Raw genomic sequence first — 57,040 nt, forward strand, 5'->3', positions numbered from 1 at the left:
ACCGGCATGTCCATCGCCCGCAGCACCCGATCCGGAACAGGGCTCGGACCCGGGATTTGAAGAAAATGGCGCCCTTGAGCATGGGTCATATTTCAAGCCTTTGTCTTTAATGTTTCTTCTACCATCAAAATATTGCATATGATATTTTTGACAGCAAATTATTTTTGCATACAAAATATTTCTGTCTAACAACCTGAGGCAAAGCACAGCTGAAAAGATGCCCGGCCTTAAAAATCTATAATATATTGAAAATAAACATGAATTATTCATGTTCGAGGAAACCCTCACCGCGCTCCGCGACCATATCATCCAAGGCGTTACCCCCCGCTGGGCTAGGCCGCAGGGCGCGGCCTGACCTGGCTGAGGTTCTTTTCAACCCCACTCAGCATACGCGGCTTTGTCTTCAATCCTTAAGAATATCAAGCAAAATTAAGTGCCAAACCGACGAAGTGCCCCGTGGGAATTACCTATATTTTCAACTTCATTTTTGAATTCATTTTTTAGTATCAATATACTGTTTGAATGCAAAATATTGGGTGAAGTGGCCCAAGAGCTTAATCGGTCTGTCGGCCGTTCATGGGATTAAGGCCAGTCCTGAAATTCGTCCCCGGCGAGACAGAGAGACCACTCTATTTAGAGTCGGAAATTGCAGCTGCGCGACGCAAGCACCGGAAAATACAAAAACATAAGAAGAGCTGTTAGATTGCCTCCGGTTCGCTTCCCTCCCCGATGGCTTCTTCCATGATCATTGCATCCCCCCTGGACTACCGATCCGCCGCGCAACACCGTCTTCCTCGTTTCCTGTTGGATTATATCGAAGGTGGCGCCGGCTACGAGCAGACCCTGCGATCCAACACCGACGACCTTCAAAGGGTGAATATCAAACAGCGCATTCTCAGGAACGTCGGCGACCTGAGTCTGAAGACGGAATTGTTCGGCCAGCAACTGGCAATGCCGGTCGCCATCGCTCCCATCGGCTTGATGGGCATGTGCGCACGCCGCGGCGAGGTCCAGACAGCCAAGGCGGCTCAGGCGAAGGGGATTCCCTTCACGATGTCCACGGTTTCGGTGTGCTCAATCGAGGAAGTCCAATCGCAGAGCCGTCAGCCAATCTGGTTTCAGCTCTATGTTCTCAAAGACCGGAAATTCATGAAGAACGCGCTTGAGCGCGCATGGGCGGCCGGAATTCGCACTCTCGTCTTTACCGTCGATATGCCGACGCCGGGCTCCCGCTACAGAGACCCGCATTCGGGCATGTCAGGCCCGTACCGCTATCCCAAGCGCATCCTGCAAGCCATGTTCAAACCGGCATGGGCCTTGGATGTCGGCATCATGGGACGCCCTCACGATCTTGGAAATATTTCGGCTTACACAGGCAAGGTCGTCGGCCTGGAGGATTACATCGGCTGGCTCGCCAACAATTTCGATCCCACGATCGGCTGGTCCGATCTCGAATGGATAAGAGAATTCTGGAAGGGGACGATCATCATCAAGGGGATACTGGATCCTCAGGACGCACGGGATGCCGTGTCTTTCGGCGCAAACGGCATCGTGGTTTCCAATCATGGCGGAAGACAGCTTGATGGCGCGGCATCGTCGGCACGCGCTCTTCCCGCGATCGCGGATGCTGTGGGAAATGACCTTACAATACTGGCCGATTCCGGCATTCGCTCCGGGCTGGATATTGTCCGGATGCTGGCGCTCGGCGCCAAATCGGTTTTGTTGGGGCGCGCCACCATTTATGCCCTAGCTACGGCAGGCCAGTCAGGCGTGGAAAATCTTCTTGATATGCTGGCCAAAGAGATGCGCGTCGCAATGACACTGATGGGCGTCAACTCCATTCAGGAAATCAACCGAGACAACATCTTTCAAGACAGCCTACAACTTTAGGGCCGTCCTCAAACGACGCAGATTCAAGAATCTGGACATTGCGCATTGAGCCAGTGAGCACAACTCAGCAACTGGCCATCTTCGAAAGGCTTACCAATAAGCTGAACGCCAACCGGAAGACCGTTTGCCGCTTTCAGCTTTGGCAAGGACACACACGGCCCCCGCAAAAACGTCCAGGCTGCATTCATGTTCGGCGAGCCGGTCGACGCCAAGCCTACCGGCGCCTCTTGAGTAGCGGATAAGGTTATGAGTGCATGAAATTTTTCGAAGACCTTTTGCATTTGTGCCCGCCCGACTTTACCAACAATCAGCGCACGCTCATACGCCTCCTCGGTGACAGCCTCCCCCCTGCTCAAAACATTCTGGAACTCGGCGCTTAAACGATCGAAATGTTGCGTACGTTCCCAAGTGAAATTTCGATACGCTTCAGCATCGTGAACGATTTGAGCCGCGCGCAGGATCTCCGATAATGTCGAGCGTAAATCCAGATTCTCAATAAAAGCGCCTTCTTCCCGAAGGCTGTCCACGTATCTGCCTATACGATCCTGCACGCCGGCATTCGCATCGTCCCACCCCGGCCCTTTACAAAAGGCAAGCCTCGGCTGTTTTTCGTTCGGAATCCTGGCAGGAGCAATTTCGTTCGTCAGTGAATAGAACACCCGCTCGACATCTTCCAGGATCGCCCCGAAAAAACCTACTGTGTCGAGTGTCTCCGACAAGTTCAGCACGCCGGATCTGCTGACTCTTCCATATGTCGGCTTGAAACCAACGATCCCGCAATATGAAGCTGGCCGAATGATCGATCCTAGTGTTTGCGTTCCCAGCGCCACACGTACCATCCCGGAAGCGACAGCAGCCGCAGAGCCACTCGATGATCCACCCGGCGTATGATCCAGATTATGAGGATTCCGAGTTGGCCCCGGAAACGCCGAGGCAAACTCAGTCGAAAATGTTTTTCCCAATATCAAGGCGCCTTTTTCGCGCAGCCTTGCAATCACCGCGGCGTCTCTGACCGGCCTGTAATCTTTGTAGATTGGCGAGCCATATGTCGTCGGCATATCCGCCGTCTCAAAAATGTCCTTAGCCGCAACAATGACTCCGTATAGCTCCTCGCCTGCTGCGCGATGATCAATCGCCATTGCCTCTTCCAGAACCGATTCTTCATTCAGATGGGTCCAGGCACGAACTTCAGGCTCTCGTGTTTTTATGGCGCGAAGCGCTGCTTGAGTTTGCTCATAAACAGAGACCATCGTTGATTACCCAATTCCCGTTCAGTCCAAAATTTTCTTGGATTGACCATCTTCATAACGACACGGGCGCGACATCACTTTCAACGGCTGCTCGCAGTAAATATCTCAGGATTTGATCATGTAGGTATCAATTCGATCTTCCGACTTAAACCGTCTCGGATCTGTCTATCCTTGAATTCCATTCACCGCATTTCTTCGCCTTCGAGTACGCCAGATTCTCATCATAGAGTATTTTTCTCTGGAATTTCGTCCATGCCTGTTCGCCGGAATCATTGGTCAGTCCTGGGCTATTCAAGAAACCCAGCTACCCCAAACGAAGCCCCATCACGACATCGATCACGGCATAGAGTGTCTGGCGGATCGCCCCTGCCGATCCCGGCCAAACGAGGATTAGCCACTAATCGCAAGCCAGAGTATCGCGGCCCGCGTGCTCTAAAGCCGCCGGATTTCAGCCTTCCAATTGTCCGATAAAACGCACCTCACGCGCGGTGCTTCCAGCGCAACGTGGGCATTGGATTTGCCCTTGGTTTGCTCTAATTTCTTGCGAAATCTGGGGACGAATGAATGGGCCCGGGTTCGCCAAATCATCATTCTGAATGCTTTACCACCATAGCCGCAGTGATTGGACAGCCCTATATTCTGTCTCTGAGTCCAACGCAGACCATACCAAGAGCATTTTTCGTGTGGTCCGTCTTCGAAGTAGATATCGATCTCGTCGCACTACGAGCAGCACTCGAATTGGCTGAAACGAGGATTTACGAACAGGCGGAAAAGGCTAACGCATGAGGTTTGAAAAAGTTGGCGTAGTGTTCGATGCATCTGGTCGTGCCGACTGGATGAATTCACACACCTATGTGCCGACGGCTCTTCTGCTTGATGACAGCACGATACGTGTCTACTTCGCTTCTCGCGATAAAGATCAAGTCGGTCGAATTGGTTGGTTCGACGTCGATGCAAATGAACCAACCAAGGTTATAGGGTTCTCTGATCGACCGTGCCTCGACATTGGCGATGATGGATGCTTCGACGACAATGGTGTTACACCGCTTTCAGTATTCAAAGACCACGACGGTATTCGCCTTTATTATGCCGGCTGGCAACTAACACCCAAGGCGAGATACATGCTGTTCACTGGTCTCGCAATCAGCAAGGACGGCGGGAATACCTTCCGGCGATATCAAAAATCCCCAGTCCTAGATCGAAGCCCATCCGAGCTCGTAGTTCGAACCGGCGCGCACATCATGAAGCACAGCGGTCTCTATAAGATTTGGTACGCCGCAGGTTCCGGCTTCGTGAACATTTCGGGCAAACGGGTCCCGACCTATCATCTTGCTTACGCGGAATCTGAAGACGGCATCACTTGGCCCGATAAAGGCATCTTATCCATTGAACCGCAGGCCCCAGACGAATACGGATTTGGCCGACCTGGCATGTTGATACGCGGCGATGAACTCAACATTTTTTATTCTAGCCGCACTTTCTCCAAAGGTTATCGCATCGGATATGCGCGGTCAGATGATGGCAGGACCTGGACCCGCCAAGATCACCTCGGATTAAATACATCTGCCTTTGGTTGGGATTCTGAGATGACATGTTTTGCAAGCATCGTTGAAACACAAGCCGGAACATTGATGTTCTATAATGGCAACGACTTCGGCAGGACTGGCATTGGCCTAGCTGTTGTTTTTTGATTCTTCCGTTCTGGGATGATCCTTTTCAGGACTTGTATTGTTGGTCTCCTTTGATCTGGAAGTATCCGACCAATCGCCAGAAGCAACAAACCGGGACCGGCTTGTTCAAATAGCCCTGGCCCATGCAACGTGGCGCTGATCCGCACCAGTCGGCCGGCCATCTTGGTATGTCGCTGAGGATTCTGCTTGATATGCTCCCCATCATCCGGACTACCTATCGAATGCAGTGAAAGATCGCGTAGCAGGTTGCCGAAGGCCGAATAGAGAAAGGGCGTTCTAGTGCGGTTGTCGATATGAAAGTGCGGACAGTACACCTAGTAGTTTAAAGGCGCCATCTTGAGCTCACTGCAAGCACATCACTAGTGGCTGCTCCCATTTTCAATGAAAATCTCGGGAAACAGGAACAATCCGCACCTGTCGCGGATGACGAACTTTGGGTGAAGTCGGGGGAATTAACTGATATCCTCCTTCAGAAAGAAACTCTGCCTGCAAATACGGGCCCAAAGCGTCGTTCGAGAGTCCGATCAAGTCGGGCGTCGATCGGACAGGCGATCCGCCACCAGAGGGCCGCCCACAACATCCCGCGATCTACGAGATCGACAGGGTCGATAAGCCTTCTGTATGGCTCCTCGGCTTGAGAGCGCACAACTGCGCCGCGAGCCGGATCCGCCGCTGACCACCGCTTTTGTCCCCACCGATCAGATCGGTGTCATTTCAGGCGAATATCTGGTGGCGCGAGCCAACGACAAGCCCGTGCTACGCGTCAATGAGATTGCGGCGAAGCTCGCGGTCCAGGCAAGTGCGGCGGCCCGCAACCCGGGTCATTGAGCACCACTCAACGCCGAGAGCTTATCACGAGAGGTCGGACTTACTTGCCGCGCCAGACCGGCGGGCGCTTTGCGAGGAAAGCATCGACGCCCTCGCGGAAATCCTCGCTGCCGTAAGTTTCAGGCACAAGATCGGCATCGGCCACGCGCGGATCAGACGCCAAACGCCGTAGCATCTCCTTTGTCACGCGCAACGTGATTGGCGCATGACCAGCAAGCCGATCGCATAACTCCCCAACCCTGGCGTCGATCTCTTCGGCCGGAATGATGGAGGCATAACCGGTGGGCAGTTCCTCAACAGCAGGTGTCTCGGCCAGAAGGAGCATGCGCTTGACCACGCTCACGCCCAGTGTGGCGGCAAGCCGCCGCACATTGGACGCGGACAGACAGTTGCCGAGCGTCCGGGCGATGGGCACGCCGAAGCGCGCGCCGGGCGTGGCGATGCGGAAGTCGCATGCATTGGCCAGCGCCATGCCGCCGCCGACCGCCCAGCCTTCCACAACCGCGATGGTCGGAATGGGCAACGCCTCGAGGGCGCTGACGTATTTCTCGACCTTCTCCTCATAAACAATTCCATCCTCGCCGGAAGAAAAAGCGCGGAATTGCTCGATGTCCGTGCCCGCAACAAAAGCCTTGCCGCCGGCGCCGCGCAACACTGCGACACGGATGGATGGATCGCCGGCGATCTTCGCACAGGCCTCCGCCAGCTCTTCGTACATGCGCCAGGTCATCGCGTTGCGCGCGCGCGGCCGGTCGAAAATAAGACGGGCGATAGCGCCATCCTTCGTGAAGCGAACGCCTCCCTGATCCTGTTCGGTGGCAGTCGCCGGAGACTGAGGGCTCATGGCGCGAAAGCTCCGCGGGCGGTGAGATTTTCAATGGCGGCAGAATCGAGACCGATCTCTTTCAGCACCTCATCAGTATGCTCACCGAGCAAAGGCGGATGACGGCGCACTTCTTGCGGCGTTCCGGTCAGCTTCACGGCAAAGCCGATGTTCGACACCTTCCCTTCGTTGGGGTGATCAATCTCCATCCGCATCTGCCTGTGGCGGCCGTGCTCGCTCTCGAAGGCTTCGGGATAGCTGTACATGGTGCCGGCTGGAATGCCCGCCGCAAGCAGGGTTTCCACCCATTCGTCCGAAGATCGCGTCACGAAAGTTTTCTCCAACTCCGTGATCAGTTCCTCGCGATTGGCAAGACGATCGGGATTGGTCTTGAAACGGGGATTCTCGGCGAGATCCTGCCGGCCGATTTTCTCACAGAGCTGCGACCAAAGCTTCTGGTTGGTGGCGCCCATGACGAAATAGCCGTCCTTCGATTTGACGGCTTGATATGGCGCGCTCATGCGGTTGGCGGTGCCGAGCGGAATCGGCTGCGTGCCGCGTCCCCAATATTCGGATATATCCCAAACCGAGAAAGCAAGCGCGGCCTCGAACAGCGAAGCATCGATATACTGACCCTCGCCGGTGTTTTTCGCTCCGATATAGGCAGCCAGCATCGCATAGGTGGCGAACAAGGCGCATCCGATGTCAGCCACCGGCACCCCCGCCTTGACCGGCAGTCCCCCGGGATGGCCAGTGACGCTCATCACCCCGGACATGGCCTGCGCCATCAGATCGAAGCCGGGACGCTCAGCCCAAGGACCTGTCTGGCCGAAGCCGGAGATAGATGCGTAAACTAGGCGCGGATTGTATTTCCGCACCGTTTCGTAATCGCATTTGAGCTTTTTCATCACGCCGGGCCGGTAATTCTCCACCACGATGTCGGCGGTTTTCACCAGTTCATAGAAAAGCTCGCGTCCGGCTTCGCTCTTGAGGTTTACGGCAACCGAACGCTTGTTCCGGTTCATATTGAGGAAGCCCATGCTGTCCGGGCCCTTCATCTTGAACCCCATGGCTCCGCGAGTCTGATCGCCGGTACCCGGCGGCTCTATCTTGATGACGTCAGCGCCAAGGTCGCCGAGCAGCATGCAACTGTAGGGGCCGGCCATGACCTGACAGACATCGAGAACCCTCACACCGGCCAGCGGCAACGGACGGGGAATTGCGTTTTCGGTCTTGTGCTGAGACGTATCGGCCATGGCGCCTTGCTGTTGTCCAAGTGTGCGATTGATCTGTAGACCTTTCTAAGCGAAGCGACGCAAAAGATACAACTCTGCAGAGCGCAATGCGCTCTGCGCTGCACAAAACAAATAATGAGGCCTTCCGTTAGATTGGAAGGCCTCGCCTCAGTCGCAGGGGAAACAGAATCAGTAAATCATCTTCATCAGGAACGTCGCGATCACGATCATGATCGCACCGCCGACGCGCGTCGCGATTTGGGCAAAGGCCATTAGACCCATGCGATCCGATGCACCCAGGATCGCAACGTCGCCTGTCCCGCCGAGGCCCGAGTGACAGGCCGTCACGATAGCCGCCTCGACCGGATACATGTTCAGCCATTTTCCGACAAAAAAGCCGGATGCGACCATAGCCAGCACTGTCGCCGTGTAGATCATGATGTAGCCGATGTTGAAGGACGCTACGAGTTGGTTCCACGAGACGAGCAACGCGCCCATCGCCTTGTCGTCGCCGGTTTTCACCCAGAAGATCTGTTTCGTAGCCGCCCTCGACGTTGGCATGGGCACCTATGAACCAGCGTTGCTCAACGCCGGACAATGGACGTCCCAGAGAGTGGGGGCGAAGTCGCGGCGATGCTCGTCTATGGCAAGGGCGTGATAGCCGTTCAGGATATGAATGCCTGTGGATGCGGGTTTGGGGCTCGGACTATCTATGCCGTTCATCGCGCGTCCCTGCTTCCTGCCATGTCTCGTCCGCGGATCTGATAGCCGCCTGGCAGGCTGAATATCCCATAGTCGGACTGCTTGCACGACGGATCAAAAAGTAACTCTCTGTGGCGTTGGGCGGAGCACAAAAAACGCTTGTCGGCTTATGGTCGTAAAGCATCGCCCTGCCCTGACTGCTATGGGCAGATGGCCATTCTAAGCGCCATTCTTATGGTCCCGCCTTTCCTCCTTTCTCTTATAGGTCACAGCGCGGATATAGCCCATTCAGGCTGTTCCGTTGAGGCAGTGATCCGCCGGGCTCTCCAGCTCGTAAACATACTTGAACATGCCGGAGACCAGATTCGATGTCATTCATAGAAAAACGCAAAATCGGTTCTGAAACATTCTAGCGTGAGCTGCTCTTGGAGCTAGACACTACGCTTTACGATCTTACGCGCCCTTTTACGCTAACAAAACTTTTCCGAAATGGATGGTCGAGTTTTGATTAAGAACGCCCCCTACGAGCATCCGAAGGTGGAATTTGGCAAAATCGGCGTGTTGCTGATCAATCTCGGCACGCCCCAGGCTACCGATCCCGTTTCACTGCGCCGATATCTCGCAGAATTCCTGACAGATCGCCGCGTCATCGAGTGGTCTCGTTGGCTTTGGTATCCGATACTCTACGGCATCGTGCTGAACACAAGGCCGAGAAAAGTCGCAAAAGCCTATGAGACGATTTGGAACAAGGAAAAGAACGAAAGCTACCTGCGGACTTACACACGCAGCCAGGCTTCGCAACTCGCAAACAGATTGTCGGAATTTTCGTCGGTGCGGATCGACTGGGCCATGCGTTACGGGAAGCCATCAATACGCAGCAAGATCCAGGATCTTCAGGAATCCGGATGCGAAAGAATTCTTCTCTATCCGCTCTATCCTCAATATGCGGCCGCGACGACTGCGACGGTGAATGACGAGAGTTTCAGGGCGCTGATCAATCTGAGATGGCAGCCAGCAATTCGCACGGTGCCAAGATATCACGACGATCCAATCTATATCGACGCTCTCGCCAATTCGATCGAAAGTCATCTTGCCACTCTTGATTGGGAGCCGGAGATACTGCTCACGTCCTACCACGGCATTCCGATGTCGTATTTCAAGAAGGGCGATCCCTATCACTGCCAGTGCCACAAAACGACGAGGCTGCTCGGGGAACGTCTTGGCTGGGACAAAGACCGGATAATGGTGACGTTTCAATCGAGGTTTGGTCCGGAAGAGTGGCTGCAGCCATACACCGATAAGACCGTCGAAGAACTGGCAAAAAACGGAACAAAGAAAATTGCAGTGATCAATCCAGGCTTCGTTTCCGACTGTCTCGAAACTCTCGACGAGATTGCAGTGGAGGCGAAGGAAGCTTTTCTTCACAGTGGCGGCGAACGGTTCACTCATGTGCCGTGCCTCAACGACGGGACGGACGGAATGAAAGTCATAGAACACGTCGTCAGAAAGGAATTGGCAGGTTGGGTGTAAGGCGCGGCTAGCTACGACGAACAGCTTCCCGAGCCAGCACGCCCGATAAGGCCGACCCTTTTTGCTACAAGCATTCCATGAATGCGCGGGCCGCTTGCGTGATGGTCTTCTCGCGCTCTTTTGGCATTTGGTTGAGGGTTCGATAAAGCATGATGATCCAAGGACTTTGCTCAAGACATGAACGGTTCTTGATCAAGAATTCCAGCAGAGAAAATTGGACGGGTACGCAGCTTCGCCCGTCGCGATCTTGGTGTCGCAGGTGCAGGTGCGGCAACGACCGGACATTCGGCCGATATAAGCTCCGGACGCAGCGTAGGGTTTTGAGGCCATCAAGCCGCCATCGGCGAACAGGGCCATCCTATGAGATGGCGTGGCTGAGTTGCGCCTCTGCTGGTGCTGCCATTCTTCGGCGTGTCGCTAACGTGCGTTCACAAGCATGAGGGACGGGAAGATGTTGCCTGCGCCCACCATAATAGATGACCTCAGCGGGGAGCCTCTTGTGGCTACGATTGGCAGCGTCTGGCGACTTGTTACAGACCAGGTCATGGGTGGAGATTCCAAAGGAGTGATAGGTCGCGAGGTGATCGCTGGTCGGGCCGCCATCCGTGTGCGCGGAGACGTCAGCTTGGAAAATAATGGAGGATTTGTTCAAGCCGCACTCGATCTCTCGCCGACAGCCGATGTGGTGGATGCAAGTGGCTGGGACGGAATTGCGATCGACGTGTTTGGCAATGGCGAGCTCTACGGCGTTCACTTGAGGACGGACTATTTGGCAAAGCCGTGGCAGTCGTACCGCCAAAATTTCACGGCATATGCAGATTGGCGGACCGTCGTTTTGCGGTTCAGCGCCTTTGCTCCTTATCGCACTGATATTCCACTCGATAAACGTCGGTTGCGGCGTATCGGGCTGGTGGCCATAGGCCGAGCCTTTCAGTGCGATTTTGCTATCGGCGGATTGAGTTATATTCGCGCTGATATTCACGACTGAAAGCTGCGAGAAGTCATCTAGGCGACAAACCGATTTAGATTCGCGGACCTACCTCAAGTAATCAATGGAGCCGATTTTGTGTCTGCTGGGAGAAGACAAAGGGTTCCTCAAAAAATTTTTGCTTCTTCCATCTAGGCCGTCAGCTTTTGGCGAGAACATAAAAGTCCACATCGATAGTTGCGGCCCTGAAACCTGCCTCGCAATAACATAGGTAATAGTCCCAGAGCCGGCGAAAGCGCTCCGGAAACCCCATTTCGGTGATGCTGGGCCATGACGCCAAGAAACGTTTGCGCCACTCGGCCAGTGTCGCGGCATAGCTCTGGCCGAAACTTTGTGTTGAAACGAGCTTGAGGCCGGCCTGTGCAACTTGTTCGATAATGATCGCTTTCGTTGGAAGCATCCCGCCTGGGAAGATATGACGCTGAATAAAATCGGCGGAACCGCGGTAGGCCTCGAAGCGAGCCTCGTTAATCGTGATCACTTGCAGGACCGCTATGCCGCCGACGTTCAGGCGATCATGCAGGGTTTTGAAATAAATCGGCCAGTACGCCTCACCGACCGCCTCCAGCATCTCGATCGATACGATCCTGTCATAAGAGCCTTCGATGTCGCGATAGTCGGTCAATTCCAAAGCAACTCTGCCGACCAGAGCTTCCTGTTCTACGCGCTGTCGAGAGAGTGCCAGTTGCTCCGACGACAGGGTAACACCGGTAACGCGAGCCCCTGCGCGGGCCAATCTCACGGCCAACGCGCCCCAGCCGCAGCCAATTTCAAGGATATCCTCGCCACCGCGGAGGTCCAGGAGTTTTTCGATTCGTGACAGCTTGGCTTCCTGAGCGTCTTCAAGCGTCTGGTTTGGATGCGCATAGAGCGCAGAGGAGTACGTCATGCTCCGATCGAGCCAGCACTGGTAAAAATCATTGCCGAGATCGTAATGAAGCGAGATATTCCTGCGGCTACCCGCTTTACTATTCGCGTGCCGTAAATGCCGCGCGCGATTAAACATGCGGACAGGCCAGAAACCAGACATCTTGCGATCGAGCACGGCGATGTTTCGCGCTGCCAATTCCAGGAATGCGGCAAGATCGGGACTCGACCAATCTCCCTCGATATAGGCTTCTGCAAAGCCCATATCTCCGTGGCTGAGGAGTCGCCGGATCGCACGCCAGCGGCGGAGAACAAGCGTTGCAGAAGGTCCCGCCTGCGCACCAGAATGCTCAATACGATCACCGGAGGGCAGCACAACCATGATATGGCCGAACTCGATCTGGGCGATCATTCGGCGCAAGACGCGGGCGGCCAAGCTTTCCTTGCGGTCCCCAATCCCGTCCATTGTTCTCGTTTTTCCATCAAAGACCATTCGCTGTTTTCTTCTCTGGATGATTGATCTCAGGACTAGCGCTACGCCCAACGGTGACCGATTGATCGGGTGGCAAGGGTCGACGATGCAGGCGAATGCCCTTCAGCCAAATCAGAAACGCTTCCCAGTAGATTCCCGCGATGACTTTGAATGTCAGCAGTGGATAAACGCAAAAGGCGCGCGCAAGTGAAGCGTCCGTCAACTCCTGTCGGGCAGCGGCCAGCCTGGCAATAATAAGCGGCCCGCTCTCGTCGCGGCCGATGACTGAAACCGCTAAATCCGTTCCCGGAGGCACGACAGAAAACGAATAGACCATGTCGGTGGTCATGAATGGCGACACATAAAAAGATTTTCGGCTTTCTTGCCGGATTGGCCCCTCGATGCCTGAGGGCACGGGAATGAGATAATTGTGGCGCTGCCCGAAGGTGTTGTTGACCTCGTAGAAGATCGCGGAAAGTGATTGGTCGCGTCTGTGACAGAAATAGATGCTTAGCGGATTGAAGGCGTATCCTAGGATGCGCGGCATGGCGAGCAGTTGGATCGGCCCGCCCGCTTCGATGCCCGCTTCCTCCAGGTGCCGCTCGATCCTGTCGCGAAGCGGCATGGTTGCAGCCTCGCCATGATCGCGATCGTGGAAACTAAAGAGGTTGAAACGGTTATGCGAGAACAAGCGAAGCCTGCTTGCCAGAGCATCGATTTCTTCGAGATCGAGCAGGAGATAGAAGATTCTGTAGCGCAAGCGGTGCTGTCTTGGCCGGAGCCTGTGGTGCATCACAGAACCAGCGAAAAGAGCTGATCGGAACTTTGGCATCAGGCTGCCTCCGTCTCAGGCAGATCAAGCTCGCTTTCATATATATGAATTCGCCCGGATTCGTTCCGAACCGTCCATGGCCGCCGCACGCCGCCGATCGCTTCGGCGACCGCGAGACCGGCTTGCAGCCCATCCTCATGAAACCCTGCGCCGAAATAGGCGCCGCAGAACCAGGTGTTGCGGCTACCTTGCAGCGACCAAAGCTGCTTCTGCGCCTCCATTGCCGCGGCATCGAAACGGGGATGGCTGTAACGCATCTGTTTCAAGATTGTGTCGGCTTCAATTTCCTTGTGAGGATTAAGCGTCACGAACAACGGCCGATCGCTCTCGATCCCCTGAAGGCGGTTCATCCAGTAGGTGACCGCAAGCCGGCGGCCGTCAAGGTCATCTCTGGTCATGTAATTCCAGCTCGACCAGACCCGACGCCGCTGCGGCATCAGACGCGTATCGGAATGGAGGACCGCATCGTTGAAAATATATTCGAATGCTCCGAGAAGACGCCGTTCTTCGCTGCTCGGATCGGCCAGCAGCTTCAGTGCCTCGTCCGCGTGGGCGGCGATGACAACGTGATCGAAATGGCGGCGGTTGCCCTCGAGCCCGATGACATCGGCGCCATTTCCGGTACGAACGATCGCTTTGATAGGATAGTTTGACACGACTTCCGCTATGGTCTCGGAGAGCCGCCTGACATAGCATCGGCTGCCGCCAGCGACGGTTCGCCAGACGGGACGGCCAGTGAGCTTAAGCAGCCCGTGGCTCTCGCAAAATCGGATGAACGAAGCCGCGGGATAGGTACCGATTTTCGCCGCCGGAGTCGACCAGATGGCTGCCGCCATAGGATAGAGATGGTCGTTGCGGAATCCATCCCCGTAGCCAGCCGCATCGAGATATTCGTCAAGAGTTATCATGCCCAGTGCCGCAACGTTCCGCGGTGCCTCGCGATAGAAGCGGACGAGATCGCGTAGCATCATCCAGAATCGTGGGCTGATGGCGTTCCGGCGCTGCGCGAATAGACCTAGTAGTCCGGTGCCGGAATATTCGAGACGGCCGTCGTCGAGGGAAACGGCAAACGACATATCGGAACACTTTGTGGAAACGCCGATGTGATCGAACAGAGCCGTCAGGTTGGGATAGGTGTTCTCGTTGAACACGATGAATCCAGTATCGACTGCTAGGCCCCCAGCATCGACGGTGTGGCTGTGTCCGCCCAGCCGGTTATCGGCTTCGTAAAGAACAACCCGGTGCCTCTTGGAAAGCAACCACGCGGCGGACAGGCCGGAAATGCCGCTGCCCACAACAGCAATATCAAGGCTTTGACCCGGGGCCGGCCCGTGTTCTGGTCCGTTATGCCAGTCGGTGGCTGCAATCTTTCCGGTCAAAGGATTTCCCTCCGCGCGTCAAACTGCCAATATTTACGGAACTTGGCGCGTAGCAGATCACCTAACCCGTGATCTGATTGCAGGACGCGGGCGTATGAAGGACAAATGGATGCAGCAAGTTTACATCTCGACAAAAGGCACACGCGGCAGGTCCGTCCCGCAGCGAGGCTTATTGTTTTGAACAAGGCCAGGCAAAAAGAGGTGTTACCTTCTCCTGAGGAACTGATCAGTCTCATATATGCTGTTGCGCGGGAGCAGGATCGAAATGCCTTCGCACAGCTATTCGCCTATTTCGCGCCTCGCATCAAAAGCTTCCTTCTGAGGTCAGGTCTTGCGGATTCCGTCGCCGAGGAAGTGACCCAGGAGGTCATGATCGCGGTATGGCAAAAGGCGTCTTATTTCGATCCAGGTAAAGCGGGTGCCTCGACATGGGTGTTTACGATTGCTCGCAATCAAAGGATTGACCGGCTGCGCCGCACGCAGTCTCGGACAGCCGATAATATTTTGGACCCGAGCGATGAACCCGACATGCCACTATCGGGTGAAGACATCACAATCACGGCAGAACGGGAAGAAGGGGTGCGAAAGGCATTGGCATCCCTACCGAGCGATCAGGCAACGATCGTGCGGCTCTCTTTCTTTGCTGAGAAGCCCCATGCGGAGATCGCTCGAGAGTTGGGCATCCCGCTCGGCACCGTAAAATCCCGTGTCCGGCTGGCACTCAATCGCCTTCGGACCCTGTTGGACAACAATATATGACAATCAATCATCATCCCAGCGACGAAACGCTGATGCGTAGGGCGAGCGGAACGTTGAGTGCCGGCCCCGCGCTTGTCGTATCCGTACACCTTGAAGGATGCACCGTCTGCCGCAACCGTATGGCGAATTTCGAGGCCATTGGCGGAGCAATCCTGGACGAGATGCCACCCGCTCCGCTTGCGGCGGATCTCTTCGGGCGCACCATGGAGCGGCTTGAAGTTGCTCAACCGTTACAGGCGAGAGACCGGCCTACGATCAAGCATCCGGAATTGGGATTGGAACTTCCGCGAGCGATGCAGGACTGCGAGGTCGGCCCGTGGAAATGGCTTGGACCTGGCTTCCAGTGGAGCAAGGTCAAGATCGCCGGCAGTCCGGACGCTAAGGTCATGCTGCTCAAAGGGAGAGCGGGGCTTCATTTGCCAGCTCATGGACATACTGGCCTCGAATTCATGCAAATCCTGTCCGGATCACTTTTGGATGAGCGAGGTCGGTATTTCCCGGGGGATCTCGACGAGGCGGGCGACGATGTCGATCATCGCCCGGTCGTGGGGCATGAATCGGATTGCGTCTGTCTTGCAGCTCTTGAAGGCGACACACGGCTTCATGGATTCCTGGGTCGCCTTTTGCGCCCGTTCGTGGGTTTCTGATCCTGACCGGTGGATGGCTGCTAGCAGATGAAAGCGTTTACGTCGCCGCTCAATTTTCTTAATGCGATCGCCGCGATCGGAGCAACTCGACCGCGTAAGGGCATCCGCTATGGACAGCGTCCGCGTCATCTCCTCGACGTCTATCAGCCCCCCATACATGGACCTTCCCCTGTCATCGTCTTCTTCTATGGTGGAGGCTGGGAGGAAGGCGAGCGCGGCGACTATTTTTTTGTCGGGTCGGCGTTGGCGGCGCGCGGCTTCACAGTCGTCATTCCCGATTATCGCGTCTTTCCGGAGGTCCGGTTCCCTGACTTTATTGATGACGCGGCCGAGGCGATACGCTGGACCGTGGATCATATAGTGGAATTCAGTGGCGATCCGCGTCGGCTTATCGTCATGGGCCATTCCGCCGGTGCCCACATCGCGGCGATGCTGGCATTTGACCGTAAAAGGCTTGCCAAAGTGGGACTTGTTGCAAGCCGCGATCTCAGCGCGATGATCGGCCTTGCCGGTCCCTACGACTTTCTTCCGTTGAATAGCACTACGCTGAAAGAAATTTTTGGACCGCATCAAGGCTTGGCCGCTACGCAGCCAATTAACTTCGTTGGAAGAGATGCGCCACCGACGTTTCTGGCAACGGGGCGGCGGGATAGACACGTCGATCCTGGCAATACGGTTCGGATGGCCGAAAGCATAAGACGTGTCGGAGGCGAAGCCGAGATCAAGCTGTACGACTATATCGATCACCGCGTGCTGATCGGCGCCTTGGCGCGACCGTTGCGGTTCTTGGCGCCTGTTCTCGATGACGTCGTAAGCTTTGCTCTGAAAAATATCGATCCTCAATCGCTCCTCGATTCAACGGCGGTTCGGGGTAATACCGCATGACGGCGACAATCATCTTTGTAGCGCTCGCGGCTTGCCTCCTGGCAACGATGACCGGAGCATGGCTTGTGGCGCTGCGGACCAGTCAGTCCGGCTGGATCGACGCGACCTGGTCCTTTGCAACCGGCTGTTTCGGCGCGGCAGCGGCCCTTATGCCTCTCGCCGATAACCCAATCTCGGTTCGTCAAGTGCTCGTGGCGGCTCTCGCGCTGGTCTGGTCACTGCGGCTTGGCATCCACATCGCTGTTCGCACCGCCCGCGGCGACGGCGACGACCCGCGCTACCGGCAGTTGCGCGAGGAATGGGGAGACGCATTCAAGGTTCGCCTGCTCTGGTTTCTGCAAATCCAGGCACTGGTGGGGCTGGCGCTGGCGCTGTCGATCACGCTTGCAGCTCACAACCCCGCACCCGGGCTCAGATTCTCTGATTGGCTCGCTTTCGCCTTCTTGATCATGGCAGTTCTCGGCGAGTCGATCGCCGACTGTCAGCTTTCCGCATTTCGTGCCCATCCGGTAAACAAAGGGAAGGTTTGCGACGTTGGGCTTTGGGGGATGTCGCGTCATCCCAATTATTTTTTCGAATGGATAGGCTGGTTCGCCTACGCCATCATCGCAATCGATCTTTCAGGTGCCTACCCCTGGGGGTGGTTGTCTCTCGCCGGACCATTGCTAATGTATTGGCTCCTCGTTCACGCCTCCGGTATTCCGCCCTTGGAAGCGCACATGCTGCGCTCGCGCGGCAAGGCATTTCGAGACTATCAACATCGCGTCAACGCATTCTGGCCAGGCCCACAACACGCTGCCTATGCGAGTGACAACGGAGACATTCGATGAGCTTGATTGCCTCAGTTATCCGCGCTGCGGAACGCGCCCCTCTTCCCGACTCTCTGGCGCAGATGGGCATCGAACTCCTAGTCGGACGCACGCGACGAAAGCTTGCCACCGAGGGGCACTTGGCAGAGAGCGATTTCGTGCGCGCCATGGGCGAGTATCGGATAGCCGAATATGCCGACGCCGCCAACAAGCAGCATTATGAACTGCCGCCCGAGTTCTTCGCCCTCACGCTTGGTCCGCGTCGTAAATATTCGTGCTGCCTTTATCGGACGGGTGAGGAAACTCTGGCTGACGCCGAGCGGATGTCGCTTGAAGAGACGGTCAGACACGCCGACCTTGCCGACGGGCAAGCGATCTTGGAGCTCGGCTGCGGCTGGGGATCGCTGACGCTTTTCATGGCCGAGCGTTTCCCTCGTTCGATCATCACCGCTGTCTCGAACTCAAGGCCACAGCGACTTCATATCGAGACTCAAGCGGCCGAACGCGGCCTCGCCAATGTGCGTATCCTAACGGCGGATATGAATGAATTCACGGCGGGCAGTCAGTACGACAGGATCGTCTCGGTTGAGATGTTCGAGCATATGTCGAACTGGGAGGGACTGCTCGAACGTATCAGGACGTGGCTCGCCCCCGAGACGGGAAGGCTGTTCATTCACGTTTTCAGTCACAAGAACAGTCCCTATCGATTCGATCACAGGAACGAAGCGGACTGGATCGCCCAGCACTTCTTCACGGGAGGAATCATGCCGAGCCACGGCCTGATCGGGCATTTCCCGGACTGCTTTGTGGTTGAAAAGGACTGGCGCTGGAGCGGGCTTCACTATCAGAAGACAGCGGTGGACTGGCTGGCACGCTTCGATGAAAACCGCGAGCAAATCGACCGCATTCTCGGCGCGGTCTATGGTGCCGATGCCATTCTCTGGCGCCAGCGCTGGCGTCTCTTCTATCTGGCGACGGCGGGGCTGTTCGGACATGCCGGCGGCGAGGAATGGGGCGTAAGCCATTATCTCCTACGCCCAGCCTAACGCCCGGTCTATCCATGAATCTTTCTCGATACATGTGGGATCGAATCGCCGCTTACGCCGCTCATGACGATCCCATGGTCGCCGCCTGCAACTTGATTGCGCTGGTGGTAGCGTCCAACCAGCCGTTTTATCCACTCTATGTCTATTGGACCGTCAGCGACCATGTCTGGGCAACTGTCTTCACCTTCCTGTCGACGCCGCTATTCATGGCTGTGCCGGCCGTTGCCAGACGATATTCCAAGACTGGGCGAGCGCTGCTCCCCATTGCCGGCATGGCCAACACGATCTTGAGCGCGCGGGTATTTGGCCCTGCGTCCGGGGTGGAGATCTTTCTAATCCCATGCGTCTTGATCGCGGCGACGTTCTTCAGAGCTTCGGAGCGGCCCATCGCCTTCGTTCTAATCGGCGCAGCCTTCCTTATTTATCTCGGGCTCAATGGCATGTATGGCACCCCGCTCCACATCTACACCACTTCCGAATATCATGCCTTTTCCCGGTTGAACGCCATGAGCGCGGGCACGCTCTGCGTCTTCGTCGGGCTTATCGCATCAGGCTTGATAAGCCAGATCAGTTCGCGGACGTGAAGGCGCGTGTGATCAGGAAACCGGCCGTTGCCGCAACCGCGGTCAGACATGTTCCCCAGCACAGATCGGCGATGGTCACCGCTACCGGCCAGTTTTTCAATGTCGCTTGGTTGGTCAGGTCATAGGTCGCATAGGCAAAAAGCCCGAGGAGCGCGCCGTAGGATGTTGCTGTCGTCCACCTTTCGCTGGCCAAAGCAGGCGCGACTGCAAACAAGACGATTCCGGCGATGTAGATGAGATAGAACAGCGCCGCCGGCGCCAGCCTGAAGCCGTCGACCAACAAGTCACCCATTAGTGGACGATAGAGCCGTTGCGCCGCCACAGTCAGCCAGATCGCATCAATGGCGAGAAACACCAAACCGGTCGCGATGTAGGCAATGCCATAAGTTTTCAAGGGGTGACCTTTCCTTACTCAGCACTATTCCTGTTACGCTCTAGCGTGATCTCCGGATCACACGATACTGCCCATTACGATGATCTCACAAAAGCGGACCGCCCACGACATGTGATCCGAATAGGGAGGGCCTGCGTATAGCAAAGGTAAAAGCGCAGATCTTCCGGAGTCTATGTCGTGATAATGCGCGCAGCAGCGTTCTCTATCCTTTATCTTATAGGCTGCACCGCATTGGCCGCCCAGGAACGCAGCCCTGACGGAGTGTGGTTGCGCGATGACGGGAATGCTCGCGTCCGAATCGCACCGTGCGGATCCAAGATTTGCGCAACCAATCTTTGGATCAAAGATGCAAGCAAAGGCGAGGAAGTCGGCGACCGATTGGTGATGTCGCTGGATCGCATGTCTGAAACGAAGCTTGCAGGCACCGCCTACGACCCTAAACGCGATAGAAGCTACGCATTAACGGTGATTGTCGGTCACAATAGCTTAATCACGCGCGGGTGCATATTGCGCGGACTGCTTTGCCGGAACGTAAATTGGGAACAGGTAAATTGAATTTAGCCGAATGGACTACAGGGTAAACGGCGAGTTCCTGGAATGAACTTCATGTGCCATCACATGGCTCAATTGAATTTGGCAGTGGCCTACTGATCCAATTCGCTTCAGCAGACGTATTGCTTTGATAAACATGCGCCAGCTGCTTGGATTGCCGATGTGTAATCGGTGCGATGAAATTGACGCTCGGATCGAAAGATATCAAAAACTCAAGCGAGTCTTCGTAGACAAGCAGACTCTCGAAGCTATCGAGGCGCTTCTAAAGAAGCTCCAGACCGAGAAGAAAGATCTGCATGCTGAGTAAAGCCGTTTTAGGCGACGGCCTGCTTTGCGTATTATAGGCGGTGAATAGGATATTCGAGGCTATGCACCGGGGTCGGCGTTCAGGCTGCGATTCGCGGGTACACGGACAGAAAGTGTTAGAACCATGGTAGAGAGCAACGACAATGAGCCTAATGTTGGCGCCCTCCCAGAAGCCAAGGCGATAGGAGCCGGGGAAAGATTCGAAATGCTGATGTCGGCTTTTCTCATAGCCGGCGTAGCTTTAGTTGTTATCTTGGTCGCCATCGCCGTAACGATGAGCAGGCAATGAAGCTCGGCTCGGGGAGTACATATCGTTCTACGATATACCTGGCGCGTTTTCGCAGCCTAGACGAGCATCATCGGTTACGCGCGTCTCCACAGCACAACTGCCGTGATAGCAGATCGAACGCGCCGACAAACCGTCGAATTTTATTTGGAGAACGGCACGAATATCCAATCTGAAAGAGCTCTCCCTCAAACACACGCTGATGCGGTTGCTGGTCTAGCCTGACTAACTAAGAGGACCCTCTAGCGATAGATTAACGCCCACTTAACAAATCTTAACTACTTTACCACCGTTGCTAACATTTTAAAAAGCTGGACGCTGATGAACCCTACATGCGTTGGATGCCGCGAGGATGTGCAGCTTCCCTTTGAATTCAAGATGGCGTTCCAGCCGATCGTTGATCTGGCTGCCCAGCAGGTTTGGGGTTACGAGGCCTTGGTGAGGGGCGTAAATGGTGAGCCAGCATTATCAATTCTGAACCAGGTGAACGATGATACTCGTTACCGGTTTGATCAGGCCTCCCGCGTGATGGCAATCCAAACCGCGGGTGCCTTATTCGCTGGAAGAGATCTGCGGCTATCCATCAATTTTATGCCAAACGCCGTATATGAACCAAGTGCGTGTATTCAGAAATCCCTGGCTGCGGCAAAGCGCGCACAGTTTCCGCATCGAAACCTGATGTTCGAGTTTACTGAAAACGAAAGGATGACAGATCCAGGGCACGTGCAAAAAATTGTGGATGCCTATCGCAAATTCGGATTTTGGACTGCACTTGACGATTTCGGCGCTGGTTATGCTGGACTGGGTCTTTTGGCACGCTGGCAGCCCCACCTCATCAAAATCGACATGGAGCTGCTAAGAGACATTAACCTCAGCCGAGCCAAACAAGTGATCATCGCAGGCATTGTGGGCATCGCGCGCTCGCTTGATATCGAGGTGCTGGCCGAAGGCGTCGAAAATGAACAGGAGCTGACTGTTCTGCGGGCGGCAGGAATTTCCTTATTTCAAGGATATTATTTTGCCAAGCCGGCATTGATGGCTTTGCCAGACGTCTCAGTAATTAGCCGGAATGCCGCTATGCACGTCGCTGTTTAACACTCTGTCGCCACGGCAAAACCTGACGTATCGATAGGAATTGTTGCTTATGTTGTTTCGTCTGGCTTATTACAGCACAAATCTCATAAAAAGACCGACTAACCCTGCTCAAAGCGAGCTTCGCAAGCTCGTCCTATCTGCGGGAACTAAAAATCGCGACCGAGGAATAACCGGTGGCCTTATGTTCAATCGCAACTATTTCGCCCAGGTTCTTGAAGGTGACCAGACCTCTGTATCGGACTTATTCTGCCGAATTGCCAAGGACACACGCCATCGATCCATCGTGATCGTGCATGCTTCCATTGTTGACGGGCGAATGTTCGAACATTGGTCTATGGGGCTAGCGGAAAAAACCGAGACCGCAGAGAAACTCAATTCAAAATTCGGGCTCGATAACGGTTTCGACCCTACCAAAATGACTGCGAGCGAGCTTTCGAACTATGTTTTCGAAATGATCAGTCTCGAAGATCATTTAATTACGGTGCCAATCTCGACACCGGATTAGGCCGTTGCGGTATGCACTCCACTGCGGGTTAGCGTCACCAACTTTTTGTCGCTTTCGGTGATCTAACCCAACCACGCCATCGTATTATTTGCTGCGTCTTGTAGCCGCCCCGCTGCAAGCTGACGCAAAGTATGTTCCCCGGTCGGCGAGCCCTCTCGCCCCGGGGAATTTATTGATTTTAGGAGCGGCGCAACGGAGTCGAAAAGCTTGACGATCAGTCCACTGCCTACGTCTAACGAAATTGCCGCGCCTTCTCGGGAGGAAGTCGAGTCCGCTTTTCGCACCATCATACGTTGGGCAGGAGATAACCCGAATAGACCCGGATTAGTCGAAACGCCTTCACGGGCTGCCCGGGCGTTTCGCGAGTACTTTGCGGGTTACGGCCAAGATCCCATTCAAATTTTGAACAAGACATTTGACGAGACAGGTGGCTACGAGGAGATGGTTATTCTCCGGGATATCGCATTCGAAAGTCACTGTGAGCATCATCTCGCGCCGATTGTCGGGAAGGCGTGGGTTGCATATGTGCCGAATGGCCGCGTTGTCGGACTTTCGAAGCTTGCTCGCGTCGTCGAGGCATATGCTAAGAGGCTTCAAATACAAGAGCGCCTGACCTCTGAAATCGCTTCAGCCGTACAGGAAGTATTGAAGCCACAAGGCGTAGGAGTTGTGATCAAGGCTACGCATCATTGCATGTCTAGCCGAGGTGTTCACAAAGTGGGTTCGGAAATGATCACGAGCTGTATGCTCGGCTGCTTCCGAGACAACGCAAGTACAAGGCACGAGTTCTTGGCTATGACAAACAACTGATCGCATACTACCACGAGACCAATTCTTACAAACCCATGCAGATCGTCGCGGGTATGTACGAAACCGCTATGCCGAGTAAATCTCTTATGCAAAGTAAAACATGCAGAGCCTGCAAGATCGTGCGCAACGCTTGTCTGGGCTAAAGTGAATGAGGATTAATCGAGCCGAATCCTTGCGCTCCGGCCCCGATGACCGCGGCCACTTTGGCTTGTTTGGTGGACGCTATGTACCTGAAACATTAATGCCGCTCATTCTCAAGTTGGAGAGCGTGTACATAGAAGCGCGCGAGTGCCATCAGTTCCAAAGCGAGATGGATTTCTATCTCAAAAACTATGTAGGCCGACCCAGCCCGCTGTACTTCGCCGAGCGTCTGACAGACCACTGCAAAGGCGCCAAAATATACTTTAAACGCGACGAGCTGAACCACACGGGTGCCCACAAGGTCAACAACGTGCTCGGTCAGATTTTGATCGCACGGCGCATGGGGAAAAAGCGAATTATCGCTGAAACTGGAGCTGGTATGCATGGCGTAGCGACCGCCACGTTATGCGCTCGTTTTGGGCTCCAATGCGTAATCTACATGGGATCTCTAGACGTTGAAAGGCAGCAAACCAACGTTCTACGGATGAAGATACTCGGTGCGGATGTCAGGCCGGTTGAAGCGGGATCAAAAACTTTAAAAGACGCCATGAATGAGGCATTGCGTGATTGGGTGACTAATGTTGAGGATACTTTTTACTGCATCGGCACTGTGGCTGGGCCTCATCCATATCCCATGATGGTTAGAGATTTTCAGTGCGTCATTGGACGAGAAACGCGCTCTCAAATGCTGGAATCTGAAGGTCGTCTTCCTGATTCTTTGATCGCGTGTATTGGCGGCGGTTCCAATGCGATTGGCTTGTTTCATCCTTTTCTTGATGAGCCTACGGTTGAAATGTATGGCGTTGAGGCCGCCGGTAATGGGCTCAAAAGTGGGATGCATGCGGCGTCCATCACCAAGGGACAGCCCGGAGTGCTTCATGGAAATCGGACGCGTTTGCTGATGGATGACGATGGCCAGATTGAGAATGTACATTCAATCTCAGCAGGTCTCGATTATCCAGGTGTGGGACCAGAACATGCGTGGTTAGCTGCTATCGGACGTGTAATGTACATTTCTGCAACAGACGAGGAAGCGGTGTCAGCGCTTTGTCTTTGCGCAGAGCTGGAAGGTATTATCCCAGCTCTTGAACCTGCACATGCCTTGGCGAGGGTCTTGACCCTCGCGCCGCAAAAACAAAGAGAGCATTTGATGGTTGTGAATTTATGTGGCCGCGGCGATAAAGACCTTTTGACTATCTCAGGATTTTTAAGGACCTGAGCCGAGAGTTCCAGACTACCAACGCATGTTATATTGACACGCTGAAGATTCACGCGGAGCCGCCGCTAGAAAAAGCCAAGATCACGCAGGATATCAAAATCCACGCGCTAAACTCGCATGAACAGCTCTTTCTTACATTAAAAGATCGTGCGTCAATAATGGACGCAGAAGCGGATTTGGGAATTTTCTTTCCATCGTAACGGCGTAGAAATTCTCAGTTATGCCTGGCAGTCTGTTCGCCTCGACAAGGATACCAGAGTCCAATTCGTCTTTAACAACGATCGGCGGCAGGACGGCAAGCCCGATGTCTTGGCGTGCTAGCAAGCGCATCATCGCCATGTCCTCTACTTCCGCGACGATTTGCGGACGAATGCCCAGCCGATCGACAAGAGCGTCAAAGCCAATCTTCACGCTGCTATCGGTTGTGGGCAAGATGATCGGGTGGGACCTTAGCCGCTGGGCTAAATCCTCCTTCTTTCTGTTTCCAAGTCGAGCTCTGGTGCCGATCAAGCTAACAGGTTGCTCGGCGAGGCGGTGAGCGACAAAGCGCGTCAAGGCATCGCGAGACGGTGCCTGGTTAACGAGAACAATATCGAGACTCAGTTCCTCAAGCGACTGCAAAAGCTCGCTAGTGCTACCTGAGCGCAGCACCAGCTCAACATCGGCGCGTCCAAATAGCGGTTTTAAGAAAGCCATTTGGAAATTGCGAGAAAGCGTCGCTAAAGCGCCAACTCTAAGCACTCGCCGCGCACTGCCTGTGTTACGCAAGGTAACAATTAGTTCCTCGCCGGCCGAGAAGATCGCATCGGCATGGTCGAGCGCTATCCGACCCGCTTCCGTCAGATGTAGTTGCCGACCTCGTCGGTCGAATAAAGGATGACCTAAACGCGCTTCAAGTTTGCGGATTTGCACCGATAAGGCCGACTGGGTGACGTTCAATGTCTCGGCCGTGCGCGTGAGGTTCCCGTCATGGGCAACGGCCCAGAAATATCGCAGGTGGTTGTAATTGAGCGCGCTCATTTCGTTTCATTATAGCGAACGAAAACGCGCAAACAATGCATTTTTCTTCCTAATCCTTATCCGAGTATCAGCGGGGCGATGAAACCCCATTTGGAGGCTATTCGTGTCGCCTTACGCCCTCCCGTTGATTGCTCCCTTCGTCCTTCTTCTTTCTGCGGGTCTTTCGTTTTCGCTCTCGGAACTGCATTCTCGCTTAGTAGCAACCGTTGCCGAAATTGCTGCGCTTTTGGCGCTGGCAGTGGCCTTAGTGTCGGTCGTTACGCTTGTCTTCCTTGGCGCCGGCGAAAGCACCCTCTTTGGCACCGCCGGAATCGGTCTATCGACGCGTCTCGATGCCGTTAGCGTGACGATGCTTGCACTTGTCGCTTTCGTCGGCTGGATCGTGGTGCGTTATTCGCGCACATATCTGGACGGTGAGCCGCGCCAGAGCACCTTCACCGGTTGGCTAACCGCAGCTCTGGCGAGCGTGCTTCTTCTCGTGCAGGCTAGCAATATTTCCCAGCTTGTCGTGTCATGGATGGCGACCAGCCTCTGCCTTCATCGTCTGTTGTTATTTTATCCCGGCCGGATCGCTGCGCAACGCGCTGCGCGAAAGAAACTGCTTTTTACGCGGATTGGCGCCGTGAGTCTCATCACGGCAGCTGTTCTACTGACGCTCGCCTTTGGGACAACCGATATCGCTGCGATCAATGCGGCCGCCAGGAATGGCAATGCGCCCTTGATGGCTGTTTCCGCGACGATCCTTATTGCGCTTGCCGCAATTTTGAAGTCGGCGCAATTCCCCACGCATGGTTGGCTGACCGAAGTCATGGAAGCGCCGACACCGGTTTCCGCATTGCTGCATGCCGGCGTCATAAATGGCGGCGGATTTCTGCTCGTCCGGTTCGCTGATGTCATGTTGCTCTCGCCAGGAACGTTGGCCGTGCTGGCTATTGTAGGTGGCTTCACCGCACTTTTCGGCGCGCTTGTGATGTTGACGCAGCCCTCGGTCAAAACTTCGCTTGCCTGGTCGACGGTGGCGCAAATGGGGTTCATGACGCTTCAATGCGGGCTGGGACTCTTCTCATTAGCGTTGCTCCACATAGTCGCACATTCACTCTACAAGGCGCATGCCTTTCTCTCTTCTGGCGGCGCGGTTGAGCAAGTAGCGGCCATCCGGCGACCAGGACCAGTTGCGATACCTGACGGAGCTGCAGTCTGCTGGGCCTTTATCGCGGCGCTTACGATCTATGCCGCGATCGGCGCGGCGTTTGGCACCATTTTCGGCTTTGATCACAAAACACCGCAATCTCTTGCGCTCGGCGCCATCCTGATTTTCGGCGTAGCTTATCTGTTGGCACAGGGAATGGCCGATGCTGCTCCGCGTGTTTTGACCCGTATGACTGCGGTCTACTCGCTTGCCGCAGCGTTCGGCTACTTCGCCCTACAAACGCTGGCAGAGTGGCTGACCGCTGGCGCGCTGCCCACAACGCCTACACCAGGCCGTCTCGAGTGGACGCTTATGGTTCTCGCGATCATCTCGTTTGGGACGGTAGCAGTTGCTCAAGCACTTTTCCCGCTTTGGTCAAATCACCCTGCTGCGGCCGGTCTGCGGGTTCATCTTTCGAACGGTCTTTACATCAACGCAACATTCGACCGGATGCTTGGCGGCTGGTCCGTCCGTAAGCCGTCTTGAAAAATACAGCCAGGAACAAATCAATGCTGATGATTACGCCTGAACCCGAAACACCGGAATCGGATGCCATTCTTGCCGCTGCGAAACAAGCGGCTCGCGCCATTCCACCTCTTTGGCCGCTAACTTCCAGTGTGGCGGTGAACCCCTTCTTGGGACAAACCGAGGAACCGTTACCCATTGCTGCAGCTCGCCTCAGAAGAGCTGCTGGGATTGCTCTCACAATGCCACGCGCATGGTACGCAGACCGCATTAACACAGGTAAAATTTCCGACGAAGATATTGAAGCCGCTCTTGGCGCGGCAAGAGAACTAGCCCCAACCGAAACCCTTGCGTCGATCAAATCAAAAGCAGAAGTGCAAACACCGGATTTGCACCCGCTTCCGACCATCGCGGATCTGGCAGCCAGTGCTTCAGGCATTGACTGGCCTGGAATTGTGTCCGAGCGCGTCGGTCACTGGGCGGCCAGCTATTTCGACGCGGGCCAGGCCCTATGGGCGGCACCGCAGGGTCGAAGTACCTATGCTGCGTGGCGAGCGGTCGCGACGAACGACCTCACGCCAGAGATACTCAGTTTGTCGGGATTTGCTGCTCATGTCGCGCACGCACCCGAGTTCGAGAACGACGCAGTGATCCAAGTAGTCAAAAAGCTAGGAGTCAGCGACGACGCGATGGAACCGTACTTCCACCGGCTGCTTCTAAGCCTCGGCGGCTGGGCTCAGTACGCCCGCTACAGACTTTGGAAGGCTGAACTCTCGGGCAGTTCAGACGACACGATAGTCGGACTACTGGCCATACGGATGACGTGGGAAAGCGCGTTGTTTGAAAAATATGCTTCAAAGATCGTCGGCCAATGGGAAAAAGCGCTTTGCGCTTATGCTTCGCCAATCGAACCGACACTGGACGACGCCATCAATGTGATCCTGCAGGAGGCAGTTGAGCGCTCGACGCAGCGGCACTTAGCCAAAATCCTTGCTGTTCCCACTTTTACAAATATAGCGCCGCGCCCGGCATTGCAGATGGCTTTTTGCATAGACGTGCGCTCGGAGGTATTCCGCCGGGCACTTGAAAATACTGATCCCGGTATCGAAACGCTCGGTTTTGCCGGCTTTTTTGGCCTCGGGATTTTGCATAAGCGTTTTGCCTCCGATGTGTCCGAAGCTCATCTACCGGTATTGCTGTATCCTAAAATACACTCATGCTCCGGCGGTCTCTCCCATGCCAAGATCAAACGAGACCGAGCCGCCCGGCTTGTTGCTCGCGCGAAGCGTGCCTGGGGTAGATTCAAGCTTGCCGCAATTTCCTCTTTTGCTTTCGTCGAAGCGACCGGACCAATTTATGCGAGCAAGCTGGTCCATGACAGCCTCGGTCGGTCCCAAAGCGAGGTCCCAAACGATCCCGCTCCGCGGTTCGATCCGGCGCTACCTCTCGACGCGCGCATCAGCATCGCCGAGAATATCCTCAAGGCGATGTGTCTGGTTAAGCGGTTCGCACCGCTCATTCTTGTCGCCGGACATGGCGCAAATGTCATCAACAACCCACATGCTAGCGCGCTCCACTGCGGTGCATGCGGCGGGTATTCCGGTGAAGTGAATGCACGGTTGCTTGCTGGGCTGCTAAACGAGCGCGAGGTGCGCGTGGGTTTGGCGAAGCGTGGGATCAATATTCCTGACGACACGTTGTTTCTCGGCGCGTTGCATGACACCACTACGGACCGGGTGACCGTATACGAAGCGGATTTTCCGTCTTCAGCGCATAAAGACAAAATCCGGAAGGCAAAGGCCTGGCTTGAAACCGCAGGGCAGCAGGCGCGGAGCGAACGCGCATTACGATTGCCAAGAGCCACCGGTCCAAATGACATCGTAAGTCGATCCCGCGATTGGTCCGAAATCCGTCCGGAATGGGGGTTGGCCGGCTGTGAGGCATTTATTGCAGCGCCGCGCCATCAGACTGCCGGACGAGACCTCAAAGGGCGCGTTTTTCTTCATGACTATGATTGGCGGCTGGATGAGGAATTCAACGTCCTCGAATTGATCATGACAGCGCCGGTCGTGGTCGCAAGTTGGATCAGCCTTCAATATTATGGATCTACGGTTGCCCCAGAACTGTTTGGTGGCGGCAATAAACTTCTTCACAACGTCACCGGCGGGATCGGCGTCTTGGAGGGAAATGGCGGACTGTTGCGGGCGGGACTTCCTTGGCAGTCAGTTCATGACGGCAAGCATTACGTGCACGATCCTGTTCGCTTGACCGTACTTCTTGAAGCACCTCGGGACGCGATGAGCGCGATCTTGAAGCGCCATGATCAAGTGAGAGCCCTATTCGACAATAAATGGCTTCATTTGATAGCTCTCGATGACAATGGCTTCATGGCTTGGCGGTATATGGGTGATCTGCGCTGGCAGGCGATTGCCAACAACAAAGATGAACGACATCCCATGGCAGTATGAGCCGGCGTTATCAGCTGACAAGCGAGACTTGTCTTCGAAGCTATCTACCTTCGCTTTCAAACCTATCGGAAGCTGACAGCGCTGGGACGGAGCGCTTCGGAGACTCAGTCATCCGGGTGGAGAGGCGTCGCACCTTCTTGTCACAGGTTCGCCGCCCGCCGTCTTACCAAAGCGGTGACCTCAAAGCTAAGCGTGCCGAAAAGTGATCAGCAATAGCGGGTTGCTCAAACGCAGATGAGGGAGGCTATCTTTGAGCAAAGCCTATAATCGCCAGGCCCCAGCGAGCAGGTTTACGTCTAGCCCCTATTCTGGCCGCCGCGGCGTGCTTGCGACGATGCACGGCAAAGAGGCTGCCATCTCGCCAGCGTTCCGAAAACGGCTCGGCCTTCGAGTCGAAACGCCAATGGGGCTCGACACCGACGCACTTGGCACTTTCACAGGCGAAATTGCGCGAGTCGGAACTATTCGCGAGACTGCAATCGCTAAAGCTCGTCTTGGAATGGCGGCCGTAGGTATACCTATCGGCATCGCCAGCGAGGGAAGCTATGGCCCGCATCCGCTCATTCCCTTCATCGCTGGTGGGATAGAACTCATGGCTCTCGTCGACGATGACCGGGGAATCGTCGTGTGCGAACACCTAATTGACGATGCCCCGGCTTACGACCACGTGATTACGCCTGAAATAGGCGATATGGAATCGTTTCTGCAAAGAATACGATTTCCAGATCATGCCCTGATCGTGCGATCTCATCAGAATGATGGCAGTGAGGTCATGATCCACAAGGGATTGCGCACCGTCGAGGCATTGGCCAACGCGATCGCGTCGGCAGCAGGTCGCTCGGACGACAAACGTGCGCTCGTACAGACAGACATGCGCGCGCACATGAACCCGACGCGGATGGCGACGATCAGTCGTCTGGCAAACTCTCTTTGCGACCGTCTGGCCACGCTCTGTCCGGGCTGCGCTATGCCTGGCTACGGGTTGGTGGATGTTGAATACGGCTTGCCCTGTGAATGGTGCGGCGCCCCAAGCTTGATGGCTCTTCATTACGTATTCGGCTGCGTTGCCTGCGATTTCAGCGAAAAGCGCCCTCGACCCGACGGGCGTACCAGCGCCGATCCTGGTCAGTGCCCGAAGTGCAATCCATGATCGCCTGAAACCGATTACCGAAAGCCGCCGAACTTGTCATATGATTAGCAGAGCAAAACGAATACCGAATTTCGCCGCGCTTGAGTTTGCTCGCTGCAGCGCGAGTCGCCGGAGAACTTTCGATTTCGCGTACTACAGCAGCTTCGTGCCGAACTAAAAGCGATGGGTAAATCGGTGGGTATGACTTAGCCAGAAATAAAAATACCAACGTAAGGCATTGAAAATAGTGGTGGGCCCGGCAGGACTCGAACCTGCAACCAGACCGTTATGAGCGGTCGGCTCTAACCATTGAGCTACAGGCCCTGTCACACTGCGAGGCGGCGGGCTCCTCTCCTTACAATGACCGGCACAGGGCGGCAATTGTGCCAGCCCCTGAAAAGCCTCCCGTTTCCCAAGATTTTCCTGAGGTTTTCCCAAGAGTTGGCTATTGGCCCATCCTCTTCCTGCCGTCCCTTTGAATCCCCGCGTTAACCCTTTGCTAACCATAAGCTGGGCAAATTTTGCCCAGTGAAAGTGCGTGTCGTTCTGCAAAAACGGGGGTCCCGTGGAAGCAAGCGCCGTGAATCACTTACCGCCCGGTGGCCTTCCAGCCGCCGCAAAAGTGTTTGGCGGGCAGAGGCGACATTCGCGCGAGGAAGCGGCGACCATGGTCGATGTGACGGCGGGGCAGGACGGCGCATCGCGCCTGCAAATTCCGACTTTCGATGAAATCAAGGATATCCTGAAGCGCGGCGACCTGACGCTTGCCTTCGGCGTGCTGACGATCCTCGTTGTCCTGATCCTGCCCCTGCCCGCGATGGTGCTCGATCTGTTTCTGGCGATCTCGATCACGCTCTCGGTGCTGATCCTGATGACCGCGCTGTTCATCCAGGCGCCGCTGGAATTCTCCGCCTTCCCGACCGTACTCCTGATTTCGACCATGCTGCGGCTGTCGCTCAACATGGCTTCGACCCGCCTGATCCTGGCGCACGGGCATGAGGGCAGCGCCGCCGCCGGTCACGTCATCGAGGCGTTCGGCAGCTTCGTGATGAGCGGCAATTTCGTGATCGGCATCATCGTCTTCACGATCCTCGTCATCGTCAACTTCGTGGTCATCACCAAGGGTTCGGGCCGCATCGCCGAAGTCGCCGCGCGCTTCCACCTCGATTCGATGCCGGGCAAGCAGATGGCGATCGACGCCGATCTCTCCGCCGGGTTGATCGACGAGCAGACCGCGAAGAAGCGCCGCAAGGATCTGGAGGACGAAAGCGGCTTCTTCGGCGCGATGGATGGTGCCTCGAAGTTCGTCCGCGGCGACGCGGTCGCGGGCCTCCTCATCGTGTTCATCAACATCATCGGCGGCATCATCATCGGCGTCGCGCAGCAGGGCCTGAGTTTCGGCGACGCCGCGCGCAGCTATACGCTGCTCACGGTCGGCGACGGCCTTGTGACACAAGTGCCTGCGCTGATCGTCTCGACCGCCGCGGGCCTGCTGGTGTCAAAGGCCGGCGTCTCGGGCGCCGCCGACAAGGCGATGGTGAAACAGTTCTCCGGCTATCCGCAGGCGCTCGGCATGTCGTCCGGCGTGATGCTGGTACTGGCGATGCTGCCCGGCATTCCGATGATTCCGTTCTTGATGCTGAGCGCGGGCGCAGGCGCGCTGGCATTGAAGGCGCGTCACCGCAACACCCACGCCAAGGCCGAGGAAGCCCGCGCGGCGGCCGCCCCCGCCCAGGCCGCAGCCGCTGCGGCCGCCGAGGAAGAACCGATCTCGACCGCGCTCAAGATCGACGATCTCAAGATCGAACTCGGTTATGCGCTGCTGCCGCTCGTCAACGGACCGGACGGCAACGACCGCCTCACCGACCAGATCAAGGCGCTGCGCCGCTCGCTCGCCATCGAGATGGGTTTCGTGATGCCCGCCGTGCGCATTCTCGACAACGTGCAGCTCGAGGCCAACACCTACGTTATCAAGATCAAGGAAGTCGACGCCGGTTCCGGCCGCGTCTGGGCCAACCAGTTCATGGTCATGGATCCTGCTGGCAATCAGGTCACCGTGCCGGGCACGCACACCATCGAGCCGACCTTCGGCCTGCCCGCGACCTGGGTGGATGCCTCGCTGAAGGAGGAAGCCTCGCTCAAGGGCTACACGGTGGTCGATGCCGCGACCGTTCTCTCCACGCATCTCACCGAGCTGTTGAAGAACAACATGTCGGACCTTTTGTCCTACGGTGAAGTGCAGAAGCTCCTGAAGGACCTGCCGAAGGAGCAGGGCGAACTGGTCAAGGATATCGTTCCGAGCCAGATCACCGTGTCCGGCATTCAGCGCGTGCTCCAGTTGCTGCTCGCCGAGCGCATCTCGATCCGCGATCTGTCCACCATTCTCGAGGGCGTCGCCGACGCGCTGGCGTTCTCGCGCAATCCGGCGACGGTCGTCGAGCATGTTCGCGCCCGCCTCGCGCGCCAGATCTGTGCCCAGAACACGTCGATCAATGGCTACCTGCCGCTGATCGCACTCTCCGCCAAATGGGAGCAGGCATTCGCTGAATCGATCGTCGGCACCGGCGAAGACCGCACGCTGGCGATGCAGCCCTCCAAGCTGTCGGAATTCATGAACGCGACCCGCGACCGTTTCGAGCAGGCCGCACGTGAAGGCGAGAACCCGGTGCTTGTCACCTCTGCGGCAATTCGTCCCTTCGTACGCTCGCTGGTGGAGCGCTTCCGCGCGCAGACAACGGTTTTGTCACAAGCGGAAATCCATCCCCGCGCGAAACTCAAGACCGTTGGAAGCGTTTGAGAATCCGGCCTTTCGCGGCTGTGCGGACATGACAATTTCGTCACATCCAAGCGATTTTTTATTCCCAGCGCGGGGCCGGCGTGAGCAGGTTCCAGGCGCTAAAATTGTATCTATTTGATTTAGCGATATTTTTATTTCGCCCTGTAGGGTTCCTCGCGAGCGATCAAGAAAAATCACTCGTTTGTGATGGGATCTGGGAAACAAAAGCCCTCTCCACCACGTTTACGAGACATGGAATTCGAACCGGCCGCTCACTGGGCGCGACCAATAAGGCAACCGGCCAGAACGTGGCTAAAGCGTGAGGGAGGCGAAATGAACCATTCATTGTACAGCGCTGACCGCATGACCCACCTCAAGATCGTGGTGGTGGCGTTGGTCGCCGCAATCGGTATCGCCGGCCTCGGAATTTCAGCCCGCCTCTCCGCCGGCGATGGCGGGATGCAGACCGCGCGCGCGACGACGCCGGTTCTCAAAGCCAGTCACACCATGATGGTTTCCGACTCTGAGCAGCAGGTGATCCGCTGACATGAATTTCAGGAATTCATAAGGCTCTCTTCCCCGCCCCCCGAAGTCGCCTTGTGAATATCTTCCGGGACATCTCATCCCCAGTGAACCCGGACAAAAAACGCCCGTTTCCCCCACGGGCGTTTTTTGCTGTCTGGAGTTGGATCATGCAGATCGGGAAGTCCGGGCCTCAGTGCGCCGGCACGCTCTCGTAGAGTTTGCCCGCCCACAAAGGTTGCGCGGTCGGCTTGCCGCTCGGCGAGCCGCCCTTGGCCTCGACCGTCACCGCATAGATCGAGTTGTTCACAGCAGCCGCGTCATAGCCGGTAAGGCCGCCACTCACGGTGAATTCGCCATCGATCACCCCGATGGAGTGCGGCTCTCCGAATTTGCTCGGCACGATCCAGAGTTCATAACTCTTGCCCGCCGCAGGCGGCGGACCGACGCGGCGCACCGTATAGCGGCGCGAGGCGGCATCGACCGTCAGAATGAAGCCCGGATCGCGCGCATCCGATTGCAGCGCGGCCACCCATTGCGCGGCGACCGGCGGCGGCGGAATCTTGACCTCCACCGTGCGGACCTCCGGCTTCATCCGCAGAGCAGCGGGCAATGCGGCCGGACGATAGATTTGCAACGCGACGATGCCCGCCAGCACCGCAGCCACCGCGCTCATGACGATGCCGAAAATGCCGGAGCCTTTCGCAGGCGATGGTTTTGCCGTGGCCGCCGCGACAGAAGCGCCCTGCCCGGTGGATTCGGATTCCGGCGGCGTGACCGTGAGTTCGGGCGACACGGTGGCGTTTGCATCCGGCGCGGAGGACGCATCGAGCGCGGATGTCATCTCCAGCGTAACCGGATCAATGGCATGGACCGGCTTATCTTCGCTTGCATTATTGGCGGAAGCCGCAGCCTGTTCTTCAGCTTGCGCGATGCTAGCCTTGATCCTGTTCCAGACATCGCTGGGGGGCTCGACCGACGAGACCATCTGATGCAGCGGCGCCAGCTTGTGCTCCCACGCATGGACGAGCGCGAGAAAACCGGGATCGACGATCAGCATCGTCTCAACCAGCGCGCGTTCATCCGCATCGAGAGTGCCGAGCGCATATTCGGCGGCAAGCGCGATATGATCTTCGCTGTATGCCATCATGCAAGACCGAGGCAGGTTCGAATATCGAGCAGGCTGCTGCGCAGCCAGGTTCTGACGTTACCAAGCTGCGTGTCAAACTTGGCCGCAAGCTGCTCACGACTCCAGCCATTGTAATAGGCCAGCAGCACGAGCTTCTGCCGGTCGGGCTCAAGCTGCCCGACACATTCCAGCAGCGCCTTCAATTCGTCCGTCATCTCCCGGCGCGACAGAGGCGCAGGCGTGTCGGAGGCACCTTCGAAGTTCGCGGCATCCTCGAGCGGAGCGCCGCCGCGCTTGCGCACGATGTCGATGGCGCGGTTTCGCGCGATCGACACCATCCATGCAAGTGGCGAGGCTTCGCTGGGGCTATACTGCCCGGCGCTATTCCATATCTTGAGGTAGATTTCCTGGAGGACTTCTTCCGCGAGCGCCTGCTCGCGGACGATGCGCAGCACGACACCAAACAGCTTTGCGCAGGTCGCTTCATACAGGCCCTCGAAAGCAGCCCGATCACGCCGGGCCACCGAGGCCAGCAGCCAAACCAACTGCTCCGGCGTCAGCATTGCACGTCCCCAACAATCGCTGCCCGCAGACAGCACCCCTGCGCCTTTATGCCAGCCCGGACGAAAGCTGTAAAACGGGACCTCACACCATCCCAAGCTGATCGCCACGGACAGCAAAAAGCCCGGACCTTCCGGACCGGGCTTTCAAACCGTTCAAAGACAGGCGGGATCAGGCTACCGCGCCGATCCGCGAGCGCAACAGGCCGATGCTGTCGAGGTCGGCCTGTTCACGTGCGCTCTCCTCGGCGCGTTCGCGCGCCTGATCGCGCTCGTCCAGAAGCTCGACCTTCTTCAATTCCTCGAAGGCATCCGCCAGATGCGTCTTCGCCTCCTCGAGCTGCCCGCGCAGTTCGTCCGCCGAGCGGGTCAGGTTCTCACGGCGCTGGATCGCGGCCTTGGCGTAGGTCGGATAGGCGAAGTGGGCTGGATCCTGAATGCCTGCGCGATCCTGCTCGGTCTGGATTTCGCGCTCGAGGTCGACCGACATCCGCTGGAATTCGGCGATCATGGTCTCGATCTGAGCAACCCGGCGACGCTTCTCGTCGACCTGAAATTTCTTCAGACGGATAAGCGTTTCACGTGACTTCATCGACTCGTACTCCCCAGAAGTCCCAGTACCAAAACGGGACAGAACCGGCTCCCCGACTGGGCCCCGCCGGCAATCAACAGACGGTGCGGATCATGGCCTGACAAAGTTAGCTTTCCGTTTCCACAGAGGCGAGGATTTGCTGCAATTGCCGGTAGCCGGCCTCCAGTCCGGTCGCCTCGTTCTTGGCCTGTCGCAGGAAGTTCTCGAGCGGCTCATGGAGGCGGATCGCCTCGTCCACCTCGGCGCTGGAGCCTGCCCGGTAGGCCCCGAGCCGGATCAGTTCCTCCATGTCCGCATAGGTCGCCATCACCTGGCGGCCGCGCATGATGACGGGCAGGAATTCCGGATCGGCCGATTTCGGCATCGTGCGGGAGACGGATTTGAGAATGTTGATGGCCGGGTAGCGTCCACGCTCGGCAATGGAGCGCTCCATCACGATATGTCCGTCGAGAATGCCGCGCACCGCGTCCGCCACCGGCTCGTTGTGGTCGTCGCCGTCCACCAGCACCGTGAAGATGCCGGTGATGGTGCCCTCGCCGAGCCCCGGCCCGGCGCGCTCAAGAAGCTTCGGCAGTTCGGTGAAGACGGTCGGCGTGTAGCCCTTTGCGGTCGGCGGCTCGCCCGCGGACAGGCCGATCTCGCGCTGCGCCATGGCAAAGCGGGTGACTGAATCCATCAGGCACAGCACGTTCTGGCCCTCATCGCGGAAATATTCGGAGATTGCGAGCGTCAGGTAAGCGGCCTGCCGCCGCATCAGGGCAGGCTCGTCCGAGGTCGCCACCACGACGACGGAGCGCGCGAGGCCCTCCTCACCCAGATCGTCCTGTAGAAACTCCTGCACCTCGCGGCCACGCTCGCCGACAAGGCCGATCACCGAAATATCGGCATCGACGTTGCGCGCCAGCATCGACAGCAGCACCGATTTGCCGACGCCGGAGCCGGCGAAGATGCCCATGCGCTGCCCGCTGCAGCATGTTAGGAATGTATTGAGCGCGCGCACGCCGAGATCGAGCGGCTGACCTACCCTCTTTCTTGAATGGGCAGGCGGCGGCAGGTTCCGGAACGGCATCGGCGACGCACCCTGCTCGATCGGCCCCTTGCCGTCGATCGGATCTCCCATCGCGTTGACGACGCGGCCGAGCCACGCCGGCGATGGCCTGACCTGACTCGCCGCATTGGCGATCACCGCCCGGCACCCGCGCCGGACGCCGTCCAGCCCCCCGAACGGCATCAGCACCGCATTGCTGCCGGTGAAGCCGATCACCTCGCAGGGAATGTCGCGATCGCCGCCCGTCTCGATGACGACCCGCGCGCCGACCGACATCGCATGAATGGGGCCGGCCACCTCGACCATCAGGCCGCGCACGCCCACAACACGGCCATAAATGTTGATGCCGTCGATATCGCCGATCTGTTCGGCAAGGGCTTTCACTTTAAGCTGGCCTTCACTGCGAGCCTCGCGTCACCGGAGCGCCTTCTTCATTTCAAAAAGCTTAAGTTTCCAGAGCTTGATGGCGCTTCCTTAACCCCGTGTTTACCCGCATCGTTAATGATTGCGTCACTGTCTTTGGTAACTGAAAGCAATTCGACCTTCAGAACGGAGGTGCGAATCGCAGGAGGCGGTCAGGCCCGACTCCTAATACGGAACTTGAACTTGCGTGGATACGAAAAGCCGCTTCTGTGCAACATCTTAAGTCGATTCGGCATAATTTGCACGAATAGAGCTTGCAGGCACGAATCAGCTTTTGTTAACCATGTCTGGTCAGGATTCGAATCAGTTGTTCAAAGGCGTTCCAGTGCCGCGAGTTGTGCGGCCGACCTGACGCCCGGGGTGGCGACTATTAGGGGACTGGCATGCGCGTATTGCTGATAGAAGATGACAGCGCCACTGCGCAGTCGATCGAGCTGATGCTCAAATCCGAGAGCTTCAACGTCTATACGACAGACCTCGGAGAAGAAGGCGTCGATCTCGGCAAGCTGTATGATTACGACATCATCCTGCTTGACCTCAATCTGCCCGACATGTCGGGCTACGAAGTGCTCAAGCAGCTTCGTGTTTCCAAGATCAAGACCCCGATCCTGATCCTGTCCGGCCTCGCCGGCATCGAGGACAAGGTCAAGGGCCTCGGCGTCGGTGCCGACGACTACATGACCAAGCCGTTCCACAAGGACGAACTGGTCGCCCGCATCCACGCCATCGTGCGCCGCTCGAAGGGCCACGCTCAGTCGGTGATCCAGACCGGCGACCTGATCGTCAACCTCGACACCAAGACGGTCGAAGTCGGCGGCCAGCGCGTGCACCTGACCGGCAAGGAATATCAGATGCTGGAGCTGCTCTCGCTCCGCAAGGGCACCACGCTCACCAAGGAAATGTTCCTCAACCATCTCTATGGCGGGATGGACGAGCCGGAACTCAAGATCATCGACGTGTTCATCTGCAAGCTGCGCAAGAAGCTCGCCAACGCGTCCGAGGGCCGCAACTTCATCGAAACCGTCTGGGGCCGCGGCTATGTGCTGCGCGAGCCGAGCGACGACGAAGCCCGCATCCCGGCCTGAGCTTCCACTTCACGGAATACAAAAAACCCCGCCAGCGGCGGGGTTTTTTATTGCTGCCGACAGACCGGCGACAAGAATGATCGAATCTATCGTGCCGACATCGTCGCCCGCATCCCGCCTGTGGCCATGCCGGGCATGATCGAGGGCGATGCGGTCTTGGGAAGGTACACGCCGCGGCGCTGCGTGCAGGGGCGATAGGCATCGGTCAGTCCGACAACCGTTTCGGCCGCGCCGAGGAACAGATAGCCGTCCGGCTCGTTCACCTTCATCATCCGGCCGAGAACGTCGGCCTTGGTCGCCTGCTCGAAATAGATCAGCACGTTGCGGCAGAAGATCACGTCGAATTTGCCGAGGCTTGAGAAGTCGTTGAGCAGATTGAGCGGCTTGAACTGCACCATGGCGCGGATATCGGAATTGATCTGCCAGGTCTCGCCGATCTGCTTGAAGTGAGTGACGAGCTTCTGAATCGGCAGGCCGCGCTGCACCTCGAACTGGCTGTAGATGCCGCTCTTGCACTTCTCGAGAACTTCCTGCGACAGGTCGGTCGCGACGATCTCCACCCGCCAGCCCGACAGCGCCTGGGCAAAATCCTTCACGATCATCGCCAGCGAATAGGGCTCCTGCCCGGTCGATGCGGCCGCGCACCAGATGCGCAGGCTCTTGCGATTGGCGCGCGCCTTGATCAGTTCGGGGAGAACGCTGTCCTTGAAATGATCGAACGGAATCTTGTCGCGGAAGAAGAACGTCTCGTTCGTGGTCATCGCCTCGACCACGTCGCAGATCTTGCTTTCCACCCCGCGCTTGAGCTCCGCGATCAACTCGGTCAGTCCACCGAGATTCGCCTTGCGCGCGAGCGGCATGAGGCGGCTTTCGATCAGGTACTGCTTGTCGTCCGCCAGGACGAGACCGGATCTTTCCTTCAGGAGCTTGCGCAGAAAATCATACTCAGCCTGGATCACGAGAAGTCTCCTGAAAGGATCTTTTGTATTTTTTGGCCGATCTGGTTGAGCGGCAACACGGCAGAACAGATGCCGGCCTGAGCGGCCGCACCCGGCATTCCCCACACCACGGACGTCGCTTCGTCCTGAGCGATCACGTTGCCGCCGGCGGCGACGACATCCCTGCCGCCGCGCATGCCGTCGGACCCCATGCCCGTCAGGATCACCGCCAGCAGGTCGCCCTTCCAGACGTCGATCGCCGACATGAACAGAGGGTCCACCGCAGGACGACAGAAATTGACCTGAGGGCCGTCATCGAGCGCAATCGCGACGTTGCCGCCCTGGCGGCCCACGCGCATGTGCAGCCCGCCCGGTGCGATATAGATGTTGCCCGCCTTGACGGCCTGCCCTTCGGCGCCCTCATGGGTCGGCCGGGAGCTGGCACGGCCGATATGCTGGGCAAGAATGGTGGTGAAGGTCGGCGGCATGTGCTGGGTAATCAGCACCGGCACCCGGTCGACAATCGGAGCAAGCTCGGCGGCAAGCGCGGTCAGCGCCTGCGGGCCGCCCGTCGAAGAGCCGATCAGCAGCGCCTGCGGCCTCACCTTGTGGAACGGGCGGAGCGAAAACTTGGCCGGCGCGTGATGGACCGGAGCCGCCGCCGGGGCTGCGGCCGCGGGCGAGGCAACCGGCGCCAAAGGCGGGCTCGGCACGCGGCGGCGCGCGAGACGGGCGGTGAGATGGCGGATCTTCTGCACCAGTTCGTGCCGGAAGGTATCCGCGCCGCCCAGATGATTGCTTTCTGGCTTCGGAATGTAGTCGGTGGCGCCGAGCGACAGCGCCTTGAGGCTGATCTCGGCGTTCCGCAGCGTCAGCGTCGAGGCCATGATGATGACGAGATCACGCTTCTTCGCCAGCAGCAGCGGCAGCGCGGTGATGCCGTCCATGTCCGGCATCTCGATGTCGAGGATCACGGCGTCGGGATTGATCCGCTCGATCTGGTTGACGGCGTCGAGACCGGTGCGGCAGGACGCCGCCACCACCATATCGGTTTCGGCTTCGATCCAGCGCGTGATGATGCCGCGGATGATGGCTGAATCATCAACCACCATAATTCGAATGCGCTCGCCACTCGTCGAGACCGGATGAGAAGCGGCTGCCAAATCGATACTCATTCAAATACCAAACTTACTTTCTGCCAGAGGGCAGGAGGACACAATATCGATTCGGCGATGACCCTCGCCTACTTAGATCAGGCCGACTTCCTGAAACTTCGCGGTGACGATTTCCTTGTCGAACGGCTTCATGATGTACTCGTTCGCGCCGGCATGAAGCGCGCGGGCGATATGAGCGACATCGTTCTCCGTGGTGCAGAACACGACCTTCGGCTTCTCGCCGTTCGGCATCATGCGCAGGTTGCGCAGGAATTCGTGGCCATCCATCACCGGCATGTTCCAGTCGAGCAGCACGGCGTCGGGAAGGCCGCGCTTGCAGACTTCCATGGCCTTCTCGCCGTCCTCGGCTTCGATAATTTCGAAATTCAGGCCTTCCAGGATTCGGCGTGCGACTTTGCGGATCACGCTGGAATCGTCGACGACAAGACACGTTTTCATGTTGACCTCTATTTCCAAATGCTGACCCGATGGGCGCTCACGCCGCCATCATGTCAGGAGCAATCTCCAGAACCCGGTCGATATCGAGCACCACCATCAACTGTCCATCAAGCCGATGGATGCCGCCCGCAACTCTCTCCATGCGGCGATCGAGGTTGACCGGATTCATTTCCCGGCTGTCGTCGGACAGCTTCATGACTTCCCCGATCGAATCGATCAGCAACCCGTAGGACTCGCCGCGATGGTCCACGCCGATCGCCATCGGCGGACGGCCGTCCTCGATCTTCGGCAGGCCGAGTCGCGCGCGCATGTCGATCGCGGTGACGATCCGGCCGCGCAGGTTGAGAACGCCTGCGATATCGTCGGAAGCGAGCGGCACGCGGGTCAGCCGCTCGGGCATGAACACGTCCTGCACGCGGGAGATCGGCAGGCCGAACAACTGTCCGCCAATCATGGCGGTGACGTATTCGGTGATCTGGCCGTCGGTTTTCTGAGCTTGCTGGTCCATGTCGCTATCCTTATGCCGCGCGGTTGTCGCGAGCGGCCTGTTCCTTCAACGCCGCGATCAGACCGGGCCGGTCGAACTTCGCGACATAATCGTGGAAACCGACCTGACGTCCGCGTTCGATCGCCGCCGGAGACACCAGCGACGACAGCGCGATGATCGGCGTCTCGTTGTTGCGCTGATCGGCGCGAATGGCCTCGGCGAATTCGAAGCCGTTCATGTCCGGCATCTCGATGTCGGTGAGGATGACGTTGAACTGCTTTCCTGCGCGCAGGATGTTCAGCCCCTCGTTCGCATTGGTCGCGGTCTGGACGCTGTAGCCCGCCGCCTTCAGGACCGGCGCCAGCATGTTGCGGAAGAAAGCCGAGTCGTCGACCAGAAGAACCTCCTGGGTCAGGCTCGTGCGCTGCATGTCCTTGCGGGTGAACCAGTCGGCAAAAGCCATCGGCAGGAAATAACCGACATCGATCACCTCGGTCGCCTGCCCCTTGATGACGGCGGAGCCGAGCAGGCCATCCTGCGCACTCGCCACTTCAATGTTGAGGCTTTCCTCGACGATATCGACGATCTCATCGACCACGAGGCCCATGGAGCGGCCATCGTCGACGAACACCAGGATCGGCTGCACGCCTTCGCTGCGAACGGTGACGCCTTCCATGCTCACGAGCGGCATCAGATGGTCGCGGTACTGCACCATATGACGGCCGTTGGAGAACTCGATCTTCTCCGCCGCGATCTCCTCGAGACGGGTGACGAGCGCGAGCGGCACCGCCTTCGGCTGGGTATTGCCGGCGTGGAAGACGAGAAGCGAGGTGAGCTGTTCGGAGCCGGCGACGCGCGCCGCGGCGTTTTCGTCCATCATCTCGGCCTGCGCCGACATCGAGCTGCCGACCGACTGCGAGATGCCGTTCGGATCGATGATCATGATGACGGCGCCATCGCCAAGGATGGTGTTGCCGGAGAACATGTTGATGTGACGCAGCTTGGTCGACATCGGCTTGACGACGATTTCCTCGGTGTGGAAGACGCCGTCGACCACGATGCCGAAGGTCTGGCTGCCGACCTGCATCACTACGATGAAGCCGTTTTCCGGATCGATCTCCTGGCCGTCGTCGATCTTGAGCAGCTTGCGCAGGTGCAGCAGCGGCAACAGCTTGTTGCGCAGGCGGAGCACCGGGGTGTCCTTGATGCGCTCGATGCGGTGATCCGAATTGGCGCGCGCACGCACCAGTTCGACGACCGCGATCTGCGGGATCGCGAAGCGCTCGCCCGCCGATTCCACGATCAGCGCGGAAACGATCGCAAGCGTCAGCGGAATCTTGATGGTGAAGGACGAGCCTTCGCCCGGCACCGACTTGACGTCGATGGTGCCGCCGATCTGATCGATGTTGTTGCGCACCACGTCCATGCCGACGCCGCGGCCGGACACGCTGGTGATCGCGGCAGCGGTCGAGAAGCCCGCCGCGAAGATGAACTTGTGAATCTGAGCTTCGCTCATCTTCTCAAGATCGGCTTCGGTGACGAGGCCGTTCTGAACCGCCTTCTGCTTGATGCGCTCGGTGTTCAGACCCTGGCCGTTGTCGGCAATGCAGATGATGATGTGGCCGCCTTCATGATAGGCGGAGACGCGGATGGTGCCGACTTCCGGTTTGCCTGCGGCAACGCGCGCCGCGGTGCTTTCAAGGCCATGGTCGGCTGAGTTACGCACCATGTGCGTCAGCGGATCCTTGATGAGGTCGAGCACCTGGCGGTCAAGCTCGGTGTCGGCGCCGTGCATCTCGAGTTCGATCTGCTTGCCGAGTTCGCTCGAAAGGTCGCGCACGATGCGCGGCAGCTTCTGCCAGGCGTTGCCGATCGGCTGCATGCGCGTCTTCATGACGCCTTCCTGCAGCTCAGCGGTGACGTTGGACAGGCGCTGCAGCGGCACCTTGAATTCGTTCTCTTCGTGACGGCGGCTGATTTCCAGCAACTGGTTGCGGGTCAGCACCAGTTCGGACACCATCGTCATCAGATGCTCGAGCGCATCGACGTTGACGCGGATCGATTGCGAGGAAACCTTGTCGGCATCGGAGCCTTCGCCGTCGGAGGCTTTCCGCGCGGCCGGTTTTGCCGCGGGCTTGGCAGCCGGTTTGGGCGCGGGGGCTGCCGCGGCAGGCGGCGGTGCAGCAGCGGCGACCGGCGCGGCCGGAGCCGCCGTCTCGACTGCGGTTTCGCGGAATGCGCGCTCAAGCTCATCGAGCGAGACTTCACCCGGGCGCAACTCGCGCTCCAGAGTCTGTACGACGAGAGTGCCTTCAGCGCCGCCGGCAGATGCGGGGGCAGCAGCCGCAGCGGGAGCAGGCGCGCCGCCTTCCATCGAAGCCATGCCGATCTCCACCATCTTTTCCAATGCGCCGATCAGATCGGGGTCGGAGCCTTCCGGCTCCGCCTCGCTGGATTCGAGTTCGCCCAGGATGTCCTTGATGCGGTCGATGGTGTTGAGGATCAGCGAAACGGCGTCGCCGGTCACCGGCATGCCGTCGCGGAATTTGCCCATCAGGGTTTCGGCCGCGTGGGCCAGCGCTTCGAGGCGCGGCAGGCCGAGAAAACCGCACGTCCCCTTGATGGTGTGAACGAGCCGGAAAATATTATCCAGGATCTTGGCGTTATTCGGATCCTGCTCAAAACGAACCAATTGATTGTCGACGGTATCGAGGCTCTCGTTCGTTTCCGTCAGGAACTCACGCAACAAATCATCCATGAAACAGCCCAGCCTTCGAGCGGAGGCGGCGAGATGCGCCTACCAAGTCTGCGCAGTTTCAACGGAAAGCGTTTAATAATGGTGAGCAAAAGGTATTTTTGTTCGGCCAGTTTTGCGCACCCGTGGCCTCAACCGGCCACAGGCGGAAAGAGTTCGTTAAGATTTGAGCGACGTTACGAGGTCGTCGCCACCACGACGGCGTCCTCTTCCTTGGTCAGCCCAACCTTGAAGCCGCAGGCCTGCGCCAGCAGCGCCGTATAATAAGGCTGCACCGCATGCGCGGTGATGGAAGCCGCATTCTCCAGATTGAGCTGGTCGGCGATGCTGTGCGGCTCGCGCGCGTTCGCACCGACCGCGCGGATGCGGAATCCCATCGTATCGCCCTCACCGATCGGGTCGATCACCAGTTCACCGCCGCGCGGGATCGCCTGCTGGGCGATGACCAGCATGTTGAGAAGCAGCTTGACGCGGTTCTTCGCCAGCAGCATGTGCGGCAAATTCCATGTCAGCTTGGTCTTGCCGTCCTCCAGATGGCCGCGCGCCACCTTCTGCGCATCGCCAAGGTCGATCTGCGTCCCGGCCGAACCTGCCGCGCCATAGGCGATACGACAGAACTGCAGCCGCGCCGAAGTGCTCACCGCACTCTTGCGGATCAGGTCGAGGGCGAACTCCTTGTCTTCGGCCTTGTTACTCGAATCCATCACCTCCAGGCCGTTGACGATGGCGCCGACCGGATTGATGAGGTCGTGGCAAACCCTTGAAGACAGCAACGCAGCAAGGTCGAGAGCATCGGGAGCACCGGAGGTACCTGACATGAAAATTTTCCTGCTGTGGTTTGGTGTGTGATAAGGATTCGCCGCTGCGATTTCCGCAGTCGAATCACGCCGGACCGTGATTTGATACACCGCGAAACCTGCCGCGGCCACACAGGCCACCGAGGAACCACAGCGGACCAGGAAAGAGATTGTGGCTGAAGGGGTTACCCTCGCCGGCGAAAACGCCCTCACGTTGATGGAGCCGCTCACAAAGCTCGCCGTTCAGGCGGGCGCGGCAATCCTCGCGGTCAATCGCAGCACCATGGGGCTGGGCAAGAAAATCGACGGCTCAGTGGTGAGCGATGCCGATACCCTTGCCGATGCGATCATCGCCGAAGGGCTTGCGAAACTTGCACCCGCCATCCCGGTGCTGTCGGAAGAACGCACCCATCTGGCGGCGCGTCCCTACCGCGACAGTTTCTTCCTGATCGATCCCCTCGACGGCACGCGCGAGTTCGTCACCGGGACCGACGAATTCACCGTCAACATCGCCCTCGTCACGCGCGGGGAGCCCACTCTCGGCATCGTCGTCGCACCCGCGCTTGGGATCGTCTGGCGGGGAATCGTCGACGTCGGCGCCGAGCGCCTGCTGGTGACCAAGGACGCCACGGTTTACGGCGCGCCTCAATCGATCCGGACACGCCCGCATCCCGGCCCCGCCGCGCCATGGATCGTCGCGGTCAGCCGCTCGCATGGCGACCCACGCACCGAGGCCTTCATTGCCGAGCGCCCCGGCGCGATCCGGCAGGTTCTCGGCTCCTCGATCAAGTTCTGCCGCGTTGCCGAGGGCGGCGCCGACATCTACCCCCGCCTCTCGCCCACCAGCGAATGGGACATCGCCGCGGGCCATGCCATCGCCACCGCCGCTGGCGGCCTCGTCACCAGCGGGCGCGGCCAGCCTTTAAAATTCGGCGAGGATCACGACGGCTTCCTCGTTTCCGACTTTATCGTATGGGGCGACCCGCAAGCCGCGCGCCGCGACAGCGCAAAGACGCCGGATCAATAGTCGGCGAGGGTCTCGCTGAGGGCCGGCCATTTCTCGGCTGCATCGGCAAGGCGGGAGGGGTCCGCCGTGAAGGCGTCGCGGTTCTCGATCCGGCTAAACAAATAAAGACGCTGGCCATAAACGAGCCAGATCAGCGGCTGCCCGGCGACGATCCGGCCATGTGCAAGGTCGATGGGATCGTAACCGCCGAATTGCGGGCCGTAGATGTCCGGGGCCGAGAGAAAAATGTCCCTGTCCCGTTCATTAGAGAAGCGCCAGATCGCGCCGCCCTGATACGTCTCGATTCCGGACTTCCCGGCAATGGGCCGGGACTGGATGAAATAGCCCACCGGATCGTAGCCGTCGATCGCAAGCCCGGTGTGATGGTTCGTCACCACCCGCTCGGTCGATGCCGCCTCCGCCGCCGCGGGCCTCATGACCACAAATACGGCCAAAATACCCGCTGCGATCAGGCCTTTTCGGGCCCACCCTTTATTTTCCTGCCGCCATACCGTCATAGTTGCTGCCGATAAAGTTCGAGTCGCGTGAGTTTAGGATCTGCCTGTCAGCAAGCCGTTAAGCTGGGAGCAGGCCCTGCTCGCTTTACCAAGCGCCTTCATCAAGCGTCTTCCTGGGGGTTATTTCATGAATTTCGCTCTGCGTTGTGCAGCCCTGCTTTTCGCGGCGGCGATCTCGTTCTCCACCCCTGCCTCGGCGCAACAGGCACCGCGTTCCGATTCCTACCGCTCCGACGAGCTGGTGGTCGCGGGCCATCGTTTCTTTGGTAACGTCTCGCGCGGCCTCGCCTCGATCATCGAGCGGGCGGTCAGCCGCTGGGGCCTGCCGAACGGCTACGTCCTCGGCGAAGAAGGCGCGGGCGCATTCGTGGCCGGCCTGCGCTACGGCGAGGGCACGCTTTATACAAAGAACGCCGGCGACCTGAAGGTATACTGGCAGGGCCCCTCGGTCGGCTTCGACTGGGGTGGCGACGGCGCGCGGACCATGATGCTGGTCTACAACCTGCCCGCCACCAGCGCGATCTACCAGCGCTTCGCCGGAATCGACGGCTCCGCCTACGTGATCGGCGGCTTCGGCATGACCGCGCTTACCGCGAACCACATCGTGCTGGTGCCGATCCGGGCCGGTGTCGGCCTTCGCCTTGGCGCGAGCGTCGGCTACCTGAAGTTCACCCCCCGCGCGACCTGGAACCCCTTCTAAGGGGTTTTCATGCCACTTTCGGACACCGCGGCATGTTTCACGCCGCCCGGCTGATCTGCTAGTTTCTGCGCGTTTTGAGACTGGCGACCGGGTCCGGTCGCCCTTGCGGGAGTTGTCCTATGGTTGAGCCGATCATGTATCTGGCGATCGGTTTTCTGATCTCGATGCTGTGCGGGCTGATGATCATGCCGCTCGTGCACAACCGCGCGGTGCGGTTGACGACGCGGCGGCTGGAGGCGGCGGCGCCGCTGTCGATGGCCGAGATTCAGGCCGACAAGGACCAGTTGCGCGCCGAATTCGCGATGTCCGCCCGTAAGCTGGAAATGAGCGTCGAGCAGCTCAAGGCCAAGACCACCAGCCAGCAGGCCGAGCTTGGAAAGAAAAACGACGCCATCAATCGCCTGAAGATGGAGCTTGGCGAGAAAAGCGCGGCGATTTTTACGCTGGAGACGCGCGAGAAGGCGCTGCACGAACAGCTTCACGCCACGGAGAAGGAATTCTCGCTCAAGACCGACAGCCTGCGCGACGCCGAACAGGCGCTACGCGAAAAGCAGATCGAACTGACAAAGCTGTCCGGCGAATTATCCGACCGCTCGCAGACGGCGGAAGCTCGCGAAGCCGAGCTCGTCACGGTGCGCGCCGAAATCGAAGCGCTGCAAACCCGTGTCGCCCATGCCGAGCAGGAACACACCGAGGCCCGCTCCCGCCTCGACGATCAGCGCGGCAAATCGGAAACGGCAAGCCGCGAACTGAACGACGCCCGCTCCCACGCCGAAACCTTGACCGGCCGCCTCGGCGAGCTTGACGGCCAGTTGCTGACGCAATCGCAAAAAGCCGAAGCGCTGGCGAAACGCGTCGAAGAACTGGAAGCCCGCCTCGTGACGCAGGACAAGGTTCTCGTCCAGCGCGAACAGGACAACAGCGAACTGCGCAAGCAGATCGAAGCCGCCCATGACGAGCGGGCGAAACTCGTGCGCGAGCTGGCGGCCGCGAGACAGCAGGCGGACAAGGCTTCCGCGGAGGAGCGGCAGGAAAACGGGCTGCTGCGCGAACGCATCAATTCCATTGCCGCCGAAGTCGCAGGATTGGCAGGCAAGCTCGAGGGGCCGGATTCGCCGATCCAGAAAATCCTCGCGTCGGAGAGCGGGTCCACGCCCGCGATCAGTGCCATCGTCAATGGCGATACCGCAAAGGGCGCAGCCAGCGGAGCACAAGGCAGCCTGGCCCAGCGCATCCGCGCGCTTCAGGAAGTGCAGGCCGCGCGCACCGGCAAGGCCTGACACGTCCCGGCAGGCCTGAATTCGTCCGATCGGAGCTTGACACCTTGGCCATGAGCTTCGTAAATCGCGGCCTTCACGGCCCCTCGAAGGCCGTCCCGGGCGCATAGCTCAGCGGGAGAGCGTTCCCTTCACACGGGAGAGGTCCAAGGTTCGATCCCTTGTGCGCCCACCATCGGTTTTCATTTCGATCATCGGTACATTCCCGCGATATCGGCTCGTTCTAGAGACGATATGCCGCTTTCACGTTGCTGTGGGTTGCGGCTCCCCGCAGAATATGGCCTTTCTGGGCTATCCGAAGCCACAATCACCCTGAAAGGTCCGCCGATGAAGCGTGTCGTTTCGTTATTGTCCGCCTGCATGATCCTGGGCAGCGCGTCATTCGCCGCCGCGCAGGAAGCGAACAGCAGCGAAGTCATGTTCCCGAACTTCTTCTCCTCGGGCATCGGCCGCTCGAGCCCGATTCCGCGCCAGCGGGTCAGCTATCAGAGCAATTACGCGCCGGGCAGCATTGTCGTCGATACACGCGAGCGGCGGCTTTATCTGATCACCGCTCCGGGCGAAGCGATGCGTTACGGCATCGGCGTCGGCCGCGACGGATTCCGCTGGGGCGGCGTGCATCGCATCACCGCCAAGAAGGAATGGCCGAGCTGGACGCCGCCATCGCAGATGCTGCGCCGCCGCCCCGACCTGCCGCGGCACATGAAGGGAGGACCGGAGAACCCGCTCGGCGCGCGCGCGATGTATCTGGGTTCGACGCTCTATCGCATTCACGGCTCGAACGAGCCGGAAACCATCGGACAGGCAGTGTCGTCGGGATGCTTCCGCATGGTCAACGACGACGTCATCGATCTCTATAACCGCGTCTCGGTCGGCGCCACGGTCTACGTCAAGAACTGAGCATGAAACAGGGCGTGCGCGTCAGCCTCGCAATGCTCGCAACGGCCTTCGTTGCAAGCCGGGCCTTGGCGGCCGACGCGGACATCCCTTCCATCGCGGCAAACCAGCATAACCAGAAAACGAATTTCACCGACGCCGAGATCGTCGACGGATTTCTGAAGACGACTTTCGGCGCGGAATACCAGCTCGCGGGCAAGGTCGACCGCATCCGCAAATTCCAGAAGCCGGTGCGGGTGTTCATCACCGGCGTGAACAGGCCGGACCGCAATCAACAGATCGAAGCCGTGACCGCGGATATCGGCCAGCACATCGATCATCTCGACATCGCCGTGACGCCAAACCGCGAGGAAGCCAATCTCATCGTGCAACTGGTGCGCGACCGCGATCTCGACCGTTCAATCCGCAAATCCTACGGCACGACGACGGCCCGCAAGATTCGCAAATCGCTCGACCCGCAATGCCTCTCGGGATTTCGCAAGAACGACAAGTACGAGATCGAACACGCCGAAGTCATCCTGACGGTCGACAGCGGCGATTTTGTTTTCCTCGACTGCGCCTATGAGGAAATGCTGCAATCGCTGGGGCCGATCAACGACACCGGATCGGTGCCGTGGACCATGTTCAACGATGCGGTGTCGATGGGTTTCTTCGACACCTACGACCGCTATCTCCTGAACATTCTCTACGATCCGCGCGTCAAGGCCGGCATGAGCGTCGATCAGGTCCGCCCGCTATTGCCCGCGATCCTCAAGGATGTCCGCGCAAAGGTCGCGGCGCCTTTGCAGGACCGTCACTAAGACACGCGCCTTAAGCCAGCTTGCGCGACGCTTCCTTCACCTTGCGCGTGGCGTCGTCGACGGAACGGGTCGCCTCGGCGATTTCCCTCATGCTGCTGTCGATCTCCGACACGCCCTTGGCGGCAACCTGCATGTTCGACGAAATGCTCTGCGTTACCGACGCCTGTTCCTCGACGGACGCCGCAATTGCGGAGGAGATTTCGTTCACCTGCGAGATCGTTTCGGTAATGCTTTCGATCACCGTGACCGCGTTCGCCGTGGTGCTCTGCACTTCGGCGATCTGGCCGCTGATCTCGTCGGTCGCCTTCGCGGTCTGCGCGGCAAGGCTCTTCACCTCGGAAGCCACCACCGCAAATCCCCTGCCCGCTTCACCCGCGCGCGCGGCTTCGATCGTCGCATTCAGCGCCAGAAGATTGGTCTGATCCGCGATATTGTTGATGAGCTTGACCACATCTCCGATCTTCTGCGCGGCAGCGGCCAACCCTGACACGATTTCATTGGTCTCGTTGGCCTGCTTCACCGCGCGCATCGAGATGTCGAGCGCATTCGCCGCCTGACGGCTGATCTCGCCGACCGAAGCCGCGAGTTCTTCGGCACCGGACGCCACCGCCTGCATGTTCGACGATGTTTGCGTCGATGCTCCGACCACGGAGGTGATCCGCCCCGTGGTATCGGTGACGGCCCCCGTAATCAGATCCAGATCGCCGTCGATGGAGGTCTGGATTTCACCACGGCGAATCCGGTCCTCGACCTGCGCAGTCACGTCGGTTGCGAATTTCACCACCTTCATCAATTCGCCGCCTGCACCATAGATCGGATTGTACGACGCCTGAATCCAGACCACGCGGCCACCCTTGCCGACGCGCTTGAACTCACCGGCCTGATACTCTCCGCGCCGCAGCGCGCTCCAGAACTCACGATATTCGGGGCTGCCGCGATAGGCCGCATCGACGAACATGCCGTGATGCTGGCCGCGAATGTCTTCCAGCGCATAGCCAAGCGCCGCCAGAAAGTTCTCGTTGGCGGTCAGAACCTTGCCATCGAGATCGAATTCGATGACGGCCTGCGATTTGTGAATTGCATTGATCTGTCCTTCGTAATCGGCGCTGCGCACTTTCTGCTGCGTGATGTCGAAGGCAAACTTGATGACCTTGTAAGGCTTGCCGCTGCGATCGAACAACGGGTTATAGGAGGCCTGAATCCAGATCGTGCGTCCGTCTTTCGCGATGCGCTTGAACTCGCGCGCCTGGAATTCACCTGCGCGCAGCCTGTTCCAGAATTCGCGGTATTCGGCGCTGCTGCGCTCCGCCTCGGGCACGAACATGCTGTGATGTTTGCCCTGCACCTCATCGAGCCGATAGCCGATCGCCCCGAGAAAGTTTTCGTTGGCGGTGACGATCGTGCCGTCGAGATTGAATTCAATGACCGCCTGCGACCGGCCCACCGCATCGATCTTGGAGCGCAATTCCTGATTCACATTGAACAGTGCCATCGTCCCACCCTTCTGGTTTTGGACAGCCTGCCGATGATTTCTTTAAACAACCATAACGTGTACATTAATAGGAATTCTACCGTATGGAACCGGCACTGGAGCACCGCATCACACCGAAGCGCCCAACTTCCTTCTCCTTCCTTTCCGCACCACCCCGCATCCCTGCGCGACTGTCTCGCCATGGCTTTGGCCGCCTGCGCGGTGTATCAGGGGCGCGCTTACCAACGCGCAGTTAAGAGGATTGACGTTTGACCCGGGATTCTTCCGCCAAGCCGTTCATCGACGTTCTTTCGGGCCAGCGGCAAACCGTTCCTCCCATCTGGATGATGCGCCAGGCCGGGCGCTACTTGCCGGAATACCGGGCCGTGCGGGAGAAGGCCGGCGGATTTCTCGATCTCGTCTACAATCCCGAGCTTGCCGCCGAAGTGACCCTGCAGCCGATCCGCCGCTTCGGCTTCGATGCCGCGATCATCTTCTCCGACATTCTGGTGGTGCCACATGCGCTGGGCCGCGATGTCCGCTTTGAAGTTGGCGAGGGTCCCCGGCTCGATCCACTCGATACTCCTGAAAAAATCGCGGCGGAGAAATTCTCCGCGAATTTCGCGACCTTCGAACCGGTGTACGAGGCCCTGCGCCGCGTCCGCAGCGAACTCGCGCCGAACGTCGCGCTGATCGGCTTTTGTGGCGCGCCATGGACAGTCGCGACCTACATGGTCGCAGGCCACGGCACGCCCGATCAGGCTCCGGCGCGGCTCCTCGCCTATCGCGACCCGAAGGCGTTCGGGAAGATCATCGACGCCATCGTCGAGACCTCGATCCGCTATCTGCTCGGTCAGCTCGCGGCCGGCGCGGAGGTGCTGCAGATTTTCGATACCTGGGCCGGCGTGCTGCCGCCCGCCGAATTCACCCACTGGTCGATCGAGCCTACGCGGCGCATCGTGGAAGGCGTCCGCGCGCAGGTGCCGGGTGCGAAGATCATCGGTTTTCCGCGCGGCGCAGGCGCGATGCTGCCCGCCTATGCCACCCGCACCGGCGTCGATGCCGTCAGCATCGACTGGGCCAGCGAGCCGTCATTCATGCGCGAATATGTGCAGAGCCGCGTCGCCCTGCAGGGCAATCTCGACCCGCTGGCGCTGATCGCGGGCGGCGACGCGCTCGATAAAGCCGTCGATGACGTGCTTGCGAATTACGCGGGCGGCCGGCTGATCTTCAATCTCGGCCACGGCATCCAGCCGAACACGCCGATCGCGCATGTCGAGCGTATGATCGCGCGGGTGCGGGCCTACAAGGGCTAATGCGACAACGGCCGGGTGCGTGCGATCACATCCGCCGCGCCCTTCTCGAGCAGATCGAACGCCACCGCGCGCCCCAGTTCGCGGGGCCGTCCGACAGACCCGCGCCGCGTGACTTCGATGAAGTGATGGTTGGCCTCATCAAGAACAGCCGCCTTCAATGAAATCTCGCCGCCGTCGAGCGTCGCGTAGCCCGCGATGGGCGAGTTGCAATGGCCGTTCAGCACCCATAACACTTCGCGTTCCGCCTCTCCGCACTGGCGCGAGACGGCATTATCGATGCCCGCCAGACGGGCAAGCGTCTGCCAATCAGCCGCCGCGCATTCCACCGCCACGATGCCCTGCCCGACGGCGGGCAGCATCTCGTCCGGGGAGAATTGGTGAACGATACGGTCGGCGAAACCGACACGCTCAAGCCCCGCGCGCGCCATCACCAGCGCATCGGCAGGCCCGACCTCGCCGCCGTCCGGCAGACGCTGCATCTCGCGCCCGTCGAGCTTGCGGATGCGCGTATCGGCGGCGCCACGAAAATGAATGATTTCGGCTTCCGGAAACAGACGGCGCACATAGGCGGCGCGGCGCACCGCATTGGTGCCGATCTTGAATCCCTTGCCGCGCGAACGCCGCAGTTCATCGAGCGTCACGCCGTTCCGCACCACCAGCGCATCGGTCGGTGGGTCGCGCAAGAGCATCGCGCCGATCACGAGGCCGGGCGTGTCTTCGTTGCCGGGCATGTCCTTGAGCGAATGCATCGCCGCCTCCAGGCGGCCTGCGCGAACGGCATCGCGGATCTGCGCGACAAACGCCCCGCCCTTGCCGCCGAGATCGAGCAGCTTGCCGGTCTGATCCTGATCCCCCATGGTCTCGAACTTGACGATCTCCACCGCAAGGCTCGGGTCAGCCGCCGTCAACTGGCGCGCGATTTCGTTGGTCTGCGCCAGCGCCATCACGCTCTTGCGCGTGCCGATCCGCATCAGTCGTTGTGTCAATGAACGGGCTTCCACTATGATTACCGGTCTCCCATAGCTTTGAAAAAGGCCGCTCACAAGCTAAAGCTACCGGGTCAATCCGCCCCCGGAAGCATTCTTGAGTCCAATTGATCCAGAACGGCGCCCATCGTTCATGAAGATAGCCCTCATTACATACAGTGCTGACCCTGCACGGGGCGGGGCGGAGGGCTACACACTCGAATTGGCGGAAGCACTCATCGGGCGCGGCAACGACGTTTCCGTCCTCCATTACACGCCACTCGGGAATAACCGCTCGACCGGCCCCAATTACATCCAGATCGGGAAGCCCCGCAGGACAAAGGCCGCGCAATATCTCGAATTTATCGATGCGGTGGACGAACACATCGCTCACGGCCAATTCGATATCGTTCACGCCATGCTTCCGGTCCGGCGCTGCGATATTTATCAGCCTCATGCCGGACTGGCGATCGAAGCGATCAACGGCAACAACAAGCGCCGGCAGGGTCTCGGTCGATTTCTGGCGCGCATCGGTAACCAGCTGAACAGCAAGCGACAGCTCTATGCGCGCATTGAGCGCGATCTGCTCGCATTGCCTTCACCGCCGACAATCATTTGCCTCAGCGAGGCCATGAAAGCGAAAGTCGCGTCCGCCATCGGATCTGGCCGCGTCCGTCTTCCGGTTATTTACAACGCCGTCGATCTGGATCGTTATGATAAAAACCGCGATCCCGCGGCTGGCGCCATTCTCAGAGAAAAATTCGGCATAACGCCCGATCAGACGGTTGCGTTGTTCATCGCTCAGGATTTCGAACGCAAGGGCCTCGCCGTCTCGCTGAAAGCCATGGCCGAGGTTCGTCATCCGGCGCTCAGGCTGATCGTTGTCGGAAACGACAAGCCCGAACCATACCAGCGCCTCGCGGACACGCTCGGCATATCCCGGAATATGATTTTCGCGGGAGGCGTTCGCGATCCCTACCCGTTTTATGCGGCGGCGGATTTCGTTCTTTTCCCGTCGCTCTTTGATCCATTCGGATTGGTCCCCGCCGAATCCGTCGCAATGGGCGTGCCACCCATCGTGAGCCGGCAATGCGGCGTGAGCGAGCTTCTCACTCACAACCATGACGCGCTGGTGATCGAAAACCCTGAACAGGTTTCTGAGCTCATCTCAGCTATCAACACAATCCTTCAGCCCGACGTCCGCCAACGGCTTGCATCCAATTGCATCCAGACACGCCAGACCTTCTCTTATGAGAAGCACCTCGACTCGATCTCTCAACAGTATGACGCACGAATAAACACGCCCTAGAAGCAGTTCCCTGAAAGGTGGCCCTCAAAAAAACGGCCCGCCGGAGCGTCGCTTCCTGCGGTTTCTGCAGAGATTTCCTGTTAACAAGGCTTGTGAGTTTGCCTATAATATACATATGAAATGAATCTTATATGCATGCTCGCGCGCAGACCCGTTCTGAAACTACATACGCGCCGGCAAGAAGGATACCCGATGACTCACGTCGTCACCGACAACTGCATCAAATGCAAATATATGGACTGCGTGGAGGTCTGTCCGGTCGATTGCTTCTATGAAGGCGAGAACATGCTCGTCATCCACCCCGACGAATGCATCGATTGCGGCGTCTGCGTGCCAGAGTGCCCGGCTGAAGCGATCTTCCCGGATTCGGACCCCGCAGCCGAGCCGAAATGGCTCGAGCAGAACAAGAAATATGCCTCGCTCTGGCCGAATATTCCGTTCAAGAAGACCCCTCCGGAAGACGCCGACAAATGGAACGGCGTGAAGGACAAGTTCGAGCCGTATTTCAGCGAGAAACCCGGCGAGGGCTCCTGAAAAGCCTCCATCAGGTAGTCTTTTGGGCTGCTTGTCGCCGCAACCAAATCAGGGTGAAATGCCTCTTTGAGACAGCATCGCCGTGCCAAACCATATTCCGCCCGCAAACTCCTTCGATGACAATCTGCTCCAGCACGGGCTGGAGGATTCCGGCATCGGCACATGGGATCTCGACCTTGCGACCCGCAAGCTGGCGCTGTCGCCGACGACGCGCAAGCTGTTCGGTCTTTCCGCCGATGAAAGCCTCGACTACACGCGGTTTCTGTCACTGATTGAACCGGAAGACCGCGAGCGCACCAAACGCGCGATCGACCGCGCGATCGCGGATGTCAGCCATTTCGACATCCAGTATCGCATCCTCTCGCCGCACGGGACGCCTCATTGGGTGCGCACCCGCAGCGCCGTCGTCAAACAGAACGGCACCGCACACATGTGCGGCATCGTCATCGATATCGAGGAACAGAAACAGCTAGAAGCGGCGCTGCGGATACGCGAGGGCCATCTGCGCTCGATTCTCGAGACCATCCCCGACGCGATGATCGTGATCGATGGCCGGGGCATCATGCAGTTCTTCAGCAAGGCAGCCGTCCGGCAGTTCGGCTATACCGAGCGCGAGGCGATCGGGCGGAACGTCAGCATGCTGATGCCCAACCCGGACAGCGCCCGGCATGACGGTTATCTCGCGCGCTACCGCGCGACCGGCGAGCGCCACATCATCGGCATCGG

At 58.3% G+C, this 57,040-nt stretch carries 53 protein-coding genes and 2 tRNA genes (1 of these 55 cut by a window edge); 32 read left to right on the forward strand and 23 right to left on the reverse strand.

What is annotated here, in order from left to right; genetic code table 11:
- Positions 1-741: 741 nt before the first annotated feature.
- Positions 742-1,890 carry an FMN-dependent L-lactate dehydrogenase LldD gene (gene lldD / locus AC1RNA_RS00005; protein WP_492949805.1) on the forward strand — a complete coding sequence of 383 codons (1,149 nt, stop codon included), beginning with the start codon at positions 742-744 and terminating at the stop codon, positions 1,888-1,890.
- Positions 1,891-1,913: 23 nt separating this feature from the next.
- Here the strand turns inward: lldD and AC1RNA_RS00010 are convergent, their stop codons facing one another.
- Positions 1,914-3,140 (reverse strand): amidase, encoded by a 1,227-nt coding sequence (locus AC1RNA_RS00010; protein WP_492949806.1) that lies wholly within the window; start codon positions 3,138-3,140, stop codon positions 1,914-1,916.
- A 782-nt stretch (positions 3,141-3,922) separates the two neighbouring features.
- Here AC1RNA_RS00010 and AC1RNA_RS00015 point away from each other — a divergent pair.
- Positions 3,923-4,831 carry a glycoside hydrolase family protein gene (locus AC1RNA_RS00015; RefSeq protein ID WP_492949807.1) on the forward strand — a complete coding sequence of 303 codons (909 nt, stop codon included), beginning with the start codon at positions 3,923-3,925 and terminating at the stop codon, positions 4,829-4,831.
- 621 nt (positions 4,832-5,452) lie between these two features.
- The gene (locus tag AC1RNA_RS00020) at positions 5,453-5,659 is read left to right on the forward strand and encodes a hypothetical protein (protein WP_492949808.1); all 207 of its coding nucleotides are present in this window, start codon (positions 5,453-5,455) and stop codon (positions 5,657-5,659) included.
- 40 nt (positions 5,660-5,699) lie between these two features.
- Here the strand turns inward: AC1RNA_RS00020 and AC1RNA_RS00025 are convergent, their stop codons facing one another.
- The 3 genes from AC1RNA_RS00025 to AC1RNA_RS00035 all read right to left on the reverse strand — a co-directional run bounded on the left by AC1RNA_RS00025 (position 5,700) and on the right by AC1RNA_RS00035 (position 8,278).
- The gene (locus AC1RNA_RS00025; RefSeq protein WP_492949809.1) at positions 5,700-6,503 is read right to left on the reverse strand and encodes an enoyl-CoA hydratase/isomerase family protein; all 804 of its coding nucleotides are present in this window, start codon (positions 6,501-6,503) and stop codon (positions 5,700-5,702) included.
- A complete protein-coding gene (locus AC1RNA_RS00030) occupies positions 6,500-7,738 on the reverse strand; it encodes a CaiB/BaiF CoA transferase family protein (RefSeq protein WP_492949810.1) in 1,239 nt (412 codons plus the stop codon). Before AC1RNA_RS00030 ends, AC1RNA_RS00025 begins: the two co-directional genes overlap by 4 nt.
- 168 nt (positions 7,739-7,906) lie before the next feature.
- Positions 7,907-8,278, reverse strand: coding sequence for a 2-hydroxycarboxylate transporter family protein (locus tag AC1RNA_RS00035; protein WP_492949811.1), 372 nt, complete (start codon positions 8,276-8,278; stop codon positions 7,907-7,909).
- A 630-nt stretch (positions 8,279-8,908) separates the two neighbouring features.
- On the opposite strand from AC1RNA_RS00035, the gene hemH reads away from it, so the two are divergent.
- Both hemH and AC1RNA_RS00045 read left to right on the forward strand, forming a co-directional pair.
- Entirely contained in the window at positions 8,909-9,949 is a 1,041-nt protein-coding gene (gene hemH, locus AC1RNA_RS00040) for a ferrochelatase (protein WP_492949812.1), read from the forward strand.
- Positions 9,950-10,400: 451 nt separating this feature from the next.
- Positions 10,401-10,937 carry a CIA30 family protein gene (locus tag AC1RNA_RS00045; RefSeq protein WP_492949813.1) on the forward strand — a complete coding sequence of 179 codons (537 nt, stop codon included), beginning with the start codon at positions 10,401-10,403 and terminating at the stop codon, positions 10,935-10,937.
- A gap of 139 nt (positions 10,938-11,076) precedes the next feature.
- On the opposite strand, the gene AC1RNA_RS00050 is transcribed toward AC1RNA_RS00045, so the two are convergent.
- From AC1RNA_RS00050 to AC1RNA_RS00060, 3 genes are read right to left on the reverse strand one after another with little or no spacing between them, the layout of a single operon-like run.
- Entirely contained in the window at positions 11,077-12,297 is a 1,221-nt protein-coding gene (locus tag AC1RNA_RS00050) for a class I SAM-dependent methyltransferase (RefSeq protein ID WP_492949814.1), read from the reverse strand.
- Entirely contained in the window at positions 12,287-13,108 is an 822-nt protein-coding gene (locus AC1RNA_RS00055; RefSeq protein ID WP_492949815.1) for a DUF1365 domain-containing protein, read from the reverse strand. Before AC1RNA_RS00055 ends, AC1RNA_RS00050 begins: the two co-directional genes overlap by 11 nt.
- A complete protein-coding gene (locus tag AC1RNA_RS00060) occupies positions 13,108-14,487 on the reverse strand; it encodes an NAD(P)/FAD-dependent oxidoreductase (RefSeq protein WP_492949816.1) in 1,380 nt (459 codons plus the stop codon). The genes AC1RNA_RS00055 and AC1RNA_RS00060 overlap by 1 nt, the downstream gene beginning before the upstream one ends.
- 177 nt (positions 14,488-14,664) lie before the next feature.
- On the opposite strand from AC1RNA_RS00060, the gene AC1RNA_RS00065 reads away from it, so the two are divergent.
- The 6 genes from AC1RNA_RS00065 to AC1RNA_RS00090 are packed head-to-tail and all read left to right on the forward strand — an operon-like array spanning position 14,665 to position 19,217.
- Positions 14,665-15,246, forward strand: coding sequence for a sigma-70 family RNA polymerase sigma factor (locus AC1RNA_RS00065; RefSeq protein ID WP_492951145.1), 582 nt, complete (start codon positions 14,665-14,667; stop codon positions 15,244-15,246).
- Positions 15,243-15,893, forward strand: a complete 651-nt coding sequence (locus tag AC1RNA_RS00070; RefSeq protein WP_002717504.1) for a ChrR family anti-sigma-E factor — start codon at positions 15,243-15,245, stop codon at positions 15,891-15,893. Before AC1RNA_RS00065 ends, AC1RNA_RS00070 begins: the two co-directional genes overlap by 4 nt.
- A gap of 27 nt (positions 15,894-15,920) precedes the next feature.
- A complete protein-coding gene (locus tag AC1RNA_RS00075) occupies positions 15,921-16,778 on the forward strand; it encodes an alpha/beta hydrolase (protein ID WP_492949817.1) in 858 nt (285 codons plus the stop codon).
- Positions 16,775-17,608: a DUF1295 domain-containing protein gene (locus AC1RNA_RS00080; RefSeq protein WP_492949818.1), complete on the forward strand. Its 834-nt coding sequence runs from the start codon at positions 16,775-16,777 to the stop codon at positions 17,606-17,608. The genes AC1RNA_RS00075 and AC1RNA_RS00080 overlap by 4 nt, the downstream gene beginning before the upstream one ends.
- Positions 17,605-18,633 carry an SAM-dependent methyltransferase gene (locus AC1RNA_RS00085; RefSeq protein WP_009340164.1) on the forward strand — a complete coding sequence of 343 codons (1,029 nt, stop codon included), beginning with the start codon at positions 17,605-17,607 and terminating at the stop codon, positions 18,631-18,633. Before AC1RNA_RS00080 ends, AC1RNA_RS00085 begins: the two co-directional genes overlap by 4 nt.
- A gap of 14 nt (positions 18,634-18,647) precedes the next feature.
- Positions 18,648-19,217, forward strand: a complete 570-nt coding sequence (locus tag AC1RNA_RS00090) for a hypothetical protein (RefSeq protein WP_009340163.1) — start codon at positions 18,648-18,650, stop codon at positions 19,215-19,217.
- On the opposite strand, the gene AC1RNA_RS00095 is transcribed toward AC1RNA_RS00090, so the two are convergent.
- Positions 19,201-19,611 (reverse strand): DUF2177 family protein, encoded by a 411-nt coding sequence (locus tag AC1RNA_RS00095; protein ID WP_492949819.1) that lies wholly within the window; start codon positions 19,609-19,611, stop codon positions 19,201-19,203. The genes AC1RNA_RS00090 and AC1RNA_RS00095 overlap by 17 nt on opposite strands.
- Before the next feature lie 183 nt (positions 19,612-19,794).
- Here AC1RNA_RS00095 and AC1RNA_RS00100 point away from each other — a divergent pair, with 183 nt between their 5' ends.
- The 5 genes from AC1RNA_RS00100 to trpB all read left to right on the forward strand — a co-directional run bounded on the left by AC1RNA_RS00100 (position 19,795) and on the right by trpB (position 24,525).
- Entirely contained in the window at positions 19,795-20,166 is a 372-nt protein-coding gene (locus AC1RNA_RS00100; protein ID WP_492949820.1) for a DUF2147 domain-containing protein, read from the forward strand.
- Between the two features lie 910 nt (positions 20,167-21,076).
- Positions 21,077-21,850 (forward strand): EAL domain-containing protein, encoded by a 774-nt coding sequence (locus tag AC1RNA_RS00105; protein ID WP_009340160.1) that lies wholly within the window; start codon positions 21,077-21,079, stop codon positions 21,848-21,850.
- 49 nt (positions 21,851-21,899) lie between these two features.
- Positions 21,900-22,355 carry a BLUF domain-containing protein gene (locus AC1RNA_RS00110; RefSeq protein ID WP_009340159.1) on the forward strand — a complete coding sequence of 152 codons (456 nt, stop codon included), beginning with the start codon at positions 21,900-21,902 and terminating at the stop codon, positions 22,353-22,355.
- Positions 22,356-22,562: 207 nt separating this feature from the next.
- The gene (gene folE, locus AC1RNA_RS00115; RefSeq protein ID WP_009340158.1) at positions 22,563-23,165 is read left to right on the forward strand and encodes a GTP cyclohydrolase I FolE; all 603 of its coding nucleotides are present in this window, start codon (positions 22,563-22,565) and stop codon (positions 23,163-23,165) included.
- Positions 23,166-23,313: 148 nt separating this feature from the next.
- Positions 23,314-24,525 (forward strand): tryptophan synthase subunit beta, encoded by a 1,212-nt coding sequence (gene trpB, locus AC1RNA_RS00120; protein WP_492949821.1) that lies wholly within the window; start codon positions 23,314-23,316, stop codon positions 24,523-24,525.
- A 132-nt stretch (positions 24,526-24,657) separates the two neighbouring features.
- Here trpB and AC1RNA_RS00125 read toward each other — a convergent pair whose 3' ends face one another.
- Positions 24,658-25,545, reverse strand: a complete 888-nt coding sequence (locus AC1RNA_RS00125; protein ID WP_009340155.1) for a LysR family transcriptional regulator — start codon at positions 25,543-25,545, stop codon at positions 24,658-24,660.
- Between the two features lie 103 nt (positions 25,546-25,648).
- On the opposite strand from AC1RNA_RS00125, the gene AC1RNA_RS00130 reads away from it, so the two are divergent.
- The 3 genes from AC1RNA_RS00130 (at position 25,649) to AC1RNA_RS00140 (ending at position 30,817) form a co-directional block, all read left to right on the forward strand.
- Positions 25,649-27,220: a proton-conducting transporter transmembrane domain-containing protein gene (locus tag AC1RNA_RS00130; RefSeq protein ID WP_492949822.1), complete on the forward strand. Its 1,572-nt coding sequence runs from the start codon at positions 25,649-25,651 to the stop codon at positions 27,218-27,220.
- Between the two features lie 23 nt (positions 27,221-27,243).
- On the forward strand, positions 27,244-29,667 hold the full coding sequence (locus tag AC1RNA_RS00135; RefSeq protein WP_492949823.1) for a YbcC family protein: 2,424 nt from the start codon (positions 27,244-27,246) through the stop codon (positions 29,665-29,667).
- Positions 29,668-29,917: 250 nt separating this feature from the next.
- On the forward strand, positions 29,918-30,817 hold the full coding sequence (locus AC1RNA_RS00140) for a DUF6671 family protein (RefSeq protein WP_492949824.1): 900 nt from the start codon (positions 29,918-29,920) through the stop codon (positions 30,815-30,817).
- A gap of 227 nt (positions 30,818-31,044) precedes the next feature.
- Here AC1RNA_RS00140 and AC1RNA_RS00145 read toward each other — a convergent pair.
- Positions 31,045-31,120, reverse strand: a tRNA-Ile gene (locus AC1RNA_RS00145).
- Between the two features lie 343 nt (positions 31,121-31,463).
- Here AC1RNA_RS00145 and flhA point away from each other — a divergent pair.
- A complete protein-coding gene (gene flhA / locus AC1RNA_RS00150; protein WP_492951146.1) occupies positions 31,464-33,593 on the forward strand; it encodes a flagellar biosynthesis protein FlhA in 2,130 nt (709 codons plus the stop codon).
- A gap of 312 nt (positions 33,594-33,905) precedes the next feature.
- Positions 33,906-34,118, forward strand: coding sequence for a hypothetical protein (locus AC1RNA_RS00155; RefSeq protein WP_009340040.1), 213 nt, complete (start codon positions 33,906-33,908; stop codon positions 34,116-34,118).
- Between the two features lie 169 nt (positions 34,119-34,287).
- Here AC1RNA_RS00155 and AC1RNA_RS00160 read toward each other — a convergent pair whose 3' ends face one another.
- From AC1RNA_RS00160 to fliI, 4 genes are all read right to left on the reverse strand, one after another.
- A complete protein-coding gene (locus tag AC1RNA_RS00160) occupies positions 34,288-35,241 on the reverse strand; it encodes an anti-sigma factor (RefSeq protein ID WP_492949825.1) in 954 nt (317 codons plus the stop codon).
- On the reverse strand, positions 35,241-35,786 hold the full coding sequence (locus AC1RNA_RS00165) for a sigma-70 family RNA polymerase sigma factor (protein ID WP_492949826.1): 546 nt from the start codon (positions 35,784-35,786) through the stop codon (positions 35,241-35,243). The genes AC1RNA_RS00160 and AC1RNA_RS00165 overlap by 1 nt, the downstream gene beginning before the upstream one ends.
- A gap of 169 nt (positions 35,787-35,955) precedes the next feature.
- Positions 35,956-36,375, reverse strand: coding sequence for a flagellar export protein FliJ (fliJ, locus tag AC1RNA_RS00170; protein WP_009340037.1), 420 nt, complete (start codon positions 36,373-36,375; stop codon positions 35,956-35,958).
- A gap of 106 nt (positions 36,376-36,481) precedes the next feature.
- Positions 36,482-37,807 (reverse strand): flagellar protein export ATPase FliI, encoded by a 1,326-nt coding sequence (gene fliI / locus AC1RNA_RS00175; protein ID WP_009340036.1) that lies wholly within the window; start codon positions 37,805-37,807, stop codon positions 36,482-36,484.
- A gap of 422 nt (positions 37,808-38,229) precedes the next feature.
- Between fliI and ctrA the strand changes: the two genes are divergently transcribed.
- Positions 38,230-38,931 carry a response regulator transcription factor CtrA gene (gene ctrA / locus AC1RNA_RS00180; protein WP_009340035.1) on the forward strand — a complete coding sequence of 234 codons (702 nt, stop codon included), beginning with the start codon at positions 38,230-38,232 and terminating at the stop codon, positions 38,929-38,931.
- Positions 38,932-39,017: 86 nt separating this feature from the next.
- On the opposite strand, the gene AC1RNA_RS00185 is transcribed toward ctrA, so the two are convergent.
- The 6 genes from AC1RNA_RS00185 to chpT all read right to left on the reverse strand — a co-directional run bounded on the left by AC1RNA_RS00185 (position 39,018) and on the right by chpT (position 45,542).
- On the reverse strand, positions 39,018-39,890 hold the full coding sequence (locus AC1RNA_RS00185) for a CheR family methyltransferase (RefSeq protein WP_492949827.1): 873 nt from the start codon (positions 39,888-39,890) through the stop codon (positions 39,018-39,020).
- The gene (locus AC1RNA_RS00190; RefSeq protein WP_492949828.1) at positions 39,887-41,044 is read right to left on the reverse strand and encodes a protein-glutamate methylesterase/protein-glutamine glutaminase; all 1,158 of its coding nucleotides are present in this window, start codon (positions 41,042-41,044) and stop codon (positions 39,887-39,889) included. The genes AC1RNA_RS00185 and AC1RNA_RS00190 overlap by 4 nt, the downstream gene beginning before the upstream one ends.
- 72 nt (positions 41,045-41,116) lie before the next feature.
- Positions 41,117-41,482, reverse strand: a complete 366-nt coding sequence (locus tag AC1RNA_RS00195) for a response regulator (RefSeq protein ID WP_002716841.1) — start codon at positions 41,480-41,482, stop codon at positions 41,117-41,119.
- Between the two features lie 37 nt (positions 41,483-41,519).
- A complete protein-coding gene (locus tag AC1RNA_RS00200) occupies positions 41,520-41,990 on the reverse strand; it encodes a chemotaxis protein CheW (protein ID WP_492949829.1) in 471 nt (156 codons plus the stop codon).
- 10 nt (positions 41,991-42,000) lie between these two features.
- Entirely contained in the window at positions 42,001-44,727 is a 2,727-nt protein-coding gene (locus AC1RNA_RS00205) for a hybrid sensor histidine kinase/response regulator (RefSeq protein ID WP_492949830.1), read from the reverse strand.
- Between the two features lie 173 nt (positions 44,728-44,900).
- Complete coding sequence (gene chpT / locus AC1RNA_RS00210) at positions 44,901-45,542, reverse strand: histidine phosphotransferase ChpT (protein WP_009340030.1); 642 nt, start codon at positions 45,540-45,542, stop codon at positions 44,901-44,903.
- Between the two features lie 196 nt (positions 45,543-45,738).
- On the opposite strand from chpT, the gene AC1RNA_RS00215 reads away from it, so the two are divergent.
- Positions 45,739-46,548: a 3'(2'),5'-bisphosphate nucleotidase CysQ family protein gene (locus tag AC1RNA_RS00215; RefSeq protein WP_492951147.1), complete on the forward strand. Its 810-nt coding sequence runs from the start codon at positions 45,739-45,741 to the stop codon at positions 46,546-46,548.
- Here the strand turns inward: AC1RNA_RS00215 and AC1RNA_RS00220 are convergent.
- On the reverse strand, positions 46,542-46,964 hold the full coding sequence (locus AC1RNA_RS00220) for a YHS domain-containing (seleno)protein (RefSeq protein WP_492951148.1): 423 nt from the start codon (positions 46,962-46,964) through the stop codon (positions 46,542-46,544). The genes AC1RNA_RS00215 and AC1RNA_RS00220 overlap by 7 nt on opposite strands.
- 208 nt (positions 46,965-47,172) lie before the next feature.
- On the opposite strand from AC1RNA_RS00220, the gene AC1RNA_RS00225 reads away from it, so the two are divergent.
- From AC1RNA_RS00225 to AC1RNA_RS00245, 5 genes are all read left to right on the forward strand, one after another.
- Positions 47,173-47,745, forward strand: coding sequence for a DUF1134 domain-containing protein (locus tag AC1RNA_RS00225; protein WP_009340027.1), 573 nt, complete (start codon positions 47,173-47,175; stop codon positions 47,743-47,745).
- A 119-nt stretch (positions 47,746-47,864) separates the two neighbouring features.
- On the forward strand, positions 47,865-49,025 hold the full coding sequence (locus tag AC1RNA_RS00230; protein WP_492949831.1) for a hypothetical protein: 1,161 nt from the start codon (positions 47,865-47,867) through the stop codon (positions 49,023-49,025).
- A gap of 97 nt (positions 49,026-49,122) precedes the next feature.
- A tRNA-Val gene (locus tag AC1RNA_RS00235) sits at positions 49,123-49,197 on the forward strand.
- Between the two features lie 152 nt (positions 49,198-49,349).
- The gene (locus AC1RNA_RS00240) at positions 49,350-49,922 is read left to right on the forward strand and encodes a L,D-transpeptidase (protein ID WP_492949832.1); all 573 of its coding nucleotides are present in this window, start codon (positions 49,350-49,352) and stop codon (positions 49,920-49,922) included.
- A gap of 2 nt (positions 49,923-49,924) precedes the next feature.
- Positions 49,925-50,719, forward strand: a complete 795-nt coding sequence (locus AC1RNA_RS00245) for a DUF2927 domain-containing protein (protein WP_009340024.1) — start codon at positions 49,925-49,927, stop codon at positions 50,717-50,719.
- 10 nt (positions 50,720-50,729) lie between these two features.
- On the opposite strand, the gene AC1RNA_RS00250 is transcribed toward AC1RNA_RS00245, so the two are convergent.
- A complete protein-coding gene (locus tag AC1RNA_RS00250) occupies positions 50,730-52,211 on the reverse strand; it encodes a methyl-accepting chemotaxis protein (RefSeq protein ID WP_492949833.1) in 1,482 nt (493 codons plus the stop codon).
- A 248-nt stretch (positions 52,212-52,459) separates the two neighbouring features.
- On the opposite strand from AC1RNA_RS00250, the gene hemE reads away from it, so the two are divergent.
- A complete protein-coding gene (gene hemE / locus AC1RNA_RS00255; protein ID WP_492949834.1) occupies positions 52,460-53,506 on the forward strand; it encodes a uroporphyrinogen decarboxylase in 1,047 nt (348 codons plus the stop codon).
- Here hemE and hemC read toward each other — a convergent pair.
- Complete coding sequence (gene hemC / locus AC1RNA_RS00260; RefSeq protein ID WP_492951149.1) at positions 53,503-54,477, reverse strand: hydroxymethylbilane synthase; 975 nt, start codon at positions 54,475-54,477, stop codon at positions 53,503-53,505. The two genes, hemE and hemC, sit on opposite strands and share 4 nt — an antisense overlap.
- Positions 54,478-54,625: 148 nt before the next feature.
- Between hemC and AC1RNA_RS00265 the strand changes: the two genes are divergently transcribed.
- The 3 genes from AC1RNA_RS00265 to fixL form a co-directional block, all read left to right on the forward strand.
- Entirely contained in the window at positions 54,626-55,780 is a 1,155-nt protein-coding gene (locus tag AC1RNA_RS00265) for a glycosyltransferase family 4 protein (protein WP_492949835.1), read from the forward strand.
- 192 nt (positions 55,781-55,972) lie between these two features.
- On the forward strand, positions 55,973-56,314 hold the full coding sequence (gene fdxA, locus AC1RNA_RS00270; RefSeq protein ID WP_009340018.1) for a ferredoxin FdxA: 342 nt from the start codon (positions 55,973-55,975) through the stop codon (positions 56,312-56,314).
- Between the two features lie 82 nt (positions 56,315-56,396).
- Positions 56,397-57,040, forward strand: partial view of a sensor protein FixL gene (gene fixL / locus AC1RNA_RS00275; protein WP_492949836.1) — the beginning only. 880 nt of this gene lie beyond the right edge of the window; 644 of the gene's 1,524 nt are visible here — the first part of the coding sequence; the start codon lies at positions 56,397-56,399; its stop codon lies beyond the right edge, outside the window.

Source organism: Afipia sp. GW821-FHT14H12 (genome assembly GCF_058803465.1).

Excerpts from the sequence above, each read along its gene's own strand:
- lldD (WP_492949805.1), top strand. The coding sequence starts at position 742 with ATGATCATTGCATCCCCCCTGGACTACCGATCCGCCGCGCAACACCGT.
- AC1RNA_RS00010 (WP_492949806.1), bottom strand. The coding sequence starts at position 3,140 with ATGGTCTCTGTTTATGAGCAAACTCAAGCAGCGCTTCGCGCCATAAAA.
- AC1RNA_RS00015 (WP_492949807.1), top strand. The coding sequence starts at position 3,923 with ATGAGGTTTGAAAAAGTTGGCGTAGTGTTCGATGCATCTGGTCGTGCC.
- AC1RNA_RS00020 (WP_492949808.1), top strand. The coding sequence starts at position 5,453 with ATGGCTCCTCGGCTTGAGAGCGCACAACTGCGCCGCGAGCCGGATCCG.
- AC1RNA_RS00025 (WP_492949809.1), bottom strand. The coding sequence starts at position 6,503 with ATGAGCCCTCAGTCTCCGGCGACTGCCACCGAACAGGATCAGGGAGGC.
- AC1RNA_RS00030 (WP_492949810.1), bottom strand. The coding sequence starts at position 7,738 with ATGGCCGATACGTCTCAGCACAAGACCGAAAACGCAATTCCCCGTCCG.
- AC1RNA_RS00035 (WP_492949811.1), bottom strand. The coding sequence starts at position 8,278 with ATGCCAACGTCGAGGGCGGCTACGAAACAGATCTTCTGGGTGAAAACC.
- hemH (WP_492949812.1), top strand. The coding sequence starts at position 8,909 with ATGGATGGTCGAGTTTTGATTAAGAACGCCCCCTACGAGCATCCGAAG.
- AC1RNA_RS00045 (WP_492949813.1), top strand. The coding sequence starts at position 10,401 with ATGTTGCCTGCGCCCACCATAATAGATGACCTCAGCGGGGAGCCTCTT.
- AC1RNA_RS00050 (WP_492949814.1), bottom strand. The coding sequence starts at position 12,297 with ATGGTCTTTGATGGAAAAACGAGAACAATGGACGGGATTGGGGACCGC.
- AC1RNA_RS00055 (WP_492949815.1), bottom strand. The coding sequence starts at position 13,108 with ATGCCAAAGTTCCGATCAGCTCTTTTCGCTGGTTCTGTGATGCACCAC.
- AC1RNA_RS00070 (WP_002717504.1), top strand. The coding sequence starts at position 15,243 with ATGACAATCAATCATCATCCCAGCGACGAAACGCTGATGCGTAGGGCG.
- AC1RNA_RS00075 (WP_492949817.1), top strand. The coding sequence starts at position 15,921 with ATGAAAGCGTTTACGTCGCCGCTCAATTTTCTTAATGCGATCGCCGCG.
- AC1RNA_RS00080 (WP_492949818.1), top strand. The coding sequence starts at position 16,775 with ATGACGGCGACAATCATCTTTGTAGCGCTCGCGGCTTGCCTCCTGGCA.
- AC1RNA_RS00085 (WP_009340164.1), top strand. The coding sequence starts at position 17,605 with ATGAGCTTGATTGCCTCAGTTATCCGCGCTGCGGAACGCGCCCCTCTT.
- AC1RNA_RS00090 (WP_009340163.1), top strand. The coding sequence starts at position 18,648 with ATGAATCTTTCTCGATACATGTGGGATCGAATCGCCGCTTACGCCGCT.
- AC1RNA_RS00100 (WP_492949820.1), top strand. The coding sequence starts at position 19,795 with ATGCGCGCAGCAGCGTTCTCTATCCTTTATCTTATAGGCTGCACCGCA.
- AC1RNA_RS00105 (WP_009340160.1), top strand. The coding sequence starts at position 21,077 with ATGAACCCTACATGCGTTGGATGCCGCGAGGATGTGCAGCTTCCCTTT.
- AC1RNA_RS00110 (WP_009340159.1), top strand. The coding sequence starts at position 21,900 with ATGTTGTTTCGTCTGGCTTATTACAGCACAAATCTCATAAAAAGACCG.
- trpB (WP_492949821.1), top strand. The coding sequence starts at position 23,314 with ATGAGGATTAATCGAGCCGAATCCTTGCGCTCCGGCCCCGATGACCGC.
- AC1RNA_RS00125 (WP_009340155.1), bottom strand. The coding sequence starts at position 25,545 with ATGAGCGCGCTCAATTACAACCACCTGCGATATTTCTGGGCCGTTGCC.
- AC1RNA_RS00135 (WP_492949823.1), top strand. The coding sequence starts at position 27,244 with ATGCTGATGATTACGCCTGAACCCGAAACACCGGAATCGGATGCCATT.
- flhA (WP_492951146.1), top strand. The coding sequence starts at position 31,464 with ATGGTCGATGTGACGGCGGGGCAGGACGGCGCATCGCGCCTGCAAATT.
- AC1RNA_RS00155 (WP_009340040.1), top strand. The coding sequence starts at position 33,906 with ATGAACCATTCATTGTACAGCGCTGACCGCATGACCCACCTCAAGATC.
- AC1RNA_RS00160 (WP_492949825.1), bottom strand. The coding sequence starts at position 35,241 with ATGGCATACAGCGAAGATCATATCGCGCTTGCCGCCGAATATGCGCTC.
- AC1RNA_RS00165 (WP_492949826.1), bottom strand. The coding sequence starts at position 35,786 with ATGCTGACGCCGGAGCAGTTGGTTTGGCTGCTGGCCTCGGTGGCCCGG.
- fliJ (WP_009340037.1), bottom strand. The coding sequence starts at position 36,375 with ATGAAGTCACGTGAAACGCTTATCCGTCTGAAGAAATTTCAGGTCGAC.
- ctrA (WP_009340035.1), top strand. The coding sequence starts at position 38,230 with ATGCGCGTATTGCTGATAGAAGATGACAGCGCCACTGCGCAGTCGATC.
- AC1RNA_RS00190 (WP_492949828.1), bottom strand. The coding sequence starts at position 41,044 with ATGAGTATCGATTTGGCAGCCGCTTCTCATCCGGTCTCGACGAGTGGC.
- AC1RNA_RS00195 (WP_002716841.1), bottom strand. The coding sequence starts at position 41,482 with ATGAAAACGTGTCTTGTCGTCGACGATTCCAGCGTGATCCGCAAAGTC.
- AC1RNA_RS00200 (WP_492949829.1), bottom strand. The coding sequence starts at position 41,990 with ATGGACCAGCAAGCTCAGAAAACCGACGGCCAGATCACCGAATACGTC.
- AC1RNA_RS00205 (WP_492949830.1), bottom strand. The coding sequence starts at position 44,727 with ATGGATGATTTGTTGCGTGAGTTCCTGACGGAAACGAACGAGAGCCTC.
- chpT (WP_009340030.1), bottom strand. The coding sequence starts at position 45,542 with ATGTCAGGTACCTCCGGTGCTCCCGATGCTCTCGACCTTGCTGCGTTG.
- AC1RNA_RS00215 (WP_492951147.1), top strand. The coding sequence starts at position 45,739 with ATGGAGCCGCTCACAAAGCTCGCCGTTCAGGCGGGCGCGGCAATCCTC.
- AC1RNA_RS00220 (WP_492951148.1), bottom strand. The coding sequence starts at position 46,964 with ATGAGGCCCGCGGCGGCGGAGGCGGCATCGACCGAGCGGGTGGTGACG.
- AC1RNA_RS00225 (WP_009340027.1), top strand. The coding sequence starts at position 47,173 with ATGAATTTCGCTCTGCGTTGTGCAGCCCTGCTTTTCGCGGCGGCGATC.
- AC1RNA_RS00230 (WP_492949831.1), top strand. The coding sequence starts at position 47,865 with ATGGTTGAGCCGATCATGTATCTGGCGATCGGTTTTCTGATCTCGATG.
- AC1RNA_RS00240 (WP_492949832.1), top strand. The coding sequence starts at position 49,350 with ATGAAGCGTGTCGTTTCGTTATTGTCCGCCTGCATGATCCTGGGCAGC.
- AC1RNA_RS00245 (WP_009340024.1), top strand. The coding sequence starts at position 49,925 with ATGAAACAGGGCGTGCGCGTCAGCCTCGCAATGCTCGCAACGGCCTTC.
- AC1RNA_RS00250 (WP_492949833.1), bottom strand. The coding sequence starts at position 52,211 with ATGGCACTGTTCAATGTGAATCAGGAATTGCGCTCCAAGATCGATGCG.
- hemC (WP_492951149.1), bottom strand. The coding sequence starts at position 54,477 with ATGCGGATCGGCACGCGCAAGAGCGTGATGGCGCTGGCGCAGACCAAC.
- AC1RNA_RS00265 (WP_492949835.1), top strand. The coding sequence starts at position 54,626 with ATGAAGATAGCCCTCATTACATACAGTGCTGACCCTGCACGGGGCGGG.
- fdxA (WP_009340018.1), top strand. The coding sequence starts at position 55,973 with ATGACTCACGTCGTCACCGACAACTGCATCAAATGCAAATATATGGAC.